The following is a 44,639-nucleotide window of genomic DNA, read 5'->3' on the forward strand; positions in this document are numbered from 1 at the left end:
AGGCAGACCGTGGCGAGAATGTAGATCACCGCGGCCAGCGCCGACAGCGAGTACGCGATCGGCGCGACATCGAATTCGCGGATGAGCTGGTAGCCCGCCCGGGCCGTGGCCGAAAGCGCGAAGACCCCGTACACCGCCGTCAGTGCCCGTCCCGGTCCGGTATGCATCGCCGAGAACGGCGACCGTCCCGTCTTTGCCCTCGCCGAGGCAGCCGTGGAGTCCGCGTTGTCCGCTGACCTCGCGTTGCCTGGCCTATTCGCCCTGCCTGCTGAGTTCGCATCGTCGGCGGAGTCCCCGCCGAACCGATTGCGCCTGGTCACTGCCAAATCTGGTCCAATCTCTCGATCATCACGATCACCGTCAGTCCTGCCGCGGCCAGCACACCCGGTCCCCAACGGCTCAGTTCCGCAAACGCCCAGAACCCGGCCAGCGCCATGACCATGATCGCCGTGATGATGTAGCCGAAGTAGAGCAGCGGGTCGACATCATGCGTGGAGCCGAAGGTCGCAATCGAGATGATCAGCTGCACGATGAGCAGCAGCAGAAGCAGAGCGGCACCGCCGAGCAGGGCCTTGCCGGCCGGACGGTTGCGGATGGTCTCGACGATCGACCACAGGGTCAGGATGCCGGTGGCGGCATAGAGGACGATGGTGAAAACGGTGAACACGGAGACCAGTTTAGTCGGCTATACCAGCAGGCAACTCGTCCGGATGTGGTGCTGCGCAGGTGAGATGCCGCACGGATCCTGGCCGTCGCCTGGCTCACGCACTAAAATTGCAGGGTGCCCATCTATCTCGATCACGCAGCCACCTCGCCGATGCCCGCCGAGGTGCTCGAGGTGTACACGAAGGAGCTGGCCCGTCGGGCGAACCCCTCGGCCCTGCATGCGGTCGGACAGGCGGCGCGGATGCGCATCGAAGAAGCACGCGAAGTAATTGCCCGCGCGGTCGGTGCAGCCACCTCGTCGGAGGTGATCTTCACATCCGGAGGCACCGAGGCGGACAATTTCGCTCTCAAGGGCCTCTACCTCGCCCGCAACAACGGAACGTTCACGGAGCCTGAGCGCCCGCGGGTGCTGACGACGACGATCGAACATCCCGCGATCCTCGAGACCGTGGAGTGGCTGGAGAGCCTCGGCGCCGAAGCCGTGTACCTCGACGTCGACTCGGCAGGACGTCTCGATCTGGACGCGGCGACCGCCGAACTGCGCCGCGATCCCGAACGCACCGCGCTCATCAGCGTGATGGCCGCGAACAACGAGATCGGCACTCTGCAGCCGATCGCCGAGATCGGTGAGATCGCCGCCGAACTCGGTATACCCTTCCACATCGACGCCGTGCAGGCGCTCGGACAGATCCCGCTCGACTTCGCCGCACTCAAAGCGACGGCGATGACGATCACCGCGCACAAGATCGGCGGCCCCGTCGGCATCGGCGCACTCCTGCTCGACCGCGCAGCGAGCCCGACGCCGATCCTCCACGGCGGGGGACAGGAGCGCAGCGTGCGCTCGGGCACCCTCGACGTCGCCGGTGCCGTGGCTTTCGCCGCCGCCGTCGATCTCGTCACCGCCGACCTCGAGACACGCTCTGCACGACTTTCGGGGCTGCGCGACCGTCTCATCGCGGGAATCGAATCTAGCATCGACGGTGCCGTGCTCTCGGGTCCGCGCGGAGCGGACCGCCTGCCGGCGAACGCCCACTTCACGTTCCCCGACTGCGAGGGGGACTCGCTGCTGTTCGGTCTCGATGCCAGGGGATTGGCCACCTCGACGGGATCGGCCTGCTCTGCCGGTGTCTCCCGTCCCTCCCATGTGCTCTTGGCCTGCGGACTGGATGAGGACAGCGCCCGCACCACCCAACGCTTCACACTCGGTCACGACACGACCGAAGCCGATGTCGATGCCCTGCTCGCGGCTCTTCCCGAGGTCGTCGACCAAGCACGCCGAGCCGGGATGGTTTCGGCAACACCCCGATGGATGCAAGGAGCATCATGAGAGTACTCGTCGCCATGTCCGGCGGAGTCGATTCCTCCGTCGCAGCCGCCCGTGCCGTCGACGCCGGACACGAAGTCGTCGGCGTCCACCTCGCCCTGTCCCGGATGCCCGGGACCCTGCGCACCGGATCGCGCGGCTGCTGCACGATCGAAGACTCCCGCGACGCCCACCGTGTGGCGGGAATGCTCGACATCCCCTTCTACGTCTGGGACTTCTCCGAGCGGTTCAAAGAAGACATCGTCGATGACTTCATCGCCGAATACGCGGCCGGACGCACCCCGAACCCGTGCATGCGCTGCAATGAGCGCATCAAGTTCGCCGCCCTCCTCGACCGGGCCCTGGCACTCGGTTTCGACGCCATCGCCACCGGCCACTACGCCGAGGTGCTGCGTGACGACGAGGGCCGGCCCGAACTGCACCGCGGTGAGGATCTGGCCAAGGACCAGTCCTACGTCCTCGGTGTGCTCACCTCCGACCAGCTCGAGCACTGCTACTTCCCGATCGGTGCGACAGCTTCGAAGGCCGAAGTGCGCACCGAGGCGGCCGAGCGCGGATTCTCCGTAGCGAACAAGCCCGACTCCTACGACATCTGCTTCATCCCCGACGGGGACACGAAGGCCTGGCTGGCCGATAAGATCCCGATGCGACCCGGACTCATCAAGGACTCCGAAGGCGAAGTGCTTGGGCGTCACGACGGGGCGATGACGTACACGATCGGTCAGCGCAAGGGCCTCGGCATCGAAAAGCCCGCTGCCGACGGCAAGCCGCGCTTCGTCACCGGCCTCGACCCGGCGACGAACACCGTCACCGTCGGGTCGCGCGCCGACCTCGCGGTCTCGCATCTGACCGGCATCCGCACCTCGTGGGCCGGAGCCGCACCCTCGGACATGGGTTCGACTCCTGGCGACGGGATCGACTGCGAAGTGCAGATCCGTGCCCACGCCGATCCGGTGCCGGCCCGTGCGTGGCTCGGCGAATTCGTTGCCGAGGCGCCCGAACACGAAGTCAACCCCATCGTCGACGAGGTCGAGGTGCCCGCCGCACGTCCGGCCGGGCAGCTCATGCACGTCGACGTCGATGAGGAGCTGTCCGGAGTGGCCCCGGGGCAGACCATGGTCATCTACCGTGGCACCCGTGTACTCGGCCAGGCCACCATCGACTCCACGGCCAAGGACCGCATCACCCCGGCACCCGAATTCGCTGGCGCCTGAACCGCCTCACCTCACTTAAGCGACGGCTTCGGGGCCGATGTCTGCCACTGGCGATACTCTGGGGGCATGAAGGAAAGTCCCCAAGATGTCGTCACGGCACCTTATGGAACCTGGTCCTCACCTCTGGGCGCCGCCGAGGTGGCTGCCGGTGCCGCTCCGATCTTCGATGCCGCCTTCCGTGGGGACGAGATCTTCTTTTCGACGAAGATCCCCACTGAGAAGGCCCGCACCGGACTCGTCCGCACGTCCCTGTCGCACCCGGGAGACTGCGAGCAGGTTATTCCTTCGGGCTTCAACATCCGCTCCGCCGTCCACGAATACGGGGGAGCCTCATGGGCTCTCGACCAGAGCAGCGACGTCATCTACTTCGTCAACGCCGCAGATCAGCGCGTCTGGCAGATCATTCCCGGGCGAGCCCCGCATGCCCTGACCCCGGACACCTCGGGGCGGATCCGCTACGGAGATCTGCACATGAGTCCGTGGGGTCTGCTATGCGTGCGTGAGGACTGCCGGTCCACCAGTCGTGAACGCGCGATTGTGCTGCTGACCAAGCACGGGACGACGAATGTGCTTTCGACCCACTCTCATTTCATGGCCTGGCCCAGACTCTCACCCGACGGCAGCAGCTTGGCATTCATCGGCTGGGAGCACCCGAACATGCCCTGGGACGGAACCACCCTGTGGCTGGTCGATGTGCGCACGCCGGCCACCCCTGCCGTCGCCGTGCTCAGCGGCGACGGCGTCGAGCGACCACGCAGAGCCGATCCGGGCATGCCGAGTCCGACCGATCCGGGAATCTCGCTGCTCCAGCCGGAGTTCACCTCTGATTCGGCCCTCCACGTCATCTCCGACCATCAAGGACACTGGTCGTTATACCGGCTCGACTTCGACGCTGTCGCCTCGCGTACCCTGGTCACCGACGACCGTCAGGCGCCGGCGCCCGAAAGAATCGGATTCGACCGGCTGCGACCGGTCATCGACACCGGCGAGGAGATCGGCGGTGCCCTCTGGCAGCTGGGCACGCGGTGGCACCTCAACGACGGAGATGAAGTGTGGGCCCATTCGCAGGCGGCCACCGCAACACTCGTGCGCCGCCGCCTCACTGACAGTCCCGCCGCGCCCGAACCAGACCTGTCCTCACCGAACCCCGACCCCGCCGAAACCGACCCGGCCGCCACGGCCCCTGCCGCCACAGCTTGGGAGACCATCGACACGACGGGGGAGACGTTCGGCACGATCGAACTCCTCGACCTCGGACGCACCCACCTGCTGCTGACGGCGAAGTCGACGAGGCGCCCCGGAGTCCTCTATGCCGTCGACCGGGTGACCGGACTGTTCACCGAGATCGCCAGCGAACGCCTCGACACCCACCAGGGCTACTACTCCCGCCCGCAGGTCAGCGAGCTCGGGGGAGTTCCCGTCGTCATCCACCTGCCCCACAATCCTCGCTTCGCAGCTCCCGTCGACGAACTCCCGCCCTTCGTGGTCTCGATCCACGGCGGACCGACGGGGCAGGCGACCCCGGAGATGACGGCCCGCACGAGCTTCTTCACCTCCCAGGGCATCGGCGTCCTCGAAGTCAACTACGGCGGGTCGACCGGATTCGGTCGCGCCTGGCGTGACCGGCTGCGCAGCGGGTGGGGAGTCATCGACGTCGAGGACACCGTCGCCGCTGTCAACGGACTCGTCGCAGCCGGACTCGCCGATCCGAATCGCATCGCCATCTCCGGAGCCTCCTCGGGTGGGTGGACGGTGCTGTCCGCCCTGGCCTCGACGAACGTGTTCTCCTGCGGCACTTCGTATTTCGGGGTGACCGACCTCATGCGCTTCGTCGTCGACACCCACGACTTCGAATCCCACTACATCGACGGCCTCGTCGGACCCTGGCCCGCAGCCCAGGACGAATACATCACTCGCTCGCCGATCCGCCGGACCAGCGATATCACGGTGCCCGTGGCCGTCATGCAAGGCGACCGCGACCCGATCGTCCCACCCTCGCAGGCGCAGGAATTCGTCGATACACTCGAACTGGCCGGAGTGGAGTACATTTACCGTCTGTACAAGGGCGAATCCCACGGCTTCGTCCGCGCCGAAACCATCATCGATTCCCTGGAAAGCGAGTTCGGATTCTATGTCGACGTCTTCGGAATCCCCCGCGCCCACCAGCATGGCTGAACCCCGAACTGCCGACCGCGAAAGCTACGACCGCGACCGGCCGGACTCCACCCCCACCGAGGCGGCCGTCCCCGACGTCCCGACGTCCGTTCTGCCCGCCGCCACAACCACGGGAGTCTGGCTGCCCGGAGCCCGCGATCCGCGCCGCGGCTATATCGCGACAAGTCCGGTCCGGGAGGCCGCGGCCTCCGGCTTCGATCTCCTCGCCGACCAGCTTCCGCCGGTGCCCCTGACCGCTCACCAATCCGAGGGCAGATGGGGCGCCGACGCCATCGGTCGCGCCGTCGGCCTGCTCACCGAACTCCACGTCGACCGCACATCCTACGGATGGCGACTGACCGCCTCGGCGGGCAAAGACGAAAGGCTCGAGGACTCGGCATTGATCGAAGCCTTCGACGCGATCGCCGAATACGGTGGGTCCCGGCCCGGGCAGGTCAAGATCAGCCTGCCGGGACCGTGGACGCTCGTGACCGCGCTGAGCCTGAGCTCCGGCGCTCGTGTGCTCGGCGATTATGGGGCACGCCGCGACGTCGTCCAGGCCTACGCCTTCGGCATCGCCTCCTTCACCGACCGCATCGCGAGCCTGGGTATGCAGCCGACCGTCCGACTCGTCGAATCCCGCCTGAACCCGGTCCTCACCGGCACCTGGCCGACGGTGTCCGGGTGGGCGAGCCTGCCCGCCATCAGCGAAACCCAGGTGTGGGCGGCGCTCGAATCCACGCTGCGCCACCTCCCGCCCACCGTGCTCGCCCTGCCGGACCTCGATTCTCTGCATCTGCAGGGCAAGGAGATTCCCGCCGCCGAGGCGGTCCGCCGCACCGGCGCCCGATCCGTGTCAGTGCCGTTGGCTAGCCTGAGACCACACAGCTGGGAGCAGCTGGCGATCCTCGCCGAGGCGGGGCTCGGCACCTGGATCCAGCTGCCGACAGCGGCCGGCGGGCGACCGGACGCGGTCAACCACTGGTGCGAGCAGATCCGCACCCCCTGGTCGCGCATCGGCATGGGGGTCGCGAGCCTGCGCGAATTCGGGATCATCGCCGGACCCGAACTGCCGCTGACCTACCCGCCGCTGTTGGAGGGCCAGCAGGAGATCGGACCCGAGCACAATCGGGGAACCATGACCATCGCCGCCGGTCTGCGGCGGGCTCTTGAGGAGATCGAATGACCACGACACCGGAGAACGCCGACTCATCGACGCCCGTGCTGCAGGGCGTCGACCTCACCGATGCGACCGCTCGCGCTCAGGCACATGCCCAGCTGACCGAGAGGATCGAGGAGCTGCGGGCCGCCTACTATCAGGACTCCCTGCTTGTCTCCGATGCGGAATACGACGAACTCGTCCATCGTCTCGAAGACCTCGAAGCGCAGTTCCCCGAACTCGTCACCGACTCCTCGCCGACGCAGACCGTCGGCGGCGTCGTCGACACCTCGACCTTCGACCCGGTCGAACACATCGGTCCGATGTACAGCCTCGACAACGTCTTCGACTACGACGAACTGCGAGCCTGGTACGAACGGGTGCGGTCGGCCACCTCGGTGAAGTCGAAGTTCCTGTGCGAACTCAAGATCGACGGCCTCGCCGTCAATCTGCTCTACCGGAACGGCGAACTCGTGCGGGCAGCGACCCGCGGCGACGGACGCATCGGTGAGGACATCACCGCGAACGTGCGCACCATCTCCGATATCCCGCACCGCCTCGACACCAAGCACCCGCCGGCCGAGGTCGAGATCCGCGGTGAGGTGTTCTTCCCCGTCGAGGACTTCGCCGAACTCAACGCCTCCCTCGTCGCCGAGGGCAAGGCTCCCTTTGCGAACCCGCGGAACTCCGCTGCAGGTTCGCTGCGGCAGAAGGACCCGGCTGTCACGGCGCGCCGGCCCCTGCACATGCTCGTCCACGGAATCGCCGTGTGGACCCCGGCCGATGATTCGCATCCGGAGCCTGCCCACCAGTCCGAGGTCTACGAGCAGTTCCGGTCGTGGGGTCTGCCGATCAGCGACTACTTCAAGGTCCTCGACACCGTCGACGAGATCGAAGACTTCATCTCCTACTACGGCGAACACCGTCACGATGTCACCCACGAGATCGACGGAATCGTCATCAAGATCGACGATATCGCCGTGCAGGAGACGATGGGCTACACGTCTCGCGCACCGAGGTGGGCGACCGCCTTCAAATACCCGCCAGAGGAAGTCACGACGAAGCTCATCGACATCCAGGTGCAGGTGGGTCGGACCGGGCGCGTGACCCCATTCGCCGTGATGGAACCGGTCACCGTGGCCGGATCGACCGTCGAGCGGGCGACCCTGCACAACGGGTACGAGGTCAAACGCAAGGGCGTGCTCATCGGCGACACCGTCACCCTGCGCAAGGCCGGAGACGTCATCCCCGAGGTGCTCGGCCCGGTCGCGGCGCTGCGGGACGGATCCGAGCGCGAATTCGTCATGCCCACCCGCTGCCCGTCCTGCGGGACCGAGCTCGGTGAGCAGAAGGAGGGCGACAAGGACCTGCGATGCCCAAATTCTCGATCGTGCCCGGCGCAGCTGGCCAACCGCATCTTCTACTTGGCCTCCCGCGCGGCCTTCGACATCGAAGCTCTCGGCGAGGAGGCTGCACTGGCGCTGACGGCGCCGGCCGAACCGGACACGCCCCCGCTGACGTCGGAGGCCTTCCTCTTCGACCTCACCCCGGAGGATCTGGGCGATGTCAAGATCTGGCGGAACAAGAAGTCCAAGGGAGTGGAGACCGGTGAGCGAGAGCTTGTCCCGTATTTCTACACCCGGGGAACCGCGAAGAAGCCGAGCGCCCCGAGCGCGAACACGAAGAAGCTCTTCGACGAGCTGGAGAAGGCGAAGGATCAGGATCTGTGGCGGGTGCTCGTCGCCTTGTCGATCCGCCACGTCGGACCGACCGCGGCACGGACCCTGGCCGCGAAATTCCGCACCCTTGAGGCCATCCGTGAGGCAAGCCTCGAGGAGCTGTCGGCCGTCGAGAGCATCGGTCCGACGATCGCCCAGAGCATTCGCGATTGGTTCGAGATCGACTGGCACGTCGAGATCGTCGAGACCTGGGCGGCCGCCGGGGTGCGGATGGAAGACGACGAGGTCGAGGCCGCCGCGCAGACCCTCGAGGGGCTGACGATCGTGGCGACCGGTTCGCTGAGTTCGTTCACCCGCGATGGCATCAAGGAGGCGATCCTCGGTGCCGGCGGCAAGGCGGCGGGATCGGTCTCGAAGAAAACCGATTATGTCGTCGCCGGTGAGAATGCCGGGTCGAAGTTGGAGAAGGCGGAGTCTCTGGGCGTGCCCGTCCTCGACGAGGACCAGTTCAGGGTTCTGTTGGAGACCGGCGGCCTCGACTGAGGTGTGCCCGGGCCTTGTGCCCGGTCCCTGGAGCCTCGCTGCCGGAGGGAATACATCCCGGTTCCGGGAGGTTCCATGGTGCGGCTGTGATTCGTTCGTGACCGAACTCGAAGTCGGGGTTCAGACTCAGCCAAGCTCAGAGACAGCTTCGAGTGGAAGAGTGTGGGACATGAGATGGATCCCCAAAGTCCTCGCTGGCACCTGCGTGGTCGTCGCCGCGGCACTGACCGCGGTGCCGGTGACGGCAGGCCTGGCGGACCTGGTGCTGGGGCCGGGACCGAACAGCACCAAACGCAATGCTCAGCCGGCACTGACCTCGATGCGCACTCCGGCCGCTCCGGTCACCGGCCGGACCGCGGAGTCGACGATTGCGTTCGACGGCATCTCGACGGACGCGCACGAGGTCATCGAAGGCACCATCGTCGACGATTCTGCGGTCGGAGCCTCATTCGTCGGCACCGCCTCGGCGAACACCGGATCGTCCGGTACTGCCACACCGAACGGATCGGCTTTCACCACAGGTCAGACGGCCGGCAGACTGTCAGCCGGCACGGACCTCGTCGCCGCCACCGCGGCCGACGCCCGGACCCGCATCGCCGATCTCGCCGCCGACCTCCAGGCCGGAGTCTCGGCCGGAGAATTCACCCAGGCCGATGCGGACCGCGTCGTGGCCGACATGGCCGGATACATCCAAGGCACCCGCACCTGGCCCGAACGCCTCCCCGCCTAACAATTACTACCTGACGGCGGGGGCGGGTCGGCTGAAGAGACTAGACTGGTGCCGAGTGAAAACGACGATGAAAGGCAGGGAATGACGGAGTCTTCCGCAATCACCCCCGAACAGGTGGAGCATCTGGCTTCACTGTCTCGGATCGCCATGAGCGAAGATGAGCTGAAATCGCTCGCCGGTGATCTGAGCACAATTCTGGGAAACGTCGCCAGGGTCAACGAAGTGGCCGGCGACGATGTGCCCGCAACCAGCCACCCCATCCCGCTGACGAACGTCATGCGCCCCGACGTCGTGGGCGAGACGCTCTCCAGCGAACAGGCACTGGCCTCGGCCCCGGCCGCCGAGGACGACAAGTTCCTCGTCCCGCAGATCCTCGGGGAGGAATGAGATGACTGAACTGACGAACAAGAGCGCCCTCGAACTCGCCGCAGGACTGAATTCCGGCGAGTTCTCCTCCGTCGACGTCACGCAGGCGCACCTCGACCGCATCTCCGCCACCGAGGATGACTTCAACTCCTTCATCACCGTCACCGACGAGCTCGCTCTGGAGACCGCAAAGGCCGTCGACGCCAAGCGCTCCGCCGGTGAGGACCTCCACGCCCTCGCCGGTGTTCCGGTGGCGCTGAAAGACCTCGTCGTCACAGAGGGCACGCGTACGACCGCCGGGTCGAAGATGCTGGAGAACTGGGTTCCGCCCTACGAATCGACTGTGCACAACAAGGTCAAGGCCGCAGGACTGCCGGTGCTCGGCAAGACCAACCTCGACGAATTCGCCATGGGATCGACGACCGAGCACTCGGCCTTCGGCAACACCCGCAATCCGTGGAACCTCGACCACGTGCCCGGAGGATCGTCGGGAGGCGCGGCCGCAGCGCTGGCCGGTTTCCAGGCCCCGCTGTCCGTGGGCACCGATACCGGCGGATCCGTCCGCCAGCCCGCCGCGTTCACCGGCACCGTCGGCGTCAAGCCGACCTACGGGTCGATCTCGCGCTTCGGCATCATCGCCATGGCCTCGAGCCTCGACCAGGTCGGACCGATGGGCCGCAACGTCGCCGACGCCGCAGCCTTGCACGAGCTGCTGGCCGGACATGATCCGCTCGACTCGACCTCGCTGCCCGATGAGGTCGGCGGATTCCTGAGCGCCGCCCAGACCAGCGAGCTCAAAGGCAAGAAGCTCGGCGTCATCAAGCAGCTGGCCGGTGAGGGATACCAGGACGGAGTCCGTACCGCGTTCACGGCAGCGCTGGAAACCGCTGCCGCTGCCGGAGCCGAGATCGTCGAGGTCGACTGCCCGTCGATCTCCTACGCCCTCGACGCCTACTACCTCATCATGCCCTCCGAGGTGTCTTCGAACCTCGCCCGCTATGACGGCATGCGCTACGGCCTGCGCGTCGAACCGGAATCCGGACCCGTCACCGCCGAGACCGTGATGTCGGCCACTCGTGCCGCAGGCTTCGGCGATGAGGTCAAGCGCCGCATCATCCTCGGCACCTACGCTCTGTCGGCCGGCTACTACGATGCCTACTACGGTTCGGCGCAGAAGATCCGCACCCTGGTCCAGAACGACTTCGCGAAGGCTTTCGCGGCCTGCGACGTCCTCGTGTCCCCGACGACCCCGACGACCGCACTGAAGTTCGGTGCGGAGAAGGCCGCTGACCCGATGGCCCTCTACCTCGGCGACGTGGCGACGATCCCGGCGAACCTCGCCGGCATCCCCGGACTGTCTCTGCCCGCGGGCCTGGCCGATGGTCTGCCCGTCGGCTTCCAGATCCTGGCTCCGGCCCGTGAGGACATCAAGCTCTACGAGGTGGCCGGACCCCTGGAAGCCGCACTCGAATCCGCCGGCGGACGCGTGCTCGACACTCTCGCGGAAGGACTGAACGCCAAGTGAAATACGAAGACGCGATCAAGAAATACGATCCGGTCATCGGCATCGAGGTCCACGTCGAACTCGGCACCGCGACCAAGATGTTCGACGCCGCCCCCAACACCTTCGGCGGGGGACCGAACACGAACGTGACCCCCACCTCCCTCGGGTTGCCCGGGTCCCTGCCCGTGGTCAACGAGAAGGGGGTGGAGTACGCGATCAAGATCGGTCTGGCGCTCGGTTGCGAGATCGCCGAAACCTGCCGGTTCGCCCGCAAGAACTACTTCTACCCGGACGTGCCCAAGGACTTCCAGACCAGCCAGTCCGATGAGCCGATCGCGGCCGAAGGCCAGGTCGAGGTCGAGCTCGAGGACGGCACCATCGTGACCGTCCCCGTCGAGCGCGCCCACATGGAGGAAGACGCCGGCAAGAACACCCACGTGGGAGGGGCCACCGGGCGCATCCAGGGCGCCGACCATTCTCTCGTCGACTACAACCGCGCCGGTGTGCCGCTCGTGGAGATCGTCACCCACCCGATCACCGGGACAGGGGAACGGGCCGCCGAGGTGGCCGCCGCCTATGTGCGGACCCTTCGTGACATCTTCCGCGCTCTCGACGTCTCCGAAGCCCGCATGGAACAGGGCAACGTCCGCGCCGACGTCAACGTGTCCCTGCGGGAGAGCCCCGAGGCACCGCTGGGCACCCGCACGGAGACGAAGAACGTCAACTCCTTCCGCTCGATCGAACGCGCCGTGCGCTTCGAGATCGCCCGCCAGGCGACCCTCCTCGAGGCGGGGGAGAAGGTCGTCCAGGAGACCCGTCACTTCCACGAAGAGACCGGAGAGACCTCCTCGGGGCGTCCGAAGTCCGACGCCGACGACTATCGCTACTTCCCCGAGCCCGACCTCGTCCCGCTGCAGCCGTCCCGCGAATGGGTCGAGGAGCTGCGGGCGAGCCTGCCCGAGCTTCCGGCGCAGAAGCGGCGCCGCCTTCTCGGGGAATGGAAGTTCTCCGATCTGGAGATGCGCGACATCGTCAATGCCGGACTCCTCGAAGCCATCGAGGACACCGTCACCGCCGGTGCGAAGCCGGCAGCGGCACGCAAGTGGTGGACCGGTGAGGTGGCCCGCCTGGCCAACCAGGACGACAAGCACCCCACCGAGATCGTCACACCCGCCCAGGTGGCAGGACTCGTCGATCTCATCAACGAGGGCAAGCTCAATGACAAGCTGGCCAAGGATGTGCTCACCGGAGTCGTCGCCGGCGAAGGCGAGCCCGCCGAGGTGATGAAGGCCCGCGACCTCGAAATCGTCGAGGACACCGGTGCACTCGAAGCCGCCGTCGAGGAGGCCATCGCGTCCAACCCCGATGTGGTCGAGAAGATCAAGGGCGGAAAGATGCAGGCCATCGGAGCGCTCATGGGCCCGATCATGAAGGCCACCCGCGGACAGGCCGATGCCGGAAAGGCCAAGGACCTCATCCTCGCCAAGTTGGGCGTCTGAGTACAGGTCCGACTCCGATCCTGGTCGACGGCGGCGCCTGACAGTGCCGAGCAGGACTCAGGATTGATCCAGCCACACCCTCTAGACTGTGCGACCAAGGGAACCGACCGGTTTCCCGAGCACAGCGGAGGGTGTGGCTGTTCGCATTCCCCGCAACCGATGGCCCGCAGGTACAGGGCCGAGTAGGTGACTCACACGCGTGGAGGTGAAGCGGTGTCTGAGTGGAAATCGCTGTGGAAGAGCGAATGCGGTAAGTCCGCGCCGATCTATCGGGTGCTCGTGCCCGACAGCGTCAACGAGGCGGTACTGCGAGCCTGGAGTGCCCGCGGATACCACTACACGGCCGGAGCCCCGAGCGCGATCATGCTCACCGGTGGGATGAGCCGGAACTTCTTCCGCTCCAGCGTCCTGTTCAAGGGCGGCACGGCCGCCGGCACCGCCGTGACCGCGGGATTCGCAGCCCCCGGGGGACTGGCTCTGGTCTCGGGATTCGCCGATGCCGCACTGACCTTCGGCGGAATGGGTGCGGCCACCGCCCTGGGCACCGGAATCTTCGCCGCCGTCACCGGCCCCAAATACCTGCGTGATCCGAAGCGACTGAGCCGCAAGAATCGGCGCAAGGTCGCCGCCGCACAGTGGGTGACTCCGGCCGGTCTCGGCTATCTGCCGGGGCGCAAGGAAGGCCGGGACACCGACGAGCAGCGTCTGTTCCATCTCGCGGTCACGATCGCTCGCAAGATCGTGCGCACCCGTGCCTGGACACACCCGATACTCAAAGACCACGTCTCCCGCGTCGACCTCGACCATGCTGTGGCCTCCATCGGAGTGCGGCTGCAGGAACTCGTCAGCCTGCGCGAGGAGATCGAAGGCATCCGCGATGCGGGAACCGCGAAGTCGGTGGAGACCTATCTGTCGAAGCTGGCCGTCGCATTCTCGTCGATGGCGCGACGCGTGGAGTCGATGCACGAATACTACGAGCGGCTGCTCGAACTCGACCAGCAGCTGATGCTGCTGCACAACTCCGAACGCTCCCGCGAGCTAGGCGATCGAGTGCTCGATGTGCTGTCTCGCACCGCCGCGGACGATTCCGCCGATTGGCAGTTCAGGGAGCTGCGCATCGATGCGGATTCGCAGTCGTCGATCATCTCCGGACTCGTCGCCGAACTCGACCAGACTGCTGATGATTTCGACGACTTCGACTCCCGCCTGGCTGCGGCTCAGAAGTCCGTGGACGAACTCGAAGCCTGAGCTCGACCCCGGTTCAGCGGTCGACTGATCCCAGTTCGCCGACTTGTCTCAGCTCGTCGGCCTGCCCGCTCCCGGCTCAGTGACCGAAGGGGTCGGGGTCGACTCCCGGCATCCACGACAGGCCCGGCTGGTTAAAGCCGTGAGCCTCCTGGGCTTTCTTCCACTTCTTCGACCACCGCTTGTCGAGACGGTCGACGTAGAGGGTTCCCTGCAGGTGGTCGTATTCGTGTTGCATGATGCGCGCGAACCACCCGTCAGCGCTCAGCGTCACCGGTTCGCCTTTCTCATCGAAGCCGTTGACGGTGACTCTGTCGGCACGTTTGAGGGGGAAGTCGAGACTCGGCACCGACAGGCATCCTTCGGTCTCATCGTCGGGATCGGGACGGGTATCGGGAACCTTCGAGGCGATGAGCACGGGATTGACGAAGGTGCCGCGACGACGCACACCATAGTCATCGTCGGCGTTGAACACGAAGATGGACTTGCCGACACCGATCTGCGGTGCGGCCAGTCCGACACCGTTGCTGGCGTCGAGCGTCTCGTGCATGTCTGCGACGAGTTCGGCAAGGTCCTCGTCGAACTCAGTGATCTTCTCGGCACGACGATGCAGAACGGGCTCGCCGTAGACGACGATGGGATGAATAGCCATGAGGACAATCGTATCGGTCACCTGAGACCGTCTCAGACTCCGCCCGATCGCAGCGCTTGGGCGCGATCTCGGGGGAGGGCCGCCTCGGTGATCGTGTCCACCGATTGCTCAGCGGTTGATCGTATCCCGAGCTCGATCGGGTGGATGGATATGCGGCTATCTCGGGTATGTGATAGGAGCCGTCATAAAGTTTCGCCGCCAGCGAACACAGATTGTTGAGCAACATATCTGGGAACACGTTCAGGGTCGGCGTGGTTATGATGAGGGCAAGCCGTCTCGGACCACGAGATGCAAGCTGTCGCTCCACCCGTTCAGGTGCATGTCCGCCGAACGGCGAGTGGCCGTCGACAGCGGTGCACAAAGAATCGTGAAAGGACTTACTTTGACCATCTACAACAATGTCTCCGAACTCGTCGGCCGCACGCCGCTGGTCCGCATCAACAAGGCCAGCGACCGGTCGGGCGCCGAGATCGTGGCGAAGCTCGAATCCTCGAACCCCGGCAACTCCGTCAAGGACCGCATCGGCGTGGCGATGATCGACGCCGCCGAGAAATCCGGCGAACTCAAGCCCGGCGGAACCATCGTCGAGGCGACTTCGGGCAATACCGGCATTGCGCTGGCCATGGTCGGCACCTCCCGCGGCTACAAGGTCGTCCTCACGATGCCCGAATCGATGTCGAAGGAGCGCCGTGCTCTGCTGCGTGCCTTCGGAGCCGAGCTCGTCCTGACCGACAAGGCTGCGGGTATGAAGGGTGCCGTGGCGAAGGCGGAAGAGGTCGCCGCCGAGGGTGCCGTGCTCGTCCGTCAGTTCGAGAACAAAGCCAATGCTGAGATCCATAAGGCCACGACCGGCCCCGAGATCCTCGCCGACACCGATAACAAGGTCGACATCTTCGTTGCCGGCATCGGCACCGGCGGCACCATCTCCGGCGCAGGCGCCGCTCTGCGTGAGGCGCTGCCTGAGGTCAAGATCGTCGCCGTCGAACCCTCCGCCTCGCCGCTGCTGACCGAGGGCACTGCCGGACCGCATGCCATCCAGGGTCTGGGTGCGAACTTCGTGCCGGGCATCCTCAACACTGAGATCTACGACGAGGTTGTCGACATCGACAACGAGGTCGCCATCGAGCGGGCCCGCGAGGTCGCCAAGGAAGAGGGTCTGCTCGTCGGAATCTCTTCGGGTGCTGCCCTTGTTGCGGCTGAGCAGGTCGCTTCGCGTCCAGAGAACGCCGGCAAGCGCGTCGTCGTCATCCTCCCTGACTTCGGTGAGCGCTACCTGTCGACACCGCTGTTCTCGGAATACCTCGACTGAGCGCGAGTGATCAGCGTGAGGGCGTCAGACTTCGGTTTGGCGCCCTCGCTGTCTGAGAAGTTCCCTGTCGGAGGGTCGAGGGAATTCTTCCGACCGAATCCGACTTGCACGAGATAGACCGAGACGACTGAGCAAGGGAGTCAATGATGAAGGCACTGTGGGCAGCGGCCGCAGCGGCTGCGGGGGCGGCCGCCTATGGACTGAGCCGACCCGGTGTGCGCGAGACGCTGAGAGAAGACCTCGAGACGGTGAAGCGACGCGATCCGGCGGCGCGCAATGATTTCGTCTCCCTGGTCTCCTACCCCGGGATGCATGCCATCTGGGCGCACCGCGGACTCCACCGGCTGTGGCAGCACGACGCCGGAAAGGTTCCGGCGCGACTGATGTCCCAGCTCGTGCGAACGCTGACCGGGGTGGAGATCCACCCGGGCGCCAGGATCGGGCGTCGCTTCTTCATCGACCACGCCAGCGGAGTCGTCATCGGTGAGACCTCGGAAGTCGGCGACGATGTCATGCTCTACCATCAGGTCACCCTCGGCGGCACGTCGATGGCACAGACGAAGCGCCACCCGACGATCGGCAATCACGTGCTCGTCGGAGCCGGGGCGAAGATCCTCGGCCCCGTTGTCGTCGGCGACAACTCAGCGGTCGGAGCCAACGCCGTCGTCGTCAAGGACGTGCCGTCCGACTCAAGCGCTGTCGGCATCCCCGCGACCGTGCGCTCGAAGAAGAAGGACGGCGCCGCCTCGGCGAAGGCGGGAGCCGAATCGTCGACGACGCATCCGGACTTCGTCCTCGAGGACCCGGCCCTCTGGATCTGAGTCCACGCCCCGACCCGTCGGATCACAAACGGCTCCTGCCTACGGGCAGGAGCCGTTGTGTGTTCATCTCCGCCCCCGGGAATACTTTCGCGGCCACCTCTGTTAAGATTTCAACTAGTTACTTCAAAATTGAAGTAGTCCAATCAGCAGGGCGGACGCGAGAACCGCAGCAGCCCAGATGCAGGAGGCGTCATGGAATTCGGAATCTTCACCATCGGCGATGTCACCACCGACCCCACCGACGGCACCACCGTCAGCGAACACCAGCGGATCAAGAACACCGTCGAGATCGCCAAGAAGGCCGAGGAGGTCGGACTCGACGTCTTCGCCACCGGGCAGCACCACAACCCGCCCTTCGTGGCTCCGGCGAACCCACCGGTTCTGCTGGCCAACATCGCCGCGCAGACGGAGAAGCTCGAACTCTCCACGGCGACCACGCTCATCACCACGACCGACCCCGTGCGCATCGCCGAGGACTATTCGTACGCGCAGCACCTCTCCGACGGTCGCATCAGCCTGATCATGGGCCGCGGCAACACCGGTCCCGTCTACCCGTGGTTCGGCAAGGACATCCGTGCCGGCATCCCGCTGGCGGTCGAGAACTACAACCTGCTCTACCGTCTGTGGCGTGAGAAGAACCTTGACTGGGATGGCAAGTTCCGCACACCACTCAATGGCTTCACCGTCACCCCGACCCCACTGGACGAAGTACCGCCGTTCGTCTGGCACGGGTCGATCCGCAGCCCCGAGATCGCCGAACAGGCGGCCTACTACGGCGACGGGTTCTTCCACAACAACATCTTCTGGCCGACCTCGCACACCGCGCGGATGGTTCAGCTCTACCGTCAGCGCTATGAGTACTACGGCCACGGCACGGCCAGCCAGGCGATCGTCGGCCTCGGCGGTCAGGTATTCATGCGCAAGAACTCCCAGGACGCCGTCCGCGAGTTCCGTCCCTACTTCGACAACGCCCCGGTCTACGGCCACGGACCCAGCCTCGAGGACTTCTCGACGCAGACTCCGCTGACCGTCGGCTCGCCGCAGCAGGTCATCGAGCGCACCCTGAGCTTCCGCGACTGGGCCGGGGACTACCAGCGCCAGCTCTTCCTCATCGACCATGCGGGACTGCCGCAGAAGACGGTGCTCGAACAGCTCGACCTCCTCGGCGAGGAGGTCATCCCTGTTCTCCGCGAGGAGTTCGCGAAAGGCCGCCCGGCCGAGGTCCCCGACGCCCCGACCCACGAATCCCTCGTCATCCGCCACCGCGAGGGCCGAGACCCGATCCCCGGCGGCGGAGAAGGATCGCGCGCCTTCGAAGACCGCCAGGCGCGCGCCGCCGAAGCTGACCAAAATCCGACACAGGAAGGAGTCGACCGCTGATGAGCGCGAACACGATGAACATCGTGGCCGTGACCACCTCGCTGAGCGAGGACTCGACCACGCTCAAGCTCACGAACCGGATCCTCGGTCAAGCCGCCTCGGCGGGGGAATCCGTGGGAATCGACGTGACCACGGACGTCATCAACGTCCGCAACCTCGCCACCGCGCTCACGGATATGACCCTGACCGGGTTCCGCTCCGAAGCGCTGGAGCAGGCCTTCGCGGCCATCGCCGCCGCCGATGCGATCGTCACCGTGGCACCGGTGTACAAGGCCGCCCCCGTCGGCCTTCACACCCTGTTCTGGCAGCTCATCGATGACAAGGCGCTGAGCCGCAAGCCCGTGCTCATCGCCTCCACCGGCGGCACCGCTCGCCATTCGCTGGCCGGGGATGCCGTGCTGCGGCCGATGCTGTCCTACCTCAAGGGCATCGTCGTGCCCACGACGGTGTTCGCCGCGACCGACGACTGGGGAACCGTCGAAGGCGGCCGCGCGCTGACCGCCCGCATCCGCCAGGCGGGGGAGGAACTCGTGTCCCTGACCGCAACGATCAACGGGGCCGGAAATGACGACCTCGCCGAGGTGGCCGACCCCGATTCGCACGCAGGTGCAGGGGCGGGCGCGACCCGGGGCACTTCCGCGGCGAATCGCGGAATCGTCGACGAATTCGACCCGGCGAACGTCACTCCGTTCGCGCAGCTGCTCGAGGGCTGAGATGACGGAGATCAGATTCGGGCTCGGCAGGGAGGCGCTGGCGCAGAACGCGTGGCGGACCTATTTCGAGACCTCGCAGCGCATCCGTCAGGCCCTTGAGGTCCAGCTCAAGGACGACGCAGGGCTCGACGTCAGCGACTACAACACTCTGCTACTGCTGTGGGAAGCGCCGGAGCGGACGCTGACGATGAGCGCCCTGGCGAAGAAGCTCGTCTTCTCGCCGTCGCGGCTGAACTATCGGATCAAGGTCCTCGTCGACGCGGGACTGGTGACGAAGACCCAGTGTCTCGATGACGGGCGTGCTCACAATGTCGCACTCACCGAGGCGGGGGCGCGGGCATTCCTGTCCGCCGGGTCCCAGCACAAGAGCTATGTCGACGAGATCTTCTTCGACCATGTCAGCGATGCCGAACTCGAGGTGATCGAGGCCGTGTTCACGCGGATCGGAAGAGCGCTGCCCGAGTGACGAGGCCCGTCATCTCAGAGTGACGAATCCCTCGGCGCCGGGCCGGGCCGCGTGCCACAATGAGGGCATGTCCATCACCACAATCGCCTTCCCGAACTCCGAGCTCCGCAACCGTGTGATCGCTCGGATCCCCGCTCACCAGCGCGCGAACGTCGACCTCGTCGTCTTCTCCGATGCCGAACGGTCGGCCAAGCTCAGTCGTGACGATGTTGATGTCGTCATCCTGCCGTATATGGATTCCGGGCCGACGATCGAGCTGCTCGACGAGCTGCCTAACCTGCGCATGGTCATCACTCAGACGACCGGATTCGATCCCGTCGCCCACCTGCCCGAACGCGGAATCCAGGTGGCGACCGCCTCCGGCGTGCACACCGGAGGCACCGCCGAGCTCGCCCTGGCGCTGACTCTGGCCAGCCTGCGCGGAATCGACGACGCCGTGCGCTCGCAGGTCTCGCGGGTGTGGGAGCACCAGCGTTACCGCTCGCTGCAGGACCGGCGCGTGATGATCATCGGCGTCGGTGAGATCGGCTCGGCCATCGCTGACCGGTTCGACCCCTTCGAAGTCCAGCTCACCCGAGTGGCCTCGACCGCACGTGAGGACGAGCGCGGGAAGATCCACGGCGTCGACGAGCTGCCGGAACTTCTGCCCCACACCGAGGTGGTCGTGCTCATCACCCCACTCAACGAGGGCACCCACCGCCTCGTCGATGAGAAGTTCCTCAGCCTGCTTCCCGACAATGCGCTCATCGTCAACGTCGCCCGCGGCAAGGTCGTCGACACAGATGCGCTTGTGGCGGAGCTCGCCGCGGGCCGGCTCCATGCCGCCCTCGACGTCACCGATCCGGAGCCGCTGCCGCGCAACCACGCGCTGTGGGGCACCCCGAACACCCTCATCACACCCCATGTCGGAGGCGACACCTCGGCGTTCGAACCACGGGTCGTGAAGATCCTCGCCGAGCAGGTCAGGCGGATCAACGACGGTGAGCAGCCGGTCAATCTCATCAAGGTCTGAGATGCCGTGAGCTGGGGCCCGAGGCGCAGCGAACCGCGGGCCTGAATCGCGGGCAATAGGTCACGCGAATCTGACCTAAGCAGGGCCGGAACATGGCCTCGCGGTCGGACTCTCGCATGGTTCCCACAAGAGGTTCCACCATGCGAGAGTCCGGCGTGCGGATGCTGAAATCGGGCGTAGCATGCCTGCATGAGCATCGATACAGACAACACCACTCCCGACATCAAACCCCGTTCTCGCGATGTCACGGACGGCCTCGAGGCCACCGCCGCGCGCGGAATGCTTCGCGCCGTCGGCATGGGCGACGACGACTGGGTGAAGCCGCAGGTCGCGATCGCGACCTCGTGGAATGAGATCACCCCCTGCAACATGTCGCTGCAGCGTCTCGGTTCGGCCGCCAAGGAAGGCGTCCACGAGGCCGGTGGCTTCCCGCTGGAATTCGGCACCATCTCCGTCTCGGACGGAATCTCGATGGGCCACGAGGGAATGCACTACTCGCTGGTCTCCCGCGAGGTCATCACCGACTCCGTGGAGACCGTGATGAGCGCCGAACGCCTCGACGGCTCCGTGCTCATGGCCGGCTGCGACAAGTCGATCCCCGGAATGCTCATGGCCTCCGCCCGCCTCGGGCTCTCGAGCGTCTTCCTCTACAACGGTTCGATCATGCCCGGAACCGCGAAGATGGAGGACGGCTCGGAGAGGGAGGTCACCCTCATCGACGCCTTCGAAGCCGTCGGCGCCTGCCGTGCGGGCACCATGTCGCAGAAGGACGTCGACGCCATCGAACGCGCCGTCTGCCCCGGTGAGGGTGCCTGCGGCGGAATGTACACCGCGAACACCATGGCCTCGGCCGCCGAGGCCATGGGCATGTCGCTGCCCGGTTCGGCCGCTCCGCCGGCGATCCACCGCAACCGCACGATGTTCGCTCGCAAGTCCGGCGAGGCGGTCGTGAACATGCTGCGCCAGGGCATCACGACCCGTGACATCATCACCCGCGAATCGCTGCACAATGCGATCGCCGTGGTTATGGCCTTCGGCGGTTCGACGAACGCGGTTCTCCACCTGCTGGCGATCGCCCATGAAGCCGGAGTGGAACTCGAACTCGATGACTTCAACCGCATCGGCGACAAGGTTCCGCACCTGGGCAACGTCAAGCCCTTCGGCCAGTACGTGATGAACGACGTCTTCAAGATCGGCGGCGTGCCCGTGATCATGAAGGCCCTCCTCGACGCCGGTCTGCTCAACGGCGACTGCCTGACCGTGACGGGCAAGACTGTGGCCGAGAACCTCGAGTCGATCAACCCGCCGGACCCGGACGGGAAGATCCTGCGCGCGCTCAACAACCCGATCCACGCCACCGGCGGCCTCACCGTGCTGCAGGGATCTCTGGCTCCTGAAGGTGCGGTCGTGAAGTCCGCAGGCTTCGACGCCGACGTCTTCGAAGGCACCGCTCGCGTCTTCGACCAGGAGCAGCCGGCCATGGACGCCGTGCTCAACGGGGAACTGAAGAAGGGCGACGTCGTCGTCATCCGCTTTGAAGGACCCAAGGGCGGACCGGGAATGCGCGAGATGCTCGCGATCACCGGCGCCATCAAGGGCGCGGGCATCGGCAAGGACGTCCTGCTGCTCACCGACGGTCGCTTCTCCGGCGGTTCGACCGGTCTGTGCATCGGCCACATCGCCCCCGAGGCGGTCGACGGCGGTCCGATCGCGCTCGTCGAGGACGGGGACAAGATCACTGTCGACATCGCGGCTCGCTCGATCGAACTCCACGTCGACGAGGAGGTGCTGGCCGAGCGCCGCAAGACCTGGACGCTGCCCGAGAACCACCGCCTCACCGGGGTGCTCGGCAAGTACGCGAAGCTCGTGCAGTCGGCGTCGAAGGGCGCGGTCTGCTTCTGAGCTACCTCAAGGTCCGTTGCTGATTCCGCTCACCTTCGTGTGACGCTCAGCGATACGGTCCGGTTCCACCATCGCCGAGGCGGTGCAGACTTGGGTCTGCACCGCCTCGTCAATCGGCTCTAGGATGTTGGTCACACGACTTCAGGAGAGGAAGACAATGCGCATCGTCGTTCTCGATGACTATCAGCAGGTGGCAGGCAAGTTCGCGGACTGGAGCGTTCTCGACGCCGAGGTCGAGTTCATCGACCGACCCATCGCCGACGACGATGACCTGGTGCAGGTCCTCACCGGTGCCGAGGTGGCTGTGGCGATGCGTGAGAGAACCGCCTTCACCGCCGGTCGGCTGGAACGGCTGCCGGACCTGCGTCTGCTCGTGACCACAGGACGGGTCAACGCCTCCATCGACGTGGAGGCGGCGCGTGTGCAGGGGATCGTGGTCTGCGGAACCGAGTCGACTACCTCGGCGACACCCGAGCTGACCTGGGGACTCATCCTTTCCGTCCTGCGCAGCATCCCGGCCGAGGACGCCGCCGTCCGAGGCGGCGGCTGGCAGTCGACCGTCGGGGGAGACCTCGATGGGCACCGCCTCGGCGTGGTCGGTCTGGGACGCCTGGGAACGAAGGTCGCACGGGTCGGTGCGGCCTTCGGAATGGACGTCGTGGCGTGGAGCCAGAACCTCGACGCGGAACGGGCAGACGCCCTGGGCGTGCGCGCGGTGAGCAAGGACGAACTGTTCTCCACCTCCGACGTGGTGACGATCCACTACAAACTCAGCGACCGCAGCCGAGGACTCGTGGGAGCCGCCGAACTTGAGACGATGAGGCCCGACAGCATCCTCGTCAACACCTCACGCGCCGGACTCGTCGACACCGACGCACTCATCACCGTGCTGGAGGCAGGAGGGATCAGGGGCGCTGGACTCGACGTCCACGACGAAGAGCCGCTGCCGGTCGACCACCGTCTGCGCAGCACACCGCGCACCGTGCTCACCCCGCACCTGGGATACGTCACCGAAGACACGTACCGGATCTTCTTCACACAAGCAGTCGAGGACATCGCAGCCTGGATCGCAGGAGAGCCGATCCGGGTGCTGAGCTGATGCGCCAACGGATATGGTGAGGTGAGAGAGGCGCCACACCATTCGGGCCCTCCGCGACAGCACCACAAACGAAAGCAGAGGCACAATGGCCGACCAATCCGACACAGACGACGGAGTGAAGACAGTCCTCGACGCGAGTCTGGAGGTCTTCCGTGCCCACGGGATGACGACGATCTTCGGAAATCCGGGATCGAACGAGCTGCCGTTCCTCGCGGGCCTCGGGGACGACTTCCGGTTCATCCTCGGTCTGCATGAGCAGGTCGTCGTCGGTATGGCCGAGGGATACGCACGGGCCACGGGAGGGCCGGCGCTGGTCAATCTGCACGCCGCCTCGGGGTCGGGCAACGGCATGGGCGCTTTGACGAACGCCCATTACGGTCACGTTCCGCTGGTCGTCCTCGCCGGTCAGCAGGTGCGCCGCACCGTCGGACAGGAGACGATGCTCGCCAGCGTCGATGCCTCGACACTGCCTGCTCCACTGGTGAAGTACTCGCACGAGCCGCTGTCGGCTGCCGATGTGCCGCGCACGCTGTCGCAAGCGGCACTCGAGGCAACCACCCAGCCGAGTGGTCCCGTCTATGTGTCCGTTCCGCTCGATGACTGGGACGAACCGGCCCTTCCCGATGACGAACTGTTGGCGAAGCGTTCGGTGACGACGGCAGGAACCATACCGGTGTCGCTGCGCCGCGAACTCACGGACGTCCTCGACGGGGCACAGAACCCTGCCCTCGTCCTCGGGCCGCAGGTCGATGCCGCCGCAGTGGCTGATCCGACGGTCTATGAGGACGCAATGGTGCTGGCCGAACGCCTGAACGCCTCCGTCTACGTCGCACCCTCACCGACGCGGTGCCCGTTCCCGACGACCCATCCGAACTTCGAAGGCGTCCTGGTTCCGGGCATCCGATCGGTGCGCGACCGGTTGTCCGGCCACGACGTCGTGTTCGTCGTGGGAGCCGCCGCGTTCCGTTACCACCGCTGGGAGCCGGCGAACTATCTGGAGCCGGGCACCGAGGTCATCCAGATCACCCAGGACCCGCGGGAGGCGACACGGGCACCGTTCGGCAGCGCCATCGTCGCGGACGTCGCGACCGCGCTCGCCGACCTCGCGGAAGCGACGACGGATCGAGGAACTCGCCGAGGCGACCGTGGGTCCCGAATCGTCACCTCCCCACCGCGGTCAGAGCAGGGAATGACCGGCACCGAGGTGCTCGCCGTGCTCAACGAGCATGTCGACGACAGCGTCGTGTACGTCAATGAGACGACCACCCTCGACCTCGACTACCTCGAGCGGATCGTCATCGACAAACCGGGCATGTACCACTTCCCGGCCTCGGGAGGGCTCGGCTTCGGGCTGCCGGTCGCGCTGGGTTTGGCGATCGGCGACTCGGAGAAGACCATTGTCGCCACCGTCGGAGACGGCTCCGCGAACTACGGGCTCACAGCTCTGTACACGGCCGCCCAGTTGGGCACGAAGACGATCTTCATCATCGTCAACAACTCCGGCTACGGTGCGCTCTCCGGATTCGCCGAACGGATGGGGGTCCCTGACACCCCGGGACTGACTCTGGGCGCGATCGACTTCGTGTCGCTGGCGCAGGGGTACGGAGTCCCGGCCAGCCGGACCACGAACCGAGAGGAGTTCGACGCGGCCTACCGTGAAGCGCTGCAGGCCGACGGACCGGTGCTCATCGACGCCGTCGTCCTCGGCGACGATGGGCGGGCGGTGGAGTGACGGTACGACGAAGCCGCCGGAGAGTCGGAACTCTCCGGCGGCTTCGTCATTGCTCGACCTGACTGCTCAACCGGCCACGTCGGTCACGACCGTTGGTCGGGGTGGGCAGCCTCGGCGAGGTTTAGGTCGAAGCTGACCGGGTCAGTTCACCTCGGCGGGATCGGCCGAGACGCGGCCGCCGTTTTCGAGCGCGTCGATGGCTGCCACCTCGGCGTCGGTGAGTTCGAAGTCGAAGACGTCGAAGTTCTGTTCCATGCGGTCGCGGTTGTTCGACTTCGGGAAGACGACGTGACCCTTCTGCAGGTGCCAGCGGACGATCGCCTGAGCCCAGGACTTCTCGTGGGCGGCGGCGATCTCACCGATGACGGTGTTCGCGTAGTCGACCTTTCCCTGGCCCAGCGGACCCCAAGCTTCGATCTTGATGTCGTGCTCGGCGAGCAGCGGACGGGTCTCGACCTGCTGGAACTGCGGGTGGACCTCGATCTGGTCGACGGCCGGGATGATGCCCGTGTCGAGGATCTCCGGCAGGAAGCGGTGGTCGAAGTTCGACACACCGATCGAGGTGGTCAGGCCCTGGTCGCGGTAGCCGGGGAAGGCCTCCCAGGTCTCGACGGAGTTCTTGTTCTCCGGGGTCGGCCAATGGATGAGGTAGAGGTCGACATGGTCGAGGCCGAGCTTCTCCAGGGATTCTCCGAGGGCTCGCTTGGATTCCTCCGCACCGTGGCGGTCATTCCACAGCTTGGTCGTCACGAAGAGTTCGTCGCGGGCGATTCCGGACTTCGCAATGGCCCGACCCACGCCTTCCTCATTGCCGTAGACGGCAGCGGTGTCGATGTGGCGGTAGCCGACCTCGAGGGCGTCGGTGACGATGCGTTCTGTCTCGTCGGGGTCGACCTTGAAGACGCCGAATCCCAGCTGCGGGATCGTCTTGCCGTCGTTGAGAGTGAGTGTGGGAACCGTCATGGTGCCGCCTTTCGTCACGTATGCACTGGTCAGGACGGATCCGAGGCTGATCGGGTCCGCCGGTTCGGCACCCGGTGTGGGCACCGAACCGAGCGTATAACGTCACCGGGCCCCGGAGCATTCCAAGGACGGTCAGCTTCTGCCCTCGTCCTGTGCGCGCTTCTTGCCCGTGGACTCCTCGGCGGCGATCTGGGCTTCGTCGAAGACCGAAGGAGCACCGGTGCCGGTGTCGGTCTCGTCCTCGCGACCCGGGGTGTGCAGGTTGAACTTGATGATCGCCCAGCGGAACAGGAAGTAGTAGATGACCGCGTAGGCCAGGCCGATCACCAGCAGGAGCAGGACGGGCCCGATGCCGCCGGACAGTTCCGACGCTCGTCCGAGGTTGAGCAGATAGTCCAGCGCACCGGCCGAGAAGCCGAATCCGGATTTGATGCCGAGTGCATTCACCAACGCCAATGATGTGCCGGTGAGTACGGCGTGGACCGCGTAGAGCGGGAATGCGACATAGGCGAACGCGTATTCGAGCGGCTCCGTGATTCCGGTGATGAAGGCGGTCAGCGCCACCGAGAGCATGATGCCGCCGACGACCTTGCGGCGCTTCGGGTGGGCGGTGCGATAGATCGCCAGGGCCGCGGCCGGCAGCGCGAACATCATGATCGGGAAGAAGCCGGTCATGAACGACCCCGTCCAGTCGGCCGTGCCGTCCACACCGGAGAAGAAGCAGGTGATGTCGCCGTGCGCGGTGTCCCCAGAGGAGGTCGTGCACGAACCCAACTGGAACCAGGGCAGGTTGTTCAGCAGGTGGTGCAGTCCGAAGGGAATGAGGAGTCGGTTGATGGTGCCGAAGATGAAGCCTGTGCCCGGGTTGGCGCCGTGCTCCATGAGGAAGCCGCCCACGCCTTTGTTGATGAGGGCGTCGAAGACGGGGTAGATGAGAGCCATGATCACGGCGACGACCATCGATGCGACCGCAGTGACGATCGGGACGAAACGGCGACCGCCGAAGAAGCCCAGGTAGGTCGGCAGCTTGATCCGGTGATAGCGCTGATAGAGCAGAGCGGTGATGATGCCGACGACGATTCCGCCGAGCACTCCGAAGTTGATGACGTTCTCGCCCTCACCGTTGTCCGAGCCGAAGTCAGGAGCCATGGCGGTGAAGACTCCGGTGAGGACCATATAGCCGACGACGGCGGCCAATGCCGTGGAGCCGTCGGCCTTCTTCGCGAAGCCGATGGCCACACCGACGGCGAAGATCAGCGGCAGGTTGTCGAACAGAGCCGAACCGGCGGCCGCGAAGACTGTCGCGACCGGCAGCAGCCAGTCCGCGAATCTGCCGAGACCGTCGGCGCCGAGCATATCGGGCTGGCCGAAGCGCATGAGCAGGGCCGCGGCCGGCAGCACCGCGATCGGGAGCATGAGGGAGCGCCCGACGCGTTGGAGCTGGGCGAACCCTGGTATCGCTTTCCTGCGCTTCTTCGGTGCTTCAGCGGATACGGTGGTCATCGGGTTCCTCCTCGGGGGGCGGGACGGTCGGCAGATTCGGATGGAGAGGTGGCCACATGTCGCCGTAGACTTGTGAGCCAGATCGCAGAACGTGAAGTCGACGCCGGCGCACAGACGCCGGAGATGAAGGTGGCAGACATGGACAAAGCAGCACAGATCCTCGCCGGACTGGGCGGTGCCGAGAACATCGACGACATCGAAGCGTGCATCACTCGCCTGCGCGTCGAGGTCGACGATGACTCTCTCGTCAATGAGCAGGCGCTCACGGCAGCCGGTGCCTTCGGCGTCGTGGTGCAGGGAAGCGCGGTCCAGGTCGTCGTCGGCCCGGAGGCCGACAACCTCGTCGATGACATCGAAGACCTCATGGGGTGAGTCACGTCGTCGTCTCCTCTGCTCGCCGATGAGCATTTGCTAGTCGACAGTGATCCTTGTCTGTAGTCTGAGGTCAGTCTAGGCGAAGTACAACTGAATTTGGAGAAAGGCGGCCTGCTGACTATGGCAGTCACGATTGCTGCACCCATCACCGGCACGGTGATTCCATTGACGGAGGTTCCCGACCCCGTCTTCGCAAAAGCGCTCGTCGGCCCCGGTGCGGCCATCGACCCCGGTGATGTAATGCCGCTGACGGTTACGGCTCCCGTCTCGGGGAAGCTGACGAGCCTCAAGCCCCACGCGTTCGTCCTCTCGCACCGACCCGATCAGGGGGTGCTCGTCCACCTGGGCATCGATACCGTTCACCTCAAGGGCGCTGGTTTCACGCTCCGAGCCGAGGCGGGGCAGGAGGTCGAGGCAGGCGATGAGATCGTCGTCTGGGACTTGGCCGCCGCGCGGGAGGCGGAGAAGTCCGTGGTGGTGCCGGTCGTCGTCCTCGAGGCGGCCGGTGAGGACCTGACAGTCGCCGAGGCGGGTCCGATCTCCGCCGGAGACACGCTCATCCGAATCGGCTGAGGAAACGGATTCCTGGTGGAGGGCGATCCGCTAAGTTGGTGAGCATGCTGCAAAGAGGAGTTCGCCGTCGCATCTCGGCCGTCATCGTCGCCGCTATAGGGGCCGTCGGACTGACCGGGTGTCAAGGCCCGGATCTCAGCGGCCGTGCAGACGTCATCGGAGCAGTCCTCTCAGCGAAACCAGGCGTCGAGGACGTCAAGACCCAGTATCAGAACGGATTCGATTCAGGCCGAAGCATCACCTACATCGTCAAGATGGCCGCCGGCGCGACGACCGCTCAGTCCGTCGAGGTGGCCGCTGCCCTTGACCAGGAGACGGGGGACGAGTTCGATCTCTACGATCAGGATCTCAGGCTGCTCCTATCGGGTCGTGTAGTCGAGATCAGTGACCTGACGAGCAGCGACATTATGGCGGACAGGGCATCGCACCTTCTCGCCCTCTCATCAGAACTGTCCGTCAGCCGACTGGAATGGCGTCAGGCTTCGGAACAGACGACCTTCGACGATGCTCTGGAGCTGTCGGAAACTCAGGAGGATATCTTCGGGATGGTCAACGCGGTGCGAGCAGAGCTCGGTTCCGAACAGTTCGAACTGAGGGCCAGAGACTCCGCCATGACTGAATGGGATGTGGCTTTCCCCTATTCGGAACAAGCACAGGGTCGTCTGGAAACTGCGGTCGAGCCGCATCTCGGTCAGGTCAAGAAGGTCGCCATCGATGATAGCCAGGTGTCGCGGCTCTCCGTTGTCGTCCCTGATGGGGTAGACGTGGTCAGTCGGCTGCGAGGCATCATCGAACGCATCGATTCCGCGGACGCTCGGCCCTGGGAATTCGATTGGGCTCTGGGTTCAGACCCTACTGGCGCCGTCGACCCTTCGACCAAAGGCTCGGTCAACGTGGCTGGCTGCGAATACAACGAAGACCCGGACCGCCAGATGACCTCTGCAGCGCAGACTACTCAGGACCAGCTGCGCCGCATCTACGACACCTGCAGCTGAGGCGTCTCACTCCGCGAAGAGAGTATGAACCTCGCCCGTATGCTGGCGACCGCCGAGCTCAGTGAGCTCAAGGACGACGGCTGAGCCGATGACCTCAGCGCCGAGATCGGCGACCAGGGACTGGGCTGCTGTGAGCGTCCCGCCGGTCGCGAGGATGTCATCGATGAGGAGGACGCGCTCGCCCTTCTCCAGGACATCGGGACCTTCGATCGTGGCAGTGCCGTATTCGAGCGTGTACGACACAGCCGCCGCCGGGCGGGGGAGCTTTCCGGCCTTGCGGATCGGCAGGATTCCGACTCCCGTCATCGCGGAGATGGCACCCGCGAAGAGGAAGCCGCGGGCCTCGAGCCCGCCGACGATATCGAACTGTCCGGCGAACGGTGCGATGAGCGCCTCGGTGACGGCCCGCATGGCCGGTCCATCGGCCAGCAGCGGTGAGATGTCGCGGAAGACCACTCCGGGTTCGGGATAGTCCGGAATCGAGGTGATGAGGCTCTGGGCGCGGTCAAGATCAGATTGAGTCACGGCACAACGATACTCGGTGGCGGCATTGCGCCCTCCGCGTGTACCGGCACAATGGGAAGGGCAGGAGATCGCTGGGGATCGGAGGAACCATGTCATCGGAGGCGCCGCACGATCGAATCGCCGAGGCGTTCGCCCGGGTTCCGCGCGAACCGTTCCTGCCTGTGGCGGAACGCCGGAATGCCTCCGACAACGTGCCCCTGTCGATCGGGCACGGACAGACGAATTCGCAGCCGAGCACCGTCGCTGACATGCTCCGACTCCTCGATCCGAAGCCGGGTGACGTCGTCCTCGACCTCGGATCAGGATCCGGGTGGACCTCGATGCTGCTCGCCGTCCTCGTCGGTCCGACCGGAAGCGTGCTCGGGGTGGAACGGCATCCCGAACTCGTCGAATCCTCGCGGGCGGCCATCGAAGCCGTCACCGACGATTCCCCAGACCGGGAGACCCTCGCCGAGGTGGCCATCCACGAAGCCGTTCCAGGCGCCCTCGGTCTCCCGGCCCAGGCGCCGTTCGACCGGATCCTCGTCTCCGCCGGGGCACAGTCACTGCCCGACCAGCTCGTCGATCAGCTGGCCGTCGGCGCCACCATGGTCATTCCCGTGGCAGGGGAGATGCTCCGCCTCGTTCGTGCCGGTCCTGGCGCGGGTGAGCTCACGATCACTCGGCACGGCCGGTATCGCTTCGTGCCGCTGATCAGCGAGTAGCTCACACGAGGGAATCGCGCCAAGCTTGGTGCAGCTGCGCGAACTTGCCCGTACCGGAGATGAGCTCGTCCGGTGTCCCGTCCTCGATGATCCGACCGGATTCCAGGACGAGCACGCGATCGGCGATCTCGACGGTCGACAGGCGGTGGGCGATGATGATCGCGGTCCGGCCCTCGAGCACTGTCGCGAGCGCATCCTGGACGAGGCGCTCCGAGGGGATGTCGAGGTGAGCGGTCGCCTCGTCGAGGACGACGACGTCCGGGTCGGCGAGGAACACACGGGCAAAGGACACGAGCTGACGCTGCCCCGAACTCAACCTGCCGCCGCGCTTCTTCACATCCGTGGCATACCCGTCGGGCAGACGGCGGATGTATCCGTCGAGGCCGACGGCGGTCGCGGCGGCGACGACCGCCTCGTCGCCGGCGTCCGGGTTGCCGATGCGGATGTTGTCGGCGATGGTGCCGGCGAAGAGGAACGACTCCTGGGTGACCATGACCACCGACGATCGCATCTGCACATCATCGAGGTCACGCAGATCCACCTCGTCGAGGGTGATCCGGCCTTCGCTGGGGTCGTAGAAGCGTGTGACGAGTTTGACCAGGGTCGACTTGCCTGCCCCGGTGGCGCCGACGAGCGCGACGATCTGCCCTGCTGGGATGTGGAGATCGAAGCGGGGGAGGACATCGGGGCCGTCGGCGTACGCGAAGCGGACGTCGTCGAGATCGAGGGCACGACCGCTGGCAGCGGCATCGCTGGCCGCGTGTGCAGGCAGCGCCCGCGGCTGGGTCGGTTCGACCACCTCGGGATCGGTGTCGAGAACCGCCGCGATCTTCTCCAACGCCGCAGAGGCGGACTGGTAGAGGTTGAACGCCTGGACGAGTTCATCGAGCGGGCCATAGAAACGCCGCAGATAGAGGATGAACGCGGCGAGCACGCCGATCTGCGTCCACCCCTCGATGACGAGCCACGCACCGATGACGATGATGACCGTCTGCGTGATGTTGCCGATCAGCCGCGTCCACCCGGCGAACCAGGCCACCCCACGCAGGGCATCGGTGTTCGCATCCCGATAACGCGCATCCTGATCGCTCAGAGTCCCACGTCGTTCGGGTTGACGCCGGTACGCCTGCACGGCGCGGATGCCGCCCATCGTCTCGACGAAGTGGACGATGACCTTCGCGATCGACGTCCGCGTGCGTCGGTAGGCGCTGCGCTGAGTCGAATGCGCAGCCTTCGTGATGAAGAACAGCGGTACGAAACCGGCGAAGACGACGATCGCCAGCGGCACATCGAGGACGACGAGAGTGACGGCGATGAAGAGCATCTGCAGCACCGCCAGCGCCGTATCGAAGAGCGAATAGGACAGGAACTGCTGCACCGACTCCATGTCCGAGGTCTGCCGGGACACGAGTCGACCCGAGGTTGACTTCTCGTGATAGCCCAGGTCAAGCCGCTGCACATGGGTGAAGACCCGCTCGCGCAGGGTGAAGAGGATCCTCTGCGCAGTGATCCCGACGAGTCGGGTCGACGTGAATGCCAGGATCGCCGAGGCGATAGCGGAGACCACGAAGAGCGTGACCGCCCGAATCAGCGGATCCATATCGCCGGCGATCGCCGCCGGAACGCCCTTATCGAGGGCGTCGGCGATGAAGACCGGCCCGATGACCATGAGAGCCGCGGTGAGCACGACGATGACGGCGAGGAAGACGACCATCGCCAGGTGCGGCCTGACCAGCGACATCAGCAGGGCGCGGGCCTTCTTCGCGAGGCCCGGCGGCAGCGCCTCGATCTCGTCGTCGCTGTCGAGACGGGGCATACTCATGGTGTCCGTCCTTCCTTCGCCGAGGCGGCCGTCCCCGGATGCGTGTGCGCCTCGGCTTGTGCGCTCGCCCCCATGAGCTCGCGGTAGAGCTTCGAGGAATCGAGCAGCTGTTCGTGCGTGCCCAGTGCCGCGACCCTGCCCTCATCGAGCACAGCTACCACATCGGCCAGGGCCGCGGTGGACGGGCGGTGGGCGATGATGAGAGTCGTCGAATCCGGCAGGATCTCCCGCAGAGCCTGCTGCACTCGATCCTCGGTATCGACATCGACGGCCGAAAGCGGGTCGTCGAGGACGAGGATGCGCGGTTTGCCGATGACCGCGCGGGCCAAGGCGAGGCGCTGACGCTGACCGCCGGACAGGGACAGTCCCTGTTCGCCGACCTGTGTGTCCAGACCATCGGGCAGTCGGGAGACGAAATCCTTCGCCGCCGCGATCTCGAGGGCCTCCCAGATCTCCTCCTCGCTCGCGCCCGGGGATCCCATCTCGACGTTCTCGGCGACCGAGGTCGAGAACAGGATCGGGTCCTCGAAGGACACGGACACGAGGTGCCGCAGTTCGTTGACGGCCATGTCCCGGATATCGACGCCGTCGATGCTCACGGTGCCGGCGGAGATGTCCTGAAGCCTGGGCACGAGAGACGCCATCGTCGTCTTTCCCGAACCGGTCGCGCCGACGAGAGCGAGGGTCTGACCGGGCTCGATCGTGAGATTGAGACCGCGCAGGGTCAGCCGCTCTGTATCGGCGAAATGGAAGTCGACATCGTCGAAGCGCAGCTTCCCTAGGTAGTGCCCGACCTCGGGGGCATCGTCGACACCGCCGTCGGCATCGGTGATGTCGTGGCGGATGTCGATGACCTCCCAATACCGACCGGCGGCGGTCAGCGCCATGAGCGCATCGGCGAGCAGGAAGCCGAGCATCTCGATGGGCATCCGCAGCACCATCGAGATCGTCACCGCCGCCACGACCGTGCCGATCGTCGTCCAGCCCTCGATGACACCCCAGGTGCCGACGGCGACGATCGCCGCCTGAGCCACGGTCGGCAGCAGCAGGAGCACACTCCACAACCAGGAGTCGAGTTTCGCTTTGCGGATCTCCAAGGATTTCAGCCGAGTGGAGATCTCGGAGAAGCGCTCGGCGGCCCAGGGCGAGCGTCCGAACGACTTGAGGATGCGGATGCCCTGGATGGACTCCTCGACGTCGGTGGTCAGTTCGCCCATGGTGTCCTGCGACCGGCGGGAGGTCTCACGGTAGTGCTTCTCGAAGACGGCGACCGCGATGATCGCCGGCACCGCCATGAGGATCATGATCAGACCGAAGACGGGCTGCATGATCACGAGCATCACCGTGCCGACTGCGAGAACGATCGGTGTGGAGAGGAGGAAGGGCAGCCCGAACGCGAAGAACCGGCGCAGCTGGGACAGATCATTCACTGCACGCGAGAGGAGCTGGCCGGACTCCCAGGAGTCATGGATCGCCACCGAGGTGTACTGCAGACGATCGAACAGACGAGAACGCCACGTCACCTCCCAATGGGAGACGACGGGAGCGACGATCATGCGCCGTGCCCACATTCCGACCGCCTCGGCGATGCCGATGCACAGGACCCCGAGGACCGGCAGCCACAGGCCCGACAGATCTCGATGGGCGATGGGTCCGTCGACGATGTAGCCGGTGATCACGGGGACGATGAGCTGGATTCCGTTGGCCAGGAGAGTGAGGACGAGCACGAGGACGTACACGCCGATGCGGGAGCGGAGGTCAGGCCAGAAACGGAGGAGGGGGCGCACGAGAATCCAGCCTAGTCGCAGACTGTGATCTATTCCACGAATCCGGCAAACAGGCTTCCCGTTTCTCTGTGCGCTGAATATCGAGGTCGTGCGGAACGGCGGCGGGGAGTGGGGACGCTGGGCCGCCTCGGCGAGTCTCGCCTGGCAACCATTGTCGGTCTCGAATGTCGGGACGAATGATCGCGAGGTTTGACACCCTCGAGTGCTGAGGGGAACTATTGAGGCATGACTCACCTTCTTGTCGTCGTTATTCACCAGCGCGCGGATCTTCCGTAGCCTGTCGAGACGACACGTTCCGCGCGCCCCTACCGAATCCGGAGGGGCTTTTTTAATGCGGAGATGAGAAGGAAACCTAGGAAGGATAGGAATCGATGGCAGCCAAGCCCTCGACCGCGAAAGACACGGGCACTCAATCCGCGTCCGCACCGGTCACAGCCACACCGTCCAGCATTCGCCGCAACACCGGCCCCGAGGTCCTCACCGGCGCACAGGCGATCGTCCGCAGCCTCGAGAAGCTCGAGGTCGACACGGTATTCGGGCTTCCCGGCGGCACCATCCTTCCCACCTACGACCCGCTGTTCGAGACGGACAAGATCCGTCACATCCTCGTCCGTCACGAGCAGGGCGCCGGCCACGCGGCCGAAGGCTATGCGGCCGCCTCGGGCAAGCTCGGCGTGTGCATCGCCACCTCGGGCCCGGGCGCGACGAACCTCATCACGGCTCTGGCCGATGCGCACATGGACTCCGTGCCGATGCTCGCGATCACCGGCCAGCAGGCCTCGAGCCTGCTCGGCACGGACGCCTTCCAGGAGGCCGATATCGTCGGCATGACGATGCCGGTGACCAAGCACAGCTTCCTCGTCACCCGTGCCGAGGACATTCCGGCGGCGCTCGTCAACGCCCACCACATCGCGACCACCGGCCGTCCCGGCCCCGTGCTCGTCGACATCACCAAGGACGCGCAGACCGGAACGGCCCCGTTCGTCTGGCCGGAGGAGCCGGTGCTGCCCGGCTACCGTCCGATCCTCAAGCCGCACGCCAAGCAGATCCGCGAAGCTGCGCGCCTCATGTCGGAGGCTCAGCGCCCCGTGTTCTACATCGGCGGCGGAGTCATCCGCTCGGAAGCCGAGAAGGAGCTGCTTCGCCTGGCCGAGGCCACGAACATTCCCGTGGTCACCACGCTCATGGCCCGCGGAGCCTTCCCCGACTCGCATCAGCTGCACTTGGGCATGCCCGGAATGCACGGCAGCGTGCCTGCCGTCACCGCCTTCCAGAAGGCCGACCTGCTCATCGCCATCGGTGCCCGTTTCGACGACCGCGTGACCGGCAAGCTGGACTCCTTCGCCCCGAACGCACAGGTCATCCACGCCGATATCGACCCAGCCGAGATCGGCAAGAACCGCGAGGTCGATGTCGCCATCGTCGGTGATGCACGCGAAGTGCTCGCCGAGATGCTCGCCGAGATGCGCAGCAAGTTCCCCAAGGCTCTGGAGCGCCAGCGCGAACCGTGGTGGCGCTTCCTCAACCGTCTCGAACAGACCTACCCCCTCGGCTATGAGACGCACGGCGAACTGTGCGATCCGCAGTACGTCATCTCCCGGATCTCGGCTCTCACCGGTCCTGAGGCGGTCTACGCCGCGGGAGTTGGACAGCACCAGATGTGGGCGGCTCAGTTCATCGAATTCGAGCGCCCCAAGTCGTGGCTGAACTCCGGCGGGCTCGGCACCATGGGCTACTCCGTGCCGGCTGCCATGGGCGCGAAGGTCGGTCAGCCCAACCGCGTGGTGTGGGCGATCGACGGTGACGGCTGCTTCCAGATGACGAATCAGGAACTGGCCACCTGCGCGCTCAACAACATCCCGATCAAGGTCGCGATCATCAACAACTCGTCCCTGGGCATGGTCCGTCAGTGGCAGACCCTGTTCTACGACGGCCGCTACTCGAACACCGACCTCAACACCGGCCACGAGACGATTCGCATCCCCGACTTCGCCAAGCTGGCCGAAGCCTACGGCTGCGAAGCGCTGCGCGTGGACCGCAACGAGGATGTCGACGCCGCTATCGAGAAGGCGCTGTCGATCAATGACCGACCGGTCGTCCTCGACTTCACGGTCCCACCGGATGCGATGGTGTGGCCGATGGTCGCGGCAGGCGTGTCGAACGATGAGATCGAGTACGCCCGCGGCATCCGCCCCGAGTTCGACGGAGAGGGCGAAGAGGAGGCCGAGGCCGCCATCGCCGAGGCCGGAGCGAACGAAGACGGCACGGTGCGTTCCGTGGCTCAGATCGAAGGAGGCCTGGAATGAACAACAGCCGACACACACTCTCTGTCCTGGTCGAGAACAAACCCGGCGTGCTCACCCGGTTCACCGGGCTCATCGCCCGCCGCGGCTTCAACATCCACAGCCTCGCCGTCGGTGTGACCGAGCATGAGGAGCTGAGCCGGATCACCGTCGTCGTCGACGTCAACGACGTTCCGCTGGAGCAGGTGACGAAGCAGCTGAACAAGCTCGTCAACGTCATCAAGATCGTCGAACTCGAACCCGAGTCCTCGGTGCGCCGTGCGCACATCATCTACAAGGTCAAGGCGAATGCGGCCACACGACCCCAGGTCGCCTCGGCGGTGGAGATGTTCCGGGCGAAGATCGTCGACGTCGGACCCGACTCCGTGAGCATCGAGGCCACCGGTGAGCTCGGCAAGGTCGAAGCCCTGCGCGAGGTCCTCGAACCCTTCGGGATCAAGGAGATCGTGCAGTCGGGAACCGTGGCCATCGGCCGCGGGGCGAAGTCGATCACCGACCGCGCACTGCGCAGCTGAGGAACACTGCGCAGCTGACGAGGCATACGGAACCGTGCGTTTCCCACTGACCGCGCAACCGCCTCGGCGAAGATTTTCGTGTTCCAACTTGTGGAACCCCGCTCATCTCAATAAGTGAACAGCAGTACCGAACTGTGAAACAATGGGGGCATCACCCCGTAATCCGAAGGAGCTAGAACTATGGCAGCAGAACGCTATTACGACGACAATGCAGACCTGTCGATCATCCAGGGCAAGAAGGTCGCCGTCATCGGCTACGGCAGCCAGGGCCACGCCCATTCGCTGAGCCTGCGCGACTCCGGCGCCGAAGTCCGCATCGGCCTCAAGGAAGGCTCGGCCAGCCGCGACAAGGCCACGGCCGAAGGCCTCGAGGTCGGCACCCCCGCTGAGGTGGCCGCGTGGGCCGATGTCATCACGATCGCCGCACCCGACCAGGTTCAGGCCGAGATCTTCAACAACGAGATCAAGGATCAGCTGGCTCCCGGCAAGACTCTCGTGTTCATCCACGGCTTCAACATCCGCTACGACTACATCAAGGCTCCCGAGGGCGTCGACGTCATCATGGTCGCCCCGAAGGGTCCCGGCCACGTGGTTCGTCGTGAGTTCGTCGACGGCCGCGGTGTGCCCGTGCTCGTCGCCGTCGAGGTCGACGCCTCCGGCAAGGCCTGGGACACCGTTCTGTCCTACGCCAAGGGCATCGGCGGCCTGCGCGCCGGCGGCATCAAGACCACCTTCACCGAGGAGACCGAGACCGACCTGTTCGGTGAGCAGACCGTGCTCTGCGGCGGTGTCTCGCACCTCGTCCAGTACGGCTTCGAGACCCTGACCGAAGCCGGCTACCAGCCCGAGATCGCCTACTTCGAGGTCCTCCACGAGCTCAAGCTCATCGTCGACCTCATGGTCGAAGGCGGCATCGCCAAGCAGCGTTGGTCCTGCTCCGACACCGCCGAGTACGGAGACTACGTCTCCGGCCCGCGGGTCATCACCCCCGAGGTGAAGGAGAACATGAAGGGCGTCCTCGACGACATCCAGAACGGAAAGTTCGCTGAGCGCTTCATGAACGACCAGAAGAACGGCGCACCGGAGTTCAGGGAGCTGCGCGCCAAGGAAGAGCAGCACCCGATCGAGTCCACCGGTCGCGAGCTGCGGAAGATGTTCGCATGGCTGAAGGATTCCGACGACGACTACACCGAGGGCACCGCCGCTCGCTGAGTCTGAGTCTCAACCTCGCCGAGGCGGCCCCAACGTTGCGACGCCGGGACCGCCCCAGCGCGGCCGACTGAGACAAGGAGCCCCGGACAGGTGTCCGGGGCTCCTTCGCGTACACCTCGGCGATCCCAAGGCCCCGGACGGCGATCGTTCGGGAGAATCTTCCGCCGGCGGCACCGATCTGGACTACTGTGGATGTGTGACGAATTACAGATTCGAAGACTTCGAGCCCACCATCGACGAGGCCACCGGCGAGCCGGATGACCGCACCAAGGCGTACTTCGCCTCGACGAGCGTCGGCTTCCACGACCCCCGCTCCACTGATGCGGCCCTGGTGGGCAGGGCGAAGCGGGCGATCGCCGATGGGCGCAAGCTCACCGCTGTCTATGCTGACCAGGAGTTCGACCACGGCCTCGACTCCTCCATCCCGGTCGCGACCTTCGCCTGGTTCGAGAAGCTCGTCAACGTCGGCGGCGGGCGGCTGGTCCCCGGTCACCTGATCACCTGGATCACGGTGCGGCCGACCCATCGTCGGCGCGGTCTGCTGCGGTCGCTGATGACCACGGACCTCGCCGAGGCGAAGGGGGCCGGCTACCCGTTCGCCGCGCTGACCGCGACCGAAGGCGGAATCTATTCGCGCTTCGGCTTCGGCGTGGCCACCTGGCTGCGTTCGATCGAGGTCGACACATCACCCGGTTTCAAGATGGTCCGCGAACCCGATCGCCGTGTCGAGATGTGCCTGCCCAGCGAGCTGCGCGAACTCGCTCCGAAGATCTACGACCGATTCATGCGCACCTCGCCCGGGGCGATGGAGCGCCAGCAGACCTACATCGAACGCGCCACCGGGGCCCTCAACACTGAGACCGGCGAAGAGGACCGCGGCGTCCGCGCGGCCCTGCACTTCGACGAACAGGGCGAGCCCGACGGCTATGTGTCCTACAAATTCGCCGGCTGGTCGAAGACCCCGCCGACCGTCGACATCATCGACTTCGTGGCCGTCACCGATGCGGCCTACGCCTCGCTGTGGTCGTTCCTCGCCGCCATCGACCTGTCGACCCGCGTGACCTTCGGCGAGTCCGCCGAATACTCGCCGCTGCCGTGGCTGCTCACTGATTCGCGGCGCGTGAAGACCGTCGCGAGCGAGGACAACATCTGGATCCGCATCCTCGACGTCAAGGCCGCGCTCGAAGCCCGGCCCTGGTACGTGCCCGGAACGCTGACGATCGACATCGACGATTCCCTCGACCTCGCGGGGGGACGCTTCACGATCACCTCGGATGGTGAGAGCGCCGAGGTGATCCCTGCCTCCGATTCGACGCCGGCAGACCTGGGGCTCGGCATCGCCGAGCTCGGGTCCCTGTACCTCGGCGGCGCCGATCCCGTCATCCTCGCTCGGGCCGGACGCATCGATGAGCAGACGCCGGGATCCGCCGTGCTCGCCAGCGCGATGTTCAGCCTGGGGCGGGCGCCGTATTCGCCGAACGGGTTCTGAGCACACCGCGGATTCTGAGCAACTCGAACGGTCTGTTGAGCGATTCTTCCCAGAATCTGAGACCTTGTGAAGGAATCCTGAAAGTCTCATAAGGTGGACGCGTCCCGGACGCAACAGGAGGAAATCAGTGCCCAAGCCCGTCGTGCTCATCGCCGAAGAACTGTCACCGGCCACCATCGAAGCTCTCGGAGGAGACTTCGAGATCCGTCACACCGAGGGCGCCGACCGATCCCAGCTCCTGCCCGCCATCGCCGACGCCGATGCGATCCTCGTCCGGTCTGCCACGCAGGTCGACGCCGAAGCCATCAACGCGGCGAAGAACCTCAAGGTCATCGCCCGCGCCGGCGTCGGACTCGACAATGTCGATGTCCCCGCGGCCACCTCGGCGGGTGTCATGGTCGTCAACGCACCCACGTCGAACATCATCTCCGCAGCCGAGCTGACGATGGCCCACATCCTCGGTTCGGCTCGCTACTTCGGTGCCGGAAACACCTCGCTGAAGGCGGGGGAGTGGAACCGGAAGAAGTACACCGGCGTCGAACTCTACGAGAAGACTCTGGGCATCGTCGGCCTCGGCCGCATCGGCGGACTCGTTGCCGAACGTGCGAAGGCCTTCGGCATGCGACTCGTCGGCTACGACCCCTACATCACCCAAGCCCGCGCGGCGCAGATGGGCGTCGAGGTCCTCGACCTGCCCGGCCTGCTCGCCGTGTCCGACTTCGTCACCGTGCACATGCCCAAGACGCCGGAGACGGTCGGCATGATCAGCACCGAGGAGCTCAAAGCCGCCAAGCCCGGAGCCCGGTTCATCAACGTCGCCCGCGGCGGCATCATCGACGAAGCGGCCCTGGCCGAGGCCGTGGCCAACGGTGAGGTCGGCGGTGCCGGAATCGATGTCTGGAACGTCGAACCGCCGGAGCACTCGGCACTCATGGATCTCGATGCCGTCAACGTCACCCCGCATCTGGGCGCCTCGACTCACGAGGCCCAGGAGAAGGCCGGCGTCGCCGTGGCGAAGTCCGTGCGCAAGGCCCTGGCCGGGGAACTCGTCCCCGATGCGGTCAACGTGGCAGGCGGCGCCATCCACGAGGATGTGCGTCCGGGCATTCCCCTGGCCGAGCGTCTGGGACGGGTCGTCAACGCTCTGGCCGACTCCTCGGTCACGCACTTCAAGGTCGAGGTCAACGGCGAGATCGCCGACAAGGACGTCTCCGTCCTCAAGCTCTCCGCGCTCAAGGGCCTGTTCAAGGACGTCGTGTCCGATCAGGTCTCCTATGTCAACGCTCCGCTGCTGGCCGAAGAGCGCGGAATCGGCGTCGAGCTCGTCACCGATCCGTACTGCGAATCGTTCCGCAACATCACCCGACTGACCGCGACGACGAGCACCGGGCAGCGCATCTCCGTGTCCGGCACGGTCACCGGTCCGAAGCTCGTGCAGAAGCTCACCGAGGTCGACGGCTACTCGCTCGAGATCGAACTGACTGACAACCTGCTGATCTTCCGCTACGAGGACCGTCCGGGAATCATCGGTCAGCTGGGTCTGGCGCTCGGTGCGAACAACGTCAACATCGCCGGAATGCAGGTCTCGCCCGCGTCGACGAGCAACGAGGCGCTGTCCGTCCTGGCAGTGGATTCGGTCGTCTCGGACGAGGTCGTCAAGGCCGTGGCCGGTGCCGTGAACGCCTCGGCCTTCACCGGCGTCTCGCTCCAGGAGGACTGAGCCCCTCAGCAGAAGGACCCGTTCACCCCGCAAGCCATAGGGCGAAGCGGGGTGAGCGGGTCCTCTGCGCTGTCAGGGTCCAGAATTCGTCGACGAGGACGGCGACGGCGATTCCGATGAAGGCACCGGCGATCGTGTCGGTGAGCCAATGTACCTGGAGCGCGGTCCGCGACCACATCATGCCGAGGATCCAGAAGCCGGCGAGGATGAACGACCAATGGAAGCCCATCTTCGGTGGCTGGGCTTCTGCTGCCTGGGCTGCCGAGCCACGCAGCTGATGACGGCGGCAGGCGATGATGGCCAGACTCATTGCCAGTGCGGCAGCGCCCATCGAATGCCCCGAGGGATAGGAGAATCCCAAGGATTCGTAGAGCTGGTCGCTGGGGCGCAGCCGGGTGACGATGGCCTTGAGGATCTCCGAGGCGGCGATGCCGGCGAGCATCGTGGTGACGAGGAAGATCGCCGAGCGCAGGCGTCTGCGCAACACGAATACGCCCGCGAGCAGCGCGGTGCAGATGACCACACCGGTACCACCGCCGACCTCGGCGAGGACGACGGCGATCCAGTACGGTACCGAGCCTCTATCGAGGCCGGCGAACTCCAACCAGGACTGATCGATCGGCGTGGGGCCGATGCGTTCGAGATGCAGCCACAGTCCGAAGGCGATGACGAGGAGGACGGCGGGCAGTGTCGCCCACAGCAGCCAAGGCGGCTGTCGGCTCAAGCGTTCCAGAGACCGTAGGCGTCGGCCATGGACGCGATCTTCTTGGCGCGGGCCAAGCGTGGCAGGTAGGAGCCGTCGGTGATCTCGGATCCGCCTTCGGCGGCTTCGAGCATCTGGCGGGCCCAATCGCGTTCGTCTTCGCTCGGGCTCATGGCCTCATTGAGGGTGTTGACCTGGTCGACGGTGAGGACGAGCTTTCCGGTCATGCCCATCATGTGTGTGACTTCGGCATCGGCCCAGACCTTCTCATCATCGGCATCGGCGGCGGAAGGACCGTCGATGGGTCCCGGCAGGCCGCCCATGCGGGAGGCGATCGTCAGGCGTGAGCGGGCATAGGCCAGAGCCATCGGATCGCCGGAGAAGCCGGTGTCCTTGCGGAAGTCATTGGTGCCGAAGGCGAGGCGGAAAGTACCGGGCGCCTCGGCGATGCGGGTGGCGTTCTCCACTCCGCGGGCCGATTCCAGGAGGGCGAGCACGGGCAGGCCGGCCTTCGCGCGCATCGCGGTGTAGGACACCTGCTCGGGGCGTTCGGTCTCGGGCAGCATGACTCCGCGCAGGCCCGGAAGCATGGCGACGGCGGCGAGGTCATCGGCCCAGAACTCGGATTCCATCTTGTTGATCCGCACCCAGGCGGACATTCCTGAATCGAGGGCGCGCACGACATTGTCGCGGGCTTCGATCTTCTTGTCATCGGCGACAGAAGCCTCGAGGTCGAAGATGACGGAATCCGCTTCCGAGGTCTGCGCGGGAGTGAACAGCTCCTCCCTCGCAGCATTGACGAGCAGCCAGGACCGGGAGAGTTTGGCGGGCAGAGCTGCGGCGCGGGCGTTGCGGATGATTTCGGTCAATGATCGACTTTCTCTCGGGGCTGATTGCGTGCGGCCCCCCACGGGGTTTGGGGTGCTGTCTCCATTTTCGTCCCTGCGGCGACGGATGTGTAGCCGAGAACAGTGATTGAGACGTGAATTTGTTCATGTCGGCACACGAAGCGCGGGGCAGCGGCAGGTGCGGCGGTCTTCGACCGATGTGTTCGCGCCGCTGTTGCGCCGACGTCGCTGCACGTCCGCGTTTCTGCGACGGCGCCGACGTAAGTTCACATTGTAAGACGCTGTAGTTGTATCGTGAGATCGAGTCTTATTCTGTGAGCATGAAGTTCTCAATCGCAGTCATGCCTGGAGATGGAATCGGCAACGAGGTCGTCCCCGAAGGCCTCAAAGTCCTCAAGCGCGCCATCGAGGTGTCCGGCGAGCCCGTCGAGCTGGAGCTCACCGATTACAAGGTCGGTGCTCAGCGCTATCACGATACCGGTGAGACACTCACCGACGAAGAGCTCGAATCGCTGCGCGAACATGATGCCATCTTCTTCGGCGCCTGCGGAGATCCGTCCGTGCCCTCCGGCGTGCTCGAGCGCGGGGTCATCCTCAAGATGCGCTTCGGGCTGGGGCATGCCGTGAATCTGCGTCCCTCGAAACTGTTCGCCGGAGTCACCAGCCCGCTGGCCGAGCCCGGGAAGATCGACTTCGTCGTCGTCCGCGAGGGCACCGAGGGCTCGTACACCGGATCCGGCGGTTCCGTGCGTACGGACACGCCGCAGGAAGTTGCGACCGAGGTCTCGGTCAACACCTGGTACGGCGTCGAGCGCGCCGTCCGCGATGCCTTCGCCCGCGCTCAGGCGCGGAACAAGAAGCTCACCTACGTGCACAAGCACAACGTCATGGTCCACGCCGGTCACCTGTGGCGTCGCGTGGTCGAGAAAGTCGGGCAGGAATTCCCCGAGGTGGCCGTCAACTACGAGCACACCGATGCGTGCACGATCTACATGGTCACGAATCCCGAGCGCTACGACGTCATCGTCACCGACAACCTCTTCGGTGACATCCTCACCGACCTCGCAGCCGCGGTCACCGGCGGAATCGGTCTGGCAGCCTCGGGCAACCTCAACGTCGAAGGCACGGCGCCGAGCCTGTTCGAACCGATCCACGGATCCGCTCCGGACATCGCCGGGCAGCAGATCGCCGACCCGACCGCTTCAATCCTTTCGGGGGCGCTCATGGCCTCCCACCTGGGGCTCGAGACCGTGGCCAAGGCGATCGAGACGGCCGTGGAGGCCGACCTCGCCGAGCGCGACGGGACGAAGCGGTCCACCGCCGAGGTGGGCGACGCGATCGCGGCACGCCTCGGCTGACCGGTTCGACCGCCTTGGCGAAGGGGTGAGTGGGTGACCACGGGTCACCGCTGCGATGGGGCGGGTGGGTAACCG

39 protein-coding genes (1 of these 39 only partly in view) are annotated in these 44,639 nt (G+C 65.6%); 29 read left to right on the plus strand and 10 right to left on the minus strand.

From position 1 onward, the window contains the following. Both D3I60_RS05665 and D3I60_RS05670 read right to left on the minus strand, forming a co-directional pair. On the minus strand, nucleotides 1-167 hold the 5' end (the start) of the coding sequence (locus D3I60_RS05665; protein WP_262775208.1) for a hypothetical protein. Its footprint begins 226 nt before the window's first position; 167 of the gene's 393 nt are visible here — the first part of the coding sequence; its start codon is at nucleotides 165-167; the stop codon falls past the left edge of the window. 149 nt (nucleotides 168-316) lie between these two features. Beyond that, nucleotides 317-667 (minus strand): hypothetical protein, encoded by a 351-nt coding sequence (locus D3I60_RS05670; protein ID WP_139468900.1) that lies wholly within the window; start codon nucleotides 665-667, stop codon nucleotides 317-319. A 114-nt stretch (nucleotides 668-781) separates the two neighbouring features. On the opposite strand from D3I60_RS05670, the gene D3I60_RS05675 reads away from it, so the two are divergent. From D3I60_RS05675 to D3I60_RS05720, 10 genes are all read left to right on the plus strand, one after another. Beyond that, nucleotides 782-1,993, plus strand: coding sequence for a cysteine desulfurase family protein (locus D3I60_RS05675; protein ID WP_262775173.1), 1,212 nt, complete (start codon nucleotides 782-784; stop codon nucleotides 1,991-1,993). Next, nucleotides 1,990-3,204, plus strand: a complete 1,215-nt coding sequence (mnmA, locus tag D3I60_RS05680; RefSeq protein ID WP_262775174.1) for a tRNA 2-thiouridine(34) synthase MnmA — start codon at nucleotides 1,990-1,992, stop codon at nucleotides 3,202-3,204. Before D3I60_RS05675 ends, mnmA begins: the two co-directional genes overlap by 4 nt. Nucleotides 3,205-3,270: 66 nt before the next feature. Then, a complete protein-coding gene (locus D3I60_RS05685) occupies nucleotides 3,271-5,379 on the plus strand; it encodes a prolyl oligopeptidase family serine peptidase (protein ID WP_262775175.1) in 2,109 nt (702 codons plus the stop codon). Beyond that, complete coding sequence (locus D3I60_RS05690) at nucleotides 5,372-6,544, plus strand: hypothetical protein (RefSeq protein ID WP_262775176.1); 1,173 nt, start codon at nucleotides 5,372-5,374, stop codon at nucleotides 6,542-6,544. The genes D3I60_RS05685 and D3I60_RS05690 overlap by 8 nt, the downstream gene beginning before the upstream one ends. After that, nucleotides 6,541-8,739 carry an NAD-dependent DNA ligase LigA gene (gene ligA / locus D3I60_RS05695; protein ID WP_262775177.1) on the plus strand — a complete coding sequence of 733 codons (2,199 nt, stop codon included), beginning with the start codon at nucleotides 6,541-6,543 and terminating at the stop codon, nucleotides 8,737-8,739. Before D3I60_RS05690 ends, ligA begins: the two co-directional genes overlap by 4 nt. 169 nt (nucleotides 8,740-8,908) lie before the next feature. Continuing rightward, the gene (locus D3I60_RS05700) at nucleotides 8,909-9,469 is read left to right on the plus strand and encodes a hypothetical protein (protein ID WP_262775178.1); all 561 of its coding nucleotides are present in this window, start codon (nucleotides 8,909-8,911) and stop codon (nucleotides 9,467-9,469) included. 81 nt (nucleotides 9,470-9,550) lie between these two features. Then, a complete protein-coding gene (gene gatC / locus D3I60_RS05705; RefSeq protein WP_062862017.1) occupies nucleotides 9,551-9,856 on the plus strand; it encodes an Asp-tRNA(Asn)/Glu-tRNA(Gln) amidotransferase subunit GatC in 306 nt (101 codons plus the stop codon). A gap of 1 nt (nucleotide 9,857) precedes the next feature. Then, nucleotides 9,858-11,360: an Asp-tRNA(Asn)/Glu-tRNA(Gln) amidotransferase subunit GatA gene (gatA, locus tag D3I60_RS05710; RefSeq protein ID WP_262775179.1), complete on the plus strand. Its 1,503-nt coding sequence runs from the start codon at nucleotides 9,858-9,860 to the stop codon at nucleotides 11,358-11,360. After that, nucleotides 11,357-12,838 (plus strand): Asp-tRNA(Asn)/Glu-tRNA(Gln) amidotransferase subunit GatB, encoded by a 1,482-nt coding sequence (gene gatB, locus D3I60_RS05715; protein WP_262775180.1) that lies wholly within the window; start codon nucleotides 11,357-11,359, stop codon nucleotides 12,836-12,838. The genes gatA and gatB overlap by 4 nt, the downstream gene beginning before the upstream one ends. Before the next feature lie 213 nt (nucleotides 12,839-13,051). Next, nucleotides 13,052-14,086, plus strand: a complete 1,035-nt coding sequence (locus D3I60_RS05720) for a hypothetical protein (protein ID WP_262775181.1) — start codon at nucleotides 13,052-13,054, stop codon at nucleotides 14,084-14,086. A gap of 76 nt (nucleotides 14,087-14,162) precedes the next feature. Here the strand turns inward: D3I60_RS05720 and def are convergent, their stop codons facing one another. After that, on the minus strand, nucleotides 14,163-14,735 hold the full coding sequence (def, locus tag D3I60_RS05725) for a peptide deformylase (RefSeq protein ID WP_262775182.1): 573 nt from the start codon (nucleotides 14,733-14,735) through the stop codon (nucleotides 14,163-14,165). Nucleotides 14,736-15,117: 382 nt separating this feature from the next. Here def and cysK point away from each other — a divergent pair, with 382 nt between their 5' ends. The 9 genes from cysK (at nucleotide 15,118) to mdlC (ending at nucleotide 25,169) form a co-directional block, all read left to right on the plus strand. Next, on the plus strand, nucleotides 15,118-16,044 hold the full coding sequence (gene cysK / locus D3I60_RS05730; RefSeq protein ID WP_262775183.1) for a cysteine synthase A: 927 nt from the start codon (nucleotides 15,118-15,120) through the stop codon (nucleotides 16,042-16,044). A gap of 146 nt (nucleotides 16,045-16,190) precedes the next feature. After that, the gene (gene epsC / locus D3I60_RS05735; protein WP_262775209.1) at nucleotides 16,191-16,865 is read left to right on the plus strand and encodes a serine O-acetyltransferase EpsC; all 675 of its coding nucleotides are present in this window, start codon (nucleotides 16,191-16,193) and stop codon (nucleotides 16,863-16,865) included. 192 nt (nucleotides 16,866-17,057) lie between these two features. Next, the gene (locus tag D3I60_RS05740) at nucleotides 17,058-18,245 is read left to right on the plus strand and encodes an LLM class flavin-dependent oxidoreductase (RefSeq protein ID WP_262775184.1); all 1,188 of its coding nucleotides are present in this window, start codon (nucleotides 17,058-17,060) and stop codon (nucleotides 18,243-18,245) included. Continuing rightward, nucleotides 18,245-18,958 (plus strand): NAD(P)H-dependent oxidoreductase, encoded by a 714-nt coding sequence (locus D3I60_RS05745; RefSeq protein WP_262775185.1) that lies wholly within the window; start codon nucleotides 18,245-18,247, stop codon nucleotides 18,956-18,958. Before D3I60_RS05740 ends, D3I60_RS05745 begins: the two co-directional genes overlap by 1 nt. 1 nt (nucleotide 18,959) lies before the next feature. Next, a complete protein-coding gene (locus tag D3I60_RS05750; protein ID WP_262775186.1) occupies nucleotides 18,960-19,424 on the plus strand; it encodes a MarR family winged helix-turn-helix transcriptional regulator in 465 nt (154 codons plus the stop codon). 67 nt (nucleotides 19,425-19,491) lie between these two features. Continuing rightward, nucleotides 19,492-20,436 (plus strand): 2-hydroxyacid dehydrogenase, encoded by a 945-nt coding sequence (locus D3I60_RS05755; RefSeq protein ID WP_262775187.1) that lies wholly within the window; start codon nucleotides 19,492-19,494, stop codon nucleotides 20,434-20,436. Between the two features lie 189 nt (nucleotides 20,437-20,625). Further along, the gene (gene ilvD, locus D3I60_RS05760) at nucleotides 20,626-22,338 is read left to right on the plus strand and encodes a dihydroxy-acid dehydratase (protein WP_262775188.1); all 1,713 of its coding nucleotides are present in this window, start codon (nucleotides 20,626-20,628) and stop codon (nucleotides 22,336-22,338) included. 157 nt (nucleotides 22,339-22,495) lie between these two features. Continuing rightward, nucleotides 22,496-23,437, plus strand: coding sequence for a D-2-hydroxyacid dehydrogenase family protein (locus D3I60_RS05765; protein ID WP_262775189.1), 942 nt, complete (start codon nucleotides 22,496-22,498; stop codon nucleotides 23,435-23,437). 85 nt (nucleotides 23,438-23,522) lie between these two features. Further along, entirely contained in the window at nucleotides 23,523-25,169 is a 1,647-nt protein-coding gene (mdlC, locus tag D3I60_RS05770) for a benzoylformate decarboxylase (RefSeq protein ID WP_262775190.1), read from the plus strand. A 141-nt stretch (nucleotides 25,170-25,310) separates the two neighbouring features. Here mdlC and D3I60_RS05775 read toward each other — a convergent pair whose 3' ends face one another. Continuing rightward, nucleotides 25,311-26,132 (minus strand): aldo/keto reductase, encoded by an 822-nt coding sequence (locus D3I60_RS05775; protein ID WP_262775191.1) that lies wholly within the window; start codon nucleotides 26,130-26,132, stop codon nucleotides 25,311-25,313. Nucleotides 26,133-26,264: 132 nt separating this feature from the next. Further along, nucleotides 26,265-27,635, minus strand: a complete 1,371-nt coding sequence (locus tag D3I60_RS05780; protein WP_262775192.1) for a PTS transporter subunit EIIC — start codon at nucleotides 27,633-27,635, stop codon at nucleotides 26,265-26,267. Nucleotides 27,636-27,758: 123 nt separating this feature from the next. Between D3I60_RS05780 and D3I60_RS05785 the strand changes: the two genes are divergently transcribed. The 3 genes from D3I60_RS05785 to D3I60_RS05795 all read left to right on the plus strand — a co-directional run bounded on the left by D3I60_RS05785 (nucleotide 27,759) and on the right by D3I60_RS05795 (nucleotide 29,578). Continuing rightward, nucleotides 27,759-28,007 carry a PTS glucose/sucrose transporter subunit IIB gene (locus tag D3I60_RS05785; RefSeq protein WP_262775210.1) on the plus strand — a complete coding sequence of 83 codons (249 nt, stop codon included), beginning with the start codon at nucleotides 27,759-27,761 and terminating at the stop codon, nucleotides 28,005-28,007. A gap of 123 nt (nucleotides 28,008-28,130) precedes the next feature. After that, a complete protein-coding gene (locus D3I60_RS05790) occupies nucleotides 28,131-28,583 on the plus strand; it encodes a PTS sugar transporter subunit IIA (protein WP_262775193.1) in 453 nt (150 codons plus the stop codon). Nucleotides 28,584-28,621: 38 nt separating this feature from the next. Continuing rightward, nucleotides 28,622-29,578, plus strand: a complete 957-nt coding sequence (locus tag D3I60_RS05795; RefSeq protein WP_262775194.1) for a hypothetical protein — start codon at nucleotides 28,622-28,624, stop codon at nucleotides 29,576-29,578. A 6-nt stretch (nucleotides 29,579-29,584) separates the two neighbouring features. On the opposite strand, the gene D3I60_RS05800 is transcribed toward D3I60_RS05795, so the two are convergent. Continuing rightward, a complete protein-coding gene (locus D3I60_RS05800; protein WP_262775195.1) occupies nucleotides 29,585-30,103 on the minus strand; it encodes an adenine phosphoribosyltransferase in 519 nt (172 codons plus the stop codon). Nucleotides 30,104-30,192: 89 nt separating this feature from the next. On the opposite strand from D3I60_RS05800, the gene D3I60_RS05805 reads away from it, so the two are divergent. After that, nucleotides 30,193-30,807: a protein-L-isoaspartate O-methyltransferase family protein gene (locus D3I60_RS05805; protein ID WP_262775196.1), complete on the plus strand. Its 615-nt coding sequence runs from the start codon at nucleotides 30,193-30,195 to the stop codon at nucleotides 30,805-30,807. A 1-nt stretch (nucleotide 30,808) separates the two neighbouring features. Here D3I60_RS05805 and D3I60_RS05810 read toward each other — a convergent pair whose 3' ends face one another. After that, nucleotides 30,809-32,629 (minus strand): ABC transporter ATP-binding protein, encoded by a 1,821-nt coding sequence (locus D3I60_RS05810; RefSeq protein WP_262775197.1) that lies wholly within the window; start codon nucleotides 32,627-32,629, stop codon nucleotides 30,809-30,811. Continuing rightward, nucleotides 32,626-34,416, minus strand: coding sequence for an ABC transporter ATP-binding protein (locus D3I60_RS05815; protein ID WP_262775198.1), 1,791 nt, complete (start codon nucleotides 34,414-34,416; stop codon nucleotides 32,626-32,628). The genes D3I60_RS05810 and D3I60_RS05815 overlap by 4 nt, the downstream gene beginning before the upstream one ends. 371 nt (nucleotides 34,417-34,787) lie before the next feature. On the opposite strand from D3I60_RS05815, the gene D3I60_RS05820 reads away from it, so the two are divergent. The 5 genes from D3I60_RS05820 to serA all read left to right on the plus strand — a co-directional run bounded on the left by D3I60_RS05820 (nucleotide 34,788) and on the right by serA (nucleotide 41,655). Further along, a complete protein-coding gene (locus D3I60_RS05820; RefSeq protein WP_262775199.1) occupies nucleotides 34,788-36,722 on the plus strand; it encodes an acetolactate synthase large subunit in 1,935 nt (644 codons plus the stop codon). Then, nucleotides 36,719-37,234, plus strand: a complete 516-nt coding sequence (gene ilvN, locus D3I60_RS05825) for an acetolactate synthase small subunit (RefSeq protein WP_025779412.1) — start codon at nucleotides 36,719-36,721, stop codon at nucleotides 37,232-37,234. Before D3I60_RS05820 ends, ilvN begins: the two co-directional genes overlap by 4 nt. Before the next feature lie 180 nt (nucleotides 37,235-37,414). After that, entirely contained in the window at nucleotides 37,415-38,446 is a 1,032-nt protein-coding gene (gene ilvC / locus D3I60_RS05830) for a ketol-acid reductoisomerase (RefSeq protein ID WP_262775200.1), read from the plus strand. Between the two features lie 196 nt (nucleotides 38,447-38,642). Beyond that, complete coding sequence (locus D3I60_RS05835) at nucleotides 38,643-39,935, plus strand: GNAT family N-acetyltransferase (protein WP_262775201.1); 1,293 nt, start codon at nucleotides 38,643-38,645, stop codon at nucleotides 39,933-39,935. Nucleotides 39,936-40,062: 127 nt separating this feature from the next. Then, complete coding sequence (gene serA, locus D3I60_RS05840) at nucleotides 40,063-41,655, plus strand: phosphoglycerate dehydrogenase (protein ID WP_262775202.1); 1,593 nt, start codon at nucleotides 40,063-40,065, stop codon at nucleotides 41,653-41,655. 22 nt (nucleotides 41,656-41,677) lie between these two features. Here the strand turns inward: serA and D3I60_RS05845 are convergent, their stop codons facing one another. Together D3I60_RS05845 and D3I60_RS05850 are read right to left on the minus strand one after the other, a co-directional pair. Next, nucleotides 41,678-42,379: a phosphatase PAP2 family protein gene (locus D3I60_RS05845; protein WP_262775203.1), complete on the minus strand. Its 702-nt coding sequence runs from the start codon at nucleotides 42,377-42,379 to the stop codon at nucleotides 41,678-41,680. Continuing rightward, entirely contained in the window at nucleotides 42,376-43,227 is an 852-nt protein-coding gene (locus tag D3I60_RS05850) for an HpcH/HpaI aldolase/citrate lyase family protein (RefSeq protein ID WP_139468861.1), read from the minus strand. Before D3I60_RS05850 ends, D3I60_RS05845 begins: the two co-directional genes overlap by 4 nt. Before the next feature lie 299 nt (nucleotides 43,228-43,526). On the opposite strand from D3I60_RS05850, the gene D3I60_RS05855 reads away from it, so the two are divergent. After that, nucleotides 43,527-44,564, plus strand: coding sequence for a 3-isopropylmalate dehydrogenase (locus D3I60_RS05855; RefSeq protein WP_262775204.1), 1,038 nt, complete (start codon nucleotides 43,527-43,529; stop codon nucleotides 44,562-44,564). Nucleotides 44,565-44,639 lie beyond the last annotated feature (75 nt).

The organism is Brevibacterium permense (genome assembly GCF_025506275.1).
Taxonomy (GTDB): Bacteria; Actinomycetota; Actinomycetes; order Actinomycetales; family Brevibacteriaceae; genus Brevibacterium; species Brevibacterium permense_A.

Bases quoted from the DNA above. Each gene is read 5' to 3' on its own strand.
- mnmA (WP_262775174.1), top strand. From the start codon at position 1,990: ATGAGAGTACTCGTCGCCATGTCCGGCGGAGTCGATTCCTCCGTCGCA.
- D3I60_RS05685 (WP_262775175.1), top strand. From the start codon at position 3,271: ATGAAGGAAAGTCCCCAAGATGTCGTCACGGCACCTTATGGAACCTGG.
- D3I60_RS05690 (WP_262775176.1), top strand. From the start codon at position 5,372: ATGGCTGAACCCCGAACTGCCGACCGCGAAAGCTACGACCGCGACCGG.
- ligA (WP_262775177.1), top strand. From the start codon at position 6,541: ATGACCACGACACCGGAGAACGCCGACTCATCGACGCCCGTGCTGCAG.
- D3I60_RS05700 (WP_262775178.1), top strand. From the start codon at position 8,909: ATGAGATGGATCCCCAAAGTCCTCGCTGGCACCTGCGTGGTCGTCGCC.
- gatC (WP_062862017.1), top strand. From the start codon at position 9,551: ATGACGGAGTCTTCCGCAATCACCCCCGAACAGGTGGAGCATCTGGCT.
- gatA (WP_262775179.1), top strand. From the start codon at position 9,858: ATGACTGAACTGACGAACAAGAGCGCCCTCGAACTCGCCGCAGGACTG.
- def (WP_262775182.1), bottom strand. From the start codon at position 14,735: ATGGCTATTCATCCCATCGTCGTCTACGGCGAGCCCGTTCTGCATCGT.
- epsC (WP_262775209.1), top strand. From the start codon at position 16,191: ATGAAGGCACTGTGGGCAGCGGCCGCAGCGGCTGCGGGGGCGGCCGCC.
- D3I60_RS05740 (WP_262775184.1), top strand. From the start codon at position 17,058: ATGGAATTCGGAATCTTCACCATCGGCGATGTCACCACCGACCCCACC.
- D3I60_RS05745 (WP_262775185.1), top strand. From the start codon at position 18,245: ATGAGCGCGAACACGATGAACATCGTGGCCGTGACCACCTCGCTGAGC.
- D3I60_RS05750 (WP_262775186.1), top strand. From the start codon at position 18,960: ATGACGGAGATCAGATTCGGGCTCGGCAGGGAGGCGCTGGCGCAGAAC.
- D3I60_RS05755 (WP_262775187.1), top strand. From the start codon at position 19,492: ATGTCCATCACCACAATCGCCTTCCCGAACTCCGAGCTCCGCAACCGT.
- ilvD (WP_262775188.1), top strand. From the start codon at position 20,626: ATGAGCATCGATACAGACAACACCACTCCCGACATCAAACCCCGTTCT.
- D3I60_RS05765 (WP_262775189.1), top strand. From the start codon at position 22,496: ATGCGCATCGTCGTTCTCGATGACTATCAGCAGGTGGCAGGCAAGTTC.
- mdlC (WP_262775190.1), top strand. From the start codon at position 23,523: ATGGCCGACCAATCCGACACAGACGACGGAGTGAAGACAGTCCTCGAC.
- D3I60_RS05775 (WP_262775191.1), bottom strand. From the start codon at position 26,132: ATGACGGTTCCCACACTCACTCTCAACGACGGCAAGACGATCCCGCAG.
- D3I60_RS05780 (WP_262775192.1), bottom strand. From the start codon at position 27,635: ATGACCACCGTATCCGCTGAAGCACCGAAGAAGCGCAGGAAAGCGATA.
- D3I60_RS05785 (WP_262775210.1), top strand. From the start codon at position 27,759: ATGAAGGTGGCAGACATGGACAAAGCAGCACAGATCCTCGCCGGACTG.
- D3I60_RS05790 (WP_262775193.1), top strand. From the start codon at position 28,131: ATGGCAGTCACGATTGCTGCACCCATCACCGGCACGGTGATTCCATTG.
- D3I60_RS05805 (WP_262775196.1), top strand. From the start codon at position 30,193: ATGTCATCGGAGGCGCCGCACGATCGAATCGCCGAGGCGTTCGCCCGG.
- D3I60_RS05810 (WP_262775197.1), bottom strand. From the start codon at position 32,629: ATGAGTATGCCCCGTCTCGACAGCGACGACGAGATCGAGGCGCTGCCG.
- D3I60_RS05820 (WP_262775199.1), top strand. From the start codon at position 34,788: ATGGCAGCCAAGCCCTCGACCGCGAAAGACACGGGCACTCAATCCGCG.
- ilvN (WP_025779412.1), top strand. From the start codon at position 36,719: ATGAACAACAGCCGACACACACTCTCTGTCCTGGTCGAGAACAAACCC.
- ilvC (WP_262775200.1), top strand. From the start codon at position 37,415: ATGGCAGCAGAACGCTATTACGACGACAATGCAGACCTGTCGATCATC.
- D3I60_RS05855 (WP_262775204.1), top strand. From the start codon at position 43,527: ATGAAGTTCTCAATCGCAGTCATGCCTGGAGATGGAATCGGCAACGAG.